We start from the raw sequence: 45,219 nt of genomic DNA, 5'->3' as shown, positions 1-45,219 counted from the left end.
AGTCGGTACAGGCTCAAGCCATAGATTATCGGAGGGACCAGCTACTGCGGCACCTTCAATGATCCCTTCCTCAAAAGCACACCTCAGAATCTCCCTTACTGCCCCACCATCTTGTGCATTTGCAACTACGTTTGGATTAGTACTCCTAGTTGCACACATAAATCGAGTAATCCCATAGTACTCATCTTCGCGTCTCTTTCTTCCAAAACGGCGTATGTCTATTTCTTCGGGTTCTAGCGGCTTCAAGGGCTCAAGGCCCAATCCGGTGCATGCGTTTGAACACACATCACAACCAATATTCTCACTTATAGCGCAATAATCAAATCCAAGCATTGGCTTTGCTACATATGGCATCGTAGAATTGTGATCGTATTTAATTACGCCATATGGACACGTAACCACACACATTGAACAACCACAACAGCTTCCCGCGGCCACTACCTGGTTCATCATTCTCTTAAATGTTGGTTTGAACTGATCGCGTGCTGGCGCTTTCTTTTTTCCGTCTTTAACAGACATACTATCTATCTCCTTTTTCCAATCGGTTTATAATCACGTTTGTCCTTTCCCACGTAGACCTGTCTTGGTCGGGCTATTTTTGTGTCTTTATCTATTAGCATTTCTTCCCATTGTGCCAGCCAGCCTGAGGTTCGAGGGATGGCAAAAAGCACCGGAAATATGTCGACCGGGAACCCTAGGCTCTGGTAGATCAAACCAGTATAAAAGTCCACATTGGGATATAGTCTGCGCTTAATAAAGTATTCATCCTCAAGCGCAATCCTTTCTACCTCTAGTGCTATTTCAAGCAGGGGATTCATACCTGTGACCTCAAACACTTTATCAGCAGTATCCTTAATAATTTTTGCTCTCGGGTCATAGGCCTTATAAATGCGATGCCCGAACCCCATGAGTCTACCTTCACCGGCTTTGACCCTCTTAATAAACTCAGGAACTTTATCTTTGGAACCAATTTCATTAAGCATTCGCAGCGCCGCTTCATTTGCCCCGCCATGTAAGGGCCCATAAAGCGCCGCGACACCCGCCGCAATGGCAGAATACGGATCTACCTGGGAACTACCCACCGCGCGAACTGCATTGGCACTACAATTCTGTTCGTGGTCTGCATGGAGTATAAAGAGTATATCCAGGGCCCTTTCTATAACGGGATCAGGCTTATACTTTAACTCTGTCATCTTGAACATCATATTCAAGAAATTGCCGGTATAACTCAGGTCATTATCAGGGTATGCGTAAGGCAGGCCCCGGCCGTGTCGGTAAGCAAATGCCGCAAGTGTTGGCATCTTTGCAATCAGGCGATGAATCTGCTTTTTACGTACATTTTTATCAAAGATATTTTTAGCTTCTGGATAAAAGGTTGACAGGGCACCGACTGTACTTAGAAGCATTCCCATCGGATGACCATCGTGGCGGAATCCCTCCATAAATTTCTTAATATTTTCATGAATAATCGTATGATGAGTTATGTCGTATACCCATTTTTCATATTGGGATTTGGAAGGCAGTTCTCCATGCAGAATTAAGAAGGCGGTTTCCAAATAGTTGCTTCCTTCTGCCAGTTGCTCAATTGGATATCCCCTGTAGCGTAGAATACCTTTATCTCCGTCAATAAAGGTAATGGTACTCTTGCAACTCGCTGTATTGCCGGATGCAGGGTCGTAACTCATGAGGCCAAAGTCATCCTCAGAGACCTTCATCTGTCTCAGGTCCATAGCACTAATCGTCCCCTGAGTGATCGGAATTTCGAAACTATTGCCGGTACGATTATCATTTATGGATAAGCTATCTTTAGCCATTGTACTTCCTCCCTTGAATATATATAGTTACGATTGGCATAGACTCCATATTACAAATAAAGAGTTGATCGGTTAGACATCGAAGCCCTTGCCCAAACCTTGTACTTTATCGCCAACGTACGCGGCATTGGGCTGGACCTTATCATAAGCTTCTATTGCCAGTTCGACTCCTGCTTCAAGGGCACTTAGGTTTAATCTCTCGGTTCCTTTGGGAATTTTTGAAAAAAGGGCTTTTTTTATAGCTTCTATCGAAACCACTTTCGTTAAACCTACTATCACTCCCAACGCAACAATATTAGCTACAATCACTTTACCCAACCGGGTTCTAGCGATCTCTATTATCGGGAGCCTATATAATAACTTATACTTTCCCATCGGTACATCTCGTACGGTTTCATTATCTATTATCAAGATCCCGTCATCCTTAATATCTCCCGCGTACATATTAGCCGCTTTTTGAGTTAGGGCTAGGAGAACATCGACCTTCGTTGCTTTTGGATAATCTATATCTTGATTACTGATTATTACTACAGAACTGCTAAATCCCCCTCTAGACTCTGGTCCGTATGATTGAGTCTGAATGGCGTTCTTCCCATCGTGAAGCGCGGCGGCCTCGGCTAAGATTATGCCGGCAAGTATAAGTCCCTGACCACCTGAGCCACAGAGCCTTATCTCATACCTATCTAACATTATTCAATACTCTCTTTCCATATTTACTCTATCGACCGATTTCTCAAAACTCTCTGTAAGTGCATGATAAAGCTGTGTATATTCAGGTGCTTCCCTTCTATGGAGTACACCGGTTATGAATCTCCCTTCGAGCTCTTCGGCCCCCATTTTCTGGGCCCTATCTACACGTACTGCGTGTCTTCTCTGCCAGTCTAAGAGCGAGAAGGCCGATTTAAAGGTGTTCTTTCTGCCATAATAAACAGGGCATCCAACCATCACTTCAACTACTGAAAACCCCTTGTGTTTGAATGCCTCTATTATGATCTTATCAAGTGAAAAGATATTATAGGTGGTCTCCCGTGCTACAAATGTAGCTCCGGCCCCAATCGCAAGCTTAGAGAGGTCAAACTGGGGGTCTATATTGCCATATGGCGTGGTGGTTGAATAGGAACCGTAGGGAGTTGTTGGGGAGTGCTGTCCGCCTGTCATTCCATATATATAATTGTTAAAAATTATATATTTCATATCAATATTTCTACGGCAGGCGTGTATAAAATGATTTCCCCCTATCGCTGCGCAGTCTCCATCGCCTGAGACCACTATCACATTAAGTGCGGGGTTGGCAAGTTTAATGCCGGTGGCGAATGTCAAAGGCCTGCCATGGGTTGTGTGGAGTGTATTAAAATCTAAGTAACCAGAAATCCTGCCGGAACAGCCTATTCCCGAAACAATCACCGTGTCTTCCTTTTTATAACCTAACGAATCGATCGCCCTTATTAAGGATTTCATCACTATTCCGTTCCCACATCCAGGGCACCAGATGTGTGGCATCTTATCTTTTCTCAAGTATCTGTTGTAGTCAAAAGCCATGTTTACGATACCTCTTAATGTATGACGCCCTCTACTATCTCATCCGGTGAAATTAGCTCCGTATTCACCCGATTTATGGGTATCACATCTGCTTTTCCACAAATTGCTCTTTCTACCTCTAATACTACCTGTCCGAGGTTCATTTCCGGAACGACTATCTTCCTGACGCCTTTAAGTCGCCGCTTAATTTGCTCTGTGGGAAATGGCCAAATCGTGATAAGTTTTAAGAGACCAACTTTCTTTCCAAAATCCCTTGCAAGATTGACCGCGAGTTTTGCTGATCTCGCAACAGATCCATAGGCAACAATAGCCGTTTCCGCATCGTCAAGCATATACTCTTCCCAGTGCGAGATTTCATCCTTTCCCATCTCAATCTTTTTTGTAATTCTTTTAATTAGCTCCTCAATTATTTTAGGGTCATTCGTAGGAAATCCACTCCAGTCGTGATCGAGTCCCGTTATGTGAAACATATATCCGTTGCCGAAGTTGGCTAAGCACGGAACTCCGTCTTGCGAGGGTTTATAGGGAAGATAATTCTCCGGGGCAACTGTCGGTTTTTTCCTGTTTTTAATGATTATCTCACTGAGTTTAGGTGTTCTAATTTTTTCCCTCATATGTCCGATAACTTCATCGAGTAGAAGGACCACTGGATTTCTGAAACTTTCAGAAATATTAAAAGCCCTTACGGTCTCGTAAAAGCACTCCTCGATGGTTGAGGGGGCAATTGCAACTGCCGGATGGTCTCCGTGGGTTCCCCAACGGGCTTGCATCACATCACCCTGACTAGGACCCGTAGGAGCACCGGTGCTTGGTCCACCACGCATCACATCGACAATAACACAGGGAACCTCCGCCATACAGGCAAACCCTATCTGCTCTTGTTTCAGAGAAAACCCAGGACCGCTAGTTGCCGTCATGGCTTTCGCTCCAGCAATTGAAGCACCGATTACCGCCCCCATAGATGCGATTTCATCTTCCATCTCGATGAAAACACCCTTTCTTCGAGGGAGGTTATAAGCCATATATTCGGCAATCTCACTTGATGGACTTATGGGATAGCCTGCGAAGAAATTGCATCCCGCAAAGATGGCTCCTTCTGCACAGGCTTCATTTCCTTGGATAAACTTTACCTTCTCCATATCTTCCTTTTCGCTGTTTTCAAAATTTAATCGACAGTTATTGCGAAATCAGGGCACTCTAACTCACATAGCATACATCTACTGCAGAGGTTTATATCCGTTACTGATGGGTAAGCCCCCTTCATCTCCAGACATCTATTTGGGCATATTTCGACACATATCTCACAACTCTTGCAAAATTCCTCATTTAAAGTAATGGTAACATTTTTCCCCCGCGCTTTTTGGCTGACTCCACTCCAGACAGTGCTCTTACGTTCTTCTTCCTGCCAAACTTGATCTATTTGGTTCATATGTGTAACTTCCTTGGTATATTCGCATTTGCAAAATTCGTACCAAGCTTTTAGTTGAGCGCTCCTAAGATCCTTCATTCTCATAGGGATTAAGAAAAAGCGGTCGTGCACTAAAGAATATAGGTCTCTATTGCCTTCTGATGATGTGGAGTGCAACACGAAGAATCGCTTACGAAGGTGTCATATGTCAGGAAATCCAACGCATTCGCGAGACCTGGATGATTACTCCTTGGTATGTGACCGGTAAGACTGATCGGCATGATATTTGCCTATGAAAAGGTTGGTATGCAATTAGATGATTAAGCTAGGGCTAGAGGCTAGAAGGTAGGGTTGAGGAGAACGAAGCACTTAATGACAAAATAAAACTAAGGAGGTAGCCAAATGATATATAGAAACATCTTTTTAAATATGGCTATTGGTATCGTGTCAGTTTTATTCTTTGGGATTAGTGGCTTTGCTCAGGAGGGGGGAGCTCAGGTTGAGGCAGGAAAAAAGATATACAACGAGATGAAATGCCCCATGTGTCACAAAATAGATGGTGTTGGAGGGAAGATTGGCCCTGACCTTTCAGGTGTAGGTAGCAGGAAAGATGCTCAGTGGATAAAGGGATTTCTAAAGGACCCAAAATCCATCATTCCAGATACAAAACAGCCGCCTTTTAAGGGTACGGATGAGGAACTCGAAGCCGTTGTGACCTATCTGATGAGCCTTAAATAAAATAGGTCTGGACAAAATAAACATTAGCTCTCGTTATAGCATAGGTCATTTGAATATGAAAAACAGGGTATTTTTTCACCTAAAATTAGGGCGTTTTCCCTATTGCAAGGACTAGCCCCCTTTTACTATATTAAAGGTGAGATCAAAAAAAGGGGGTAATAATCATGAAAAGGTACTTTGGTAATGAAGTCGTAAAGAAGGGAATTTATCTCAGTCTCAAGCGAAGGGATTTTGTCACTATAGAGAATGAAAGCGACCCTTTACCGGGCGCAAGTGACGAACGGTACGTCAACATACAGCCCATAGCCATGATTGTGTTGGGACCAATTATGGGGCTAATGTACGTGATCTTCTTGCCGTTTATCTCGTTTGCGATGGTTTTGGGTCTCATGGCTAGCAAAGCGCTACTGGGATTGCGGTTGCTAGGGGAGAGCCTGCTGAGAGAAGCTACTCTGCATTGGATACCCGGGGTGGCCTACCTCACGTGGCGAAGACGATCTGAAAGGGGCGAAAGGCAACAGTTTCAGGAGGGTCTAAAAGAAGAGAAAAAACCCAGGGCTCCCGACCTTCTCAGCGAACTAGAAAAGGAAATCGCAAAGAAGCGCGAAGAGGCGAATAAAAGTTAATATGAGGTCATAAGATAAAGGGGTCCAAAAGATGCATCGATGTCTTTAGCTACGCTCACGCAGATCGTCATATATGTTAATTTGGTCTTGATATTTCCCATTTTTGCTCTGGCTGAGCCCGAAGCCAAGTTGTCAGAGGAAGTAGAGTTTTGTCTAGGGTGTCATAGTGATCCAAGCCTCAGTATTGTATTGCCGAGCAATGAGGAAATGTCCCTCTACGTGAACTCAGATAATTTCGCCTCATCGATTCATGGTGACAAACTGGCCTGTACCGACTGTCATAGCGACATATCAGATTATCCACACCCCGAAAAAGAGCTCGAAAACAGACGCGCCTACAGCTTGGCTCTCTATGAGAATTGTAAACGGTGTCATTTTGCCAACTACACAAAAACCTTAGAGAGCATTCATTACAGTCTCCTATCAAATGGAAATACAAGGGCTCCTGTCTGCGTGGATTGTCATGGAGCCCATTATGTAACAAGACCAGATAAGCCGAAAGCGAGAATTTCCCAAACCTGTAAGAAGTGCCATGTTGGGGTCTACGAAATTTATAGCACAAGCATTCACGGGAGGGCTTTAATTGAAGAAAACAACCCGGACGTTCCCGTGTGTAGTGATTGCCACAATGCGCATAATATAGACGATCCGAGAACCCGTACCTTTCTGTTAAAAACCCCTGAGCTATGCGGGAAGTGTCATGCAAATGAAACACTCATGCAGAAATATGGGCTCTCGACTAAGGTTCTAGAAACCTATCTTAAGGACTTTCATGGGGTAAGTGTTACATTTTATAAGGGCCAAGAAGAGGATATTACTTCCTGGAAGCCTGTTTGTACTGATTGCCACGGGGTTCACAATATTACCAAAGTAACTGACCCCGATTCTCCTGTACTAAAAGCGAATCTTGTACACACATGTAAAAAATGCCACTCGGATGCCACTACAAATTTTCCTGGGGCGTGGCTTTCTCACTACGAACCGAGCCCTGACAAGGCTCCCCTCGTGTATTATATAAAGCTCTTTTATAAGATATTTATTTCTTTTACGATCGGCGGGCTAGTGCTCCATATCTTGCTTCATGTCTGGCGTGTGGCGACAAATAGATAGCTGAGGAAAAGTTCAAATGGATAATAGAATGAGGGATGAGATAAATCTTGAAGAAGGTAAAAATTCCAAAAATGAAGTTATGCCGCGAGGAACGCGTCTTCCAGATAAGTTTGTAAGATTTAATCCCCTTCAAAGGATAGAGCACCTTCTAGTTATGATTTTTTTTATCATACTCGTAATTACAGGGCTCCCTCAGGAATTTTTTGAAGCCTCCTGGTCAGCATGGATTATAACGAGGCTTGGGGGTATTGACATGACTCGTTTTATCCACCGCATGTTTGGTATTCTGTTTGCTGCACTGGTTGTTTGGCATTTGGGTCGCATTACTCTATTTGTTCTTTTGAGAAAGGTAAGACCTTCAATAGTTCCAACATTCAAAGATTTCAACGATGCCGTAGGAATGCTCAAATACTACATGGGGCTTTCCGAGGAGCACCCTAAATTCGGTCGCTATGATTTTAGGCAAAAGTTTGAATATTGGGGACTTGTAATCGGTGGGATTTTTATGATCGTTTCAGGCTTTGTCCTCTACTTTCCAATCTTTTTTACAAAATTCTTACCCGGGGTAATCATACCCGCGGCGGAAACTGTCCACGGCTATGAAGCTCTGCTTGCCTTTCTCGTCATAATTATCTGGCATATGTATGGAGCACATTTTAATCCCGATGTATTTCCATTCGACCCAAGTATTTTCACTGGAAAGATTTCACGAGAGAGAATGGAAAAAGATCACCCTTTAGAATACGCAGAGCTTATTAAATCTTGGACTAAGAATGAAGAGAACAAAAAACTTGCCGGGGGCAAAAAAGGGGATAATGTATAATAAATTCAGTAGATATTCATTGGGAGAAATGGTATATAGGTGGTCTATTGATAGAACAGGGAAATGGATCTTTTGGAATTTAGTTTTAGTCAATATGTGTTTCAGTGTGTATTGCATTCTTTTATCATAGCCCTTGTTATTGAAGTATTATTAAAAATATGGCATGAAGAGCGTCCGCTTCTACAAATCAGGTTTCGTAGTCTTGTAATACTGATTCCGGTTTTATCTTTCCCCCTGTATCAATTGATCTATCCTCATCGCGGAAGCTTGGAGTTTCGTGAAGACATGGCTATCTTCGATATAAACCAATGGCTACTTTTAAGATTGGGTGATGGCATTTTGGTTTGGCATTTAGCTATTGCCCTATTGGGAGTTGTAACTGTCATTTTTCTTGTACAAGAAGCTATTCCGACACTACTTCATCACTATGCTGGCGAGGAGGATAAGACCCTTTATAAGAGTGGTACAATCCCTAAACTTGATGGAGTCATAAGAGATTTGGAGCAAAGGTTACCCATGGCCGTACCAAGGATTTTTCTATTAAATGGGAAAGAGCCTACAATATATGCAAAAGGGCTAACGAAAGGTTCCATCAACATCTCCTATTCTCTCATAGAAGCTCTCGACCTTGAAGAGCTTCAAGGGGTGCTTGCCCATGAGATGGGTCATATTTTGAGAAGGGATAACGCCACAGGTTGGGTAATGTTTCTTTTACGATTTGTCATGTTTTATAATCCGATTGTCCTTATCGAGTTTCGAAGAATCATAAATGAACGAGAGACGCTCTGCGATGATCTTGCTTCAACGTTTACCGGGAAGCCGCTTGCTATCGCTTCAAGCTTAGTAAAAATTTTTCGGATGGGTAAGGCAGATAGGTTTTCTCAAATATCAAAGTCTGGCTTGAGAGGTAGAATCTTATCAATAGTTCATAATCTTGAGAGTCATTCGCACAGGGTACGAATCGAGAACAGAGTAACAAGGATGGTACGTCCAAAGAATATCTATAATCCTCCGTATCCAAATATCCGACTCGGAATAACAGCTCTTTCGCTAATTTTGCTCCTATTCTTTGTCGTATGAGCGTTAAAATGCTCTCACAATTTGAAATAAGGCAAACGGCCTAAAGCTATGACTCGAAAAGCTACTTACTTTTTAAGAGAAATGTCGAAAATAGTGTTATCTATCACTATCTTGATGTGTGTGGTATTGATATCACTATACGTTTTGAAAAAAGTCCCCGCATATATACAGGAAAGCGAACAGAAATTTTACAGTAGCGTAGAAGAAGCTGAATATTCACTTGGATTAAGAATTTTTCTTCCATCATACTTCCCAGATTATCTCATCTGGCCGCCTAAAGAAATCAAGGTGGTAAGAAAGCCCTCCCTTATCATAACACTGGTATTCCTTTCACAAGTACATGGTAGCCCTAGCTTAGTAATTCACCAAATTATTTCAAATAAAGATGAAAGCAAAGGTGTGGGATTTGATTTTGTGGAACCTAAAAGGCATTCCGGAGAGACTCAAATCTCGGTCGGTGGAGCGAAAGGCACACTAAAAATCGGTGTGGGAGAAAATGGAAACCAGTGGATCCAGCTAAGTTGGAAAGAAGGGGATAGAAAGATGGTTTTAATATCTAACGGGTCCGTTGAGGATTTACTTAAAATCGCAAGGAGCATTCACCATTGAGATGGGCTTAAAATCCTTTTTTGAAAGACCCAGCTTGCGAAGGAGAATAATCTTACTCAGTGCCTCTGGTATGCTGACCATACTAGTAATACTCGGTGTCTCAGATTTTCTCAATATGCGTGACAGTGTCAACCAAATGCTTCGAGAGCGGCTCGTGCTTGCCCAAACGGTTGCGAGCAATCTCGAGGATTTAATCAGGCAGAATCTTATGTATCTTCAAGACGTTGCTTTCTCCAAGGGCGTCAATCTGGCAGACGAAGACCTGGGACCGGAAAAAGCCGCTCTTCATAATGCATTATTGCGGTCCATTTTCGCCAATGTGTTTTTGCTTGACAGCAAAGGGCATATCTTGTGGATAGAACCGCCTCGTCCTGCTCTCGCCGAAGCAAACTTCGGGGATTTTTCCCCTGTTAGAGAGTCTATTCTTACAGGGAAGCCTATCGTTTCTAATTTGTTTGAGATAAGGCCTCAAGCAAAAAAGGCGGTATTCGCTCTGATCCCTATAGTTAAGAATGGAAGAACTTTGGGTCTCGTAGGAGGGGAAGTTGATCCTACCGGAGCTGCATTGCCTAGGGTTATCCGGCCAGTAAAGATTGGGGAGACAGGGTATATCGAAATTATAGATGGAAACGGGTTTGTTTTAGCCTCTACCAAGTCGGGAAACATCTTAACTGAAAGCGACCATGGCGGATTCCTTTCAGGACTTATCAAGACAGGGCGGTCCAGCGTAGGCACATGCCACAGTTGCCACGAGGAGGGGATAACGGGTAAGCCAAAAAAAGAGATCATGGCTTTTGCTCCTCTCTCAGACATCCCTTGGGGAATTGATATTAGACAGGCTGAGAGTGAAGCCCTTGCTCCCGTGGAAAGCATGAAAAGACGCTTTTTTACGTTTGGCGCCGTATTGTTTGTAGTCGCTCTAATTTTAACCCTAGGGGTAGCTCAGAGCGTTATTGCACCAGTTAAATCTTTAACAATGTCTGCCCGGAGAATTGCTTCTGGCAATCTCTTTGAGCCTATTTCTATATCCGGAGATGATGAAATCGGGCAACTTGGGAAAACCCTGGATGAAATGAGGATTAAGCTCAAGAATTCCCTGGATGAAATCGCTGCGTGGACAGGAGAACTTGAGAGAAGGGTGGATGAGAGAACAAAAGAAACCTTTTCCCTGTATGAGGAACTCAGGAAGAAGGAGGAGAAGCGAGGAGAACTCCTCCGTAGGATAATCTCAGCCCAAGAAGAAGAACGGAAGAGGATTGCAAGGGAGTTACACGATGAAATGAGCCAAACTCTTGCTGCAATGCTTATTTCCCTCGAAGCAATAAGAGAGGCGAGTGCACCTAAGTTGCTTGAAGTGAAAATAGATAATGCAAGGAAACTTGCACTTCGTGCTATAGATAGCACGCACCGCATGATTTTTGACCTCCGTCCTGCTATTCTTGATGACCTCGGGCTTTCTGCTGCTATAAAGTGGTATGCAGAAGAACGCCTCAAGCCCTTGGGCATTAATTTCCGCTACGAGGGGAATCTGTTTGAAAAAAGGTTTCAAACCCAGATCGAAACTGTGCTATTTAGAGTTGCTCAAGAGGCTATAACGAATATAGCCAAGCACTCTCAAGCTGAAAATGTTATTATTAATCTGGAACTCGAAGATAGCCTCATTACATTAGAGATAGAAGATGATGGCAATGGATTTGATTTAGAGAGTATATCAAGTACAAAGGCGGGTAGCCGGGGGCTCGGACTTCTCGGAATGAAGGAAAGGGTCTTACTTCTTGATGGAAAGCTTGAAGTACAGTCACAACCCGGATCTGGGACAAGGGTTGTAGTTACGGTTCCATTGAGGGAGGTGAGTTAAAATCAGTAATATAAAGGTGCTTATCGCCGATGACCACGCCCTTATACGTGAAGGCATAAAGGCACTTCTTGAGAGTTGCGGAGACATTGAGGTCGTAGGCGATGCCACCGATGGTGGGGAAGCTATAGAAAAGACCCGAAAGCTCAAGCCAGATGTGGTGCTAATGGACATAGCTATGCCTGGACTGGGAGGGCTCGAAGCTACGCTGGAGATACGAAATGCCTGTCCCCAGACAAAAATAATCGTCCTTACCCAGTATGATAATAAAGAGTACATATACAGGTTCTTAAAAGCGGGTGCTTCTGGCTATGTTCTTAAAAAAGCAACGAGTACAGAGCTTATATCCGCCATCCAGGCAGTGAATAGAGGCAGCTCATTTTTGTATCCCGATGTAGCTCCTGCCGTGATAGAGGGGTACCTGCAAACAAGGGATAAAGACATTGAGGAGGACCTTTACGAAAACCTCACTAATAGAGAAAAACAGGTGCTAAAGCTCGTCGCAGAGGGCTATAAGAACAATGAGATTGCTGATATGCTTTACATGAGTGTTAAAACTGTGATGGGCCATAGAACACACATAATGGAAAAGCTTAATATTCACAGCCGAACCGAACTCATAAAATTTGCCATTCGAAAGGGATTAATAGAGGTAAAGCCCTAAGAGTATTCAAGTCCTTACAACCTCAGTCCGTTGTTTTTTTCGAGACCCTAAATCGAATAACTGAGTCGATTCATGGCAGTCCGCCGGTGTGGCAGTCGCTACACTTTATCTCCTTCCACATCTCTCCGATATCCTCGGGATGCCGAAATGCAAGCCCATCCGGTTCCATTGAATACTCCATATTCTCTGGCGTTCCCTGCGATATAATAGTATGGCAGGCAGTACACTTATTCGTGATCACCTTTCCATCAGCACTCTTATGAAGTCCATCATGGCAGCGATAGCAGCCGGGGAAATTCAGGTGGCCGATGTTATTCGGGTAGACGTCCCACCGCACCTTCATTATATCAGGGAAAAAGTTGTTCTGATAAATGTCCTGGATCTCCACTATAGCGCCAGAAATCGAATCTTCTTTGTGATTCGTCAACTCAGAATGGTTGTCTTGATAGAATTTTTTGACCCCATTCTCAATTTCCTTCAACGCCGATTCCGTGGAGTCATAATTTCCAGACAGCAGTTTGACCCCGGTTTGTTTTATAAAGGGTAGGTTAGGATCAATCTTGCCAGTACCTAAAGCGAGATTCATCGAATAACTAGGAGAACGGAAAATGTGCGTGGGTCGGTTGTGGCAATCCATGCAGTCCATCTTACGAATATTTGCACTGCCGATTTCTCCATCTGAAAGTGGATTTTCGGTTGACATATATTCGGTCACGTGTCCAGTTTCCAAATTCGTCGTTCTTACCCAGGGAATCTCCTGTCGCGTCTCATCAGTGGCAATGTACTCTAATTTATTGCCAATGTTCATGTGCCAATGGATTCCTTCGGTCAGTCCCGTCTCCGGGCTGCCCCCTCCGGTTCTGATTAGCAGATTAATATCCCAACGAGTATTATTCTCATCAGGCAAGAAATGAAGCAGTCTTTTTTGTTGAGCGCCAAAAAACTGCTCAGGCCAGTGGCACTGCTCACATGTCTCCTGTGCCGGGCGCAAGCTCTCGATTGGGACTGGAATCGGCCTCGGGTATTTGTTTAAGAGAACGGCATAAACCTGGTATAGTCCTGACATTTTAGACTTTACAAACCAGTCTGCCCCTGGTCCTACGTGGCAGTCAACGCAGCGAACCCTTGCATGTGGCGAATTCTGATAAGCGGTGTACTCCGGTTGCATCACACTGTGGCAAAGTGTGCCGCAGAAGGCCACAGAATCAGTAACATGGTAGGCTTTATAACCGCTTAAGGTGACAAGAATTATCAGTAGGATCGAACCCACAAAAAAGATTAATGTCGCATTCCTTTGGTGAGGGTTATTCAGGTCGATTATTGGGAACCGCGGCAATGATCTTATACCTGTGTTTCTGAAACGTTGCCACTCGAAGAGCATGCCAATCGGGATAAGGATCATACCAAAAACAAAAATCATCGGTATTAATACGAAGATGATCAGCCCGGCGTAGGGTACTTCTGAGGTATCAACAATTGAGTGAAGGGCAAATAAGAAGATAAAAACAATTAGCGACAAAGCCGATATAGCCGCACCGGCGTAGCTTAACCAATTGTGGACAATCCTAGGCAATCTCATGCAAGTACCTCCCTGGGAATTTAAAATCTCTGGATAATTTCGTCAAACATTGCCTCCGTTATCGGTCCGTACTTATTTTGAAAAATCGTACTTTGTATTTGTAGTTAATCACTATTTTGCGTAAAAGCAACAGAGATAACTCGTGGATCACGTCGTCTGTTTGGTTCATTTTAAACATTAGAAAGAAAGGTAGCAAAAATCGCAACGATCAATGCCAATCCCACACCCAGTGCAGCAAACCCGAACCATTTCGAAAGCGTATTAGCAAGTTGCGATGGTGGTTCAACAATTATATTGTCGAGCTTTCCTTCTCTTAACAGCCTATCGTATTCTACGGGCCTTTCCTCAATAAATCTTTCCAGAGGTATTTTGCCAGTGAAGATGGTAGTGTCTAATGGAAAGCTCTCCGGACGCAGATGGGTATGGAAGAAATGGAATGTGAATATGAATCCAACAGCAAGAAGGGCCTCCTCTCCGTGGATCACCATTGCCACATTTAGAAAATAACCAGGAAGAAATTTTGTAAAGATCTCTGGCAGCCAGAGCATAAGTCCAGAGACGCCTATTACTGGTATTCCCCAGAAGACCGCAAAATAATCGAACTTCTCCCAATAGGTCCATCTGTCCAGTCTCGGACGAGGACCTAGGTATAAGAACCACCGCACGTTCCGATAGAGATCAACTAGGTCTTCCCTTCTAGGAATAATGGAATTAGGACCATAGAGAAGGCTTAAGTTGCCCTTTAAAAATATCTTGTCTAACATATAACCGAGATGAAAGCTAACGTAACCCAGTGTTATGATTGCAAACACTCTGTGGAAGTACCTTGTAACTTCTACTCCACCGAGTATTCCTTCGAGGATTCTTCCCCAGTCCGTGTAATTGTACATAAGCGGTAGTCCTGTCGCAGCAAGTCCCAGGAAGCTTATGACAAGAGTAACATGGGTAATCCTGTGGGGAAGGGGGAACCGGAGGACATATTTGCCGCTGCTCCAGCGGGTAGGAACCTCTCCCCTGGCCACCGCTACAGCTGAGCGCTGAAGCCAAAGAACCATATGTAATCCGAAAAGGCCAAAAACTGAAATGAGAAGCCAATTCATCAAGGTATATATGTAATAAAGAAAAGGGGACCTATCCTTATCGCCGGGATCAGCATGTGGGTCGTAGCTGACAAACTTTTCACTTATTTCAGTGTGACATCTCCCACAGGTTTTGGTAAGATTCCCAGATGCGATAGAGGAAAAAGGGTCATTCGCAGGGAGAATGAGATGGGCCGTGTGGCAGTCCGAGCACTTTGCGACCTCGACAAACCCTAGAGAGGTTGCCTGCCCGTGAAATGTGTCCTGATAAGTAAGGGCTCTAGCCCCATGGCATCCACTACATTCCTCAGAAATTTGCAGGCGGAATCCAGTTGAACGAGGCTCCTTGATTTCGTGGGACGTGTGACAGGTCGTGCAAACAGGTCCTCTTTCTTCTCCATCTTTCCAGAGCTTTCCATGTAAGCTTCTCTCAAAATTATCATAAATTCCAAGATGACACTTCTTGCAAGTAAGCGGTATATTCCCTCTATAGACACTGGAGTTTTTGTCACTTTTGGGCCTTATATTATGTGCACCATGGCAGTCAGAACAAACCGCCGAGACAATTAAACCGCTGACAAAGACGCCACGGCCGTGAACGCTTTCAGTGTAACTCTCAATAAATTCCGGTGACGGAAGAGGGTGTTCCTTTGTAATCTTTTCGCTTGTATGGCACTTCGAACAGGTCTCAGGAACGTTCAATGGGTTTATAGGTGATGCTGGGTCTTCTTTTGGGAGGATGCCGTGGGAGCCGTGACAACTCGTACATTTTGGGGCATCATTATCACCCCTCGCTATTGCTTCACCATGTATACTTTCGGAATACTCTTTTGCGATCTGTGGGTGACATGAAGAGCAATCAACCTTCCCCGGGACTTCTTCGTGGGGTATTTCTGTTACATCCTGATGACAATCTGTGCACTCAAAGCCACTATGAATTGAGGCATCTAAGAGTCCTTTATCAACCAATGGTTCCATCGTTTCGTGGCACATCAGACAGTCTTCACTCTTAAACTCATCAGAATGGGAAGTAACTGTGAAGGGACAAAAAATTAAAAAGAAAAGAGTTAAAAAAAACAATGACTCATTTGATCGCATAACTTGTATCACATGTTGCCTTTTCTTTAACATACAGCCAATAGCTTGGTGCCACCGGTATCTTTGACCATCAAACCAAGATCTGTGGGAAGGTTATACATGTTTTTTGGCCTGAATCCTTTCATTTCGTTACGAAATCAAACGAATTTTTAAGTCACATTTTTCAGATATATTTCTAGCTTCCTATAACCCCTAACTTAAAAACATCTACGTTTCAAGTTTAACCTCTGCTTCCTTCCATGGCGGCAACAGAGCAACGAGGATGTACAGAATAATAAATGGGAGCGCCAGAAAGAATAACGCCACCAAGAGCCCTTCAATTCCGAGCAATTCCATTTTGTAGGTTGTAAGTCCTCTTAAACTCTTGGAAAATAATTGCCCCCCGATAACCACATTCCATCTTATACTAAAAATTCCTATCAGGGTAAGAATCGCACTTCCAAAGTAGATAAGACGCCTTAACTCATCAGGAAGGCGTGTCAACTTTGTCCATGCCAATAAAACCATTGGAATTATAGTTCCTAGCAGCATCTGAATCACGACCATACTGATGAATAGCTTACTGATTAAAAGCTGGTACAGTATTTTTATGGATTCTTCTGATTCGTAAATGCGGTGAATGAAGTCAAGGTTTTCGAGTGAGAAATCCAGTATCATTGCATAGAGCAAAAAGGAAGCAAGCTTATCCATACAGGTCATTTCTACATTTTTCCGGCGAAAGAGAGTAATAACCATATAGAGTAACATCACAAGCGCGATCCCCGATACTATAGCGGAAAACAAAAAAACTACGGGCATAAGCACACTGCTCCACCAGGGATTCGCCTTCACAGAGCCGAAGATAAAACCCACATAACCATGAAGGAGGAAAGCGGATGGAATACCGATGATGGTTATAAATTTTGCCGCCTTTCTGTCAAACTGAAGAGATCTTTCTGAGAGGTCTGAAGCCCCAAGGGTTAAGATGAGATAAATAAATCTTTTCAACCCCTTTTCTTTCATAGACCAGACAACGATATCCTTTCTGTACTCAAACCACAATTCCACGAGAAGGACAACCAAGAGATACCAGCCGTAGACAAAACCAAACATAGCCATGGCAGACCTGAAATTGGGTGTGAGAAAAATTTCATAGGCTCGTTCAGGATGTCCCAGATGAGCCACAAGGGGAAGAGGGGCGACAATGAGGAAAGCAAGGGCAGTGAGAAGGGAAAGTCGGTAAGTAGGCTCCACTTCTTTAACATTAAAAACCCTTTCCAGGGAAGCCAGAATAAAAGCACCTGCTACAAGACCAGTAAGATAGGGATAAACCACAATCAGGATACTCCAATGGAGTTCAATCTCGTTGGGATAGATGAAGCCTGTAATTTCTTTAAGGCTAATGGCAAGTCGCTCAAGTAAGGGATCCAACTAAGTAACCTCCTTGTCTAGATTAGCATAGTAGACCTTGGGTTCTGTATTAAGATAGGGCTTTAAGACACCAATATTGTTGAATCGGACAAAACGCGCAAGGGGATTGTTGCGTGGTTTTACTTCTCCAAAAGTTCTTGCTCCAGTGGGACATACCTCTACGCACGCAGGCTGCAATCCCTTTACGATTCTGTGATAACAAAATGTGCATTTGTCCGCCGTCTTTGTCTCGGGATTGAGATATCTCGCTCCATAAGGACAGGCCTGAATGCAGTAACGACATCCGATACAGTAGTCTTTATCAACAAGGACAACTCCGTCTATTGACTGGTATGTGGCTCCAACAGGACAGACCTGCACACAGGGTGGATTATTACATTGATTACATAACTTTGGAACAAAAAACGTGCGTAGGATTTCCTTTTCGCTAATGGGTTCGGGAAAACCGTGCATCCCACCTTCAGGACTGTCCACACTCGTTTCCCCATCGACTGTAATAGTATATCTTTCCACCCAGGTTCTGAAGAAATAGGGTTCCTGAGGAACATTATTTTCAATCTTGCACGCCTCTACACATCGTCCACACCCTATGCACTTATCGATGTCAATACCCATCGCATAGTAGTGCTCCTTGGGATTGTATTTCCCATAAATACTTTCCAATGTTGAAGTGTTTTCGCGAGATGCCTTTTTCAAGAAGGGGAATATTTTAGAAAAAAGACCGCCAAGAAAAAATCCGGAGGGGATTATGAGGAGGCTCTTAAGAAAGTTCCTCCTATTTGTTACGTTGTCAAGAAGCTCTTTAGCATTCATTGCTTCTCATCCTCCTTTGTGCGCGCTTCAGGATAATGGGGATAGTGACACTCCCAGCACAAAAAACCATTGCCATGAGTTTTAATGTCGACACGCGGAATTTCAGGGGAACTTTCTGCTTCCTGTGCGTGGCACTCTCCACAGAATTCTCTATTCCTCGGTTTATCCGGCAAGGCCATCCTTGGATTTAATTTATGCTCTTCCTTCGCTTCGTGGCATCGAGTACAGGCTAGGAGTGCGTGGGGTGATACAATTTTAGTTCGAGCAATTTGCGTGTGGCATGGATCGCATTCCGCGGGCGTAACAGGAGGAACCGGATCATGGGGGTTATGGCAGAAAATACAAGGCTTACCGGGATTATGCCTTACAGGGTCAATCTGTGGGAATCCTGTGGGTCTTGTCGGATTGTATCCATGACACAATGGACAATAGGCGCGTTTTCTTGGTGCCGGGGGTTTGTACTCATACGGGTCCTGGGTATGGGCATAGGCAGGCCCATGGCATACTTCACAGGCAACCCCCCTATGATATGATTTGTCTTTTAAAATGTAAATATCATCATGGCATTCGGTGCATGCAGTTTCCCCGGCATACTTAATTTCCCTGGAGACCGCGGATTGTAATGAATCGGCACGATAATGACCGTATTTCCCAAAACTTGCGGGCATAAGAAAATGGCGGACAATTAGGAAAATGAAAATCAAGACAATAGAAAGGGCGAGAAGATATTTTATCTGTTGGGGCATTCCTAACCCCTTCTCAAGCTTTCAAAAAGAGCTGCTCTATCGGTAAGACCTTCCATAATTTGATCTGTTCCATATTTATGTTCCTGTTATCCTTTATCTTATTATCTTCTTACCCTTAATCACCTTTGTAACATTTCAATTTCGTGCACTGTTATGCGGTATACTACAGCCCCTTTGTCGATTAGAAAAATCTTCTTTCGTCCATGCCACCACAACCATCTTCTTTAAACGGTAAGTTACACCTTCCCCTATGGCATGCATTACCAGCGTATCCATCTTTGTTAGTAAGGTGAATCCATTCCAATACGGCACTTTTCACTTCCTCATTGCTATAATTAAGTTCTGCTATTAAGAAGTTTGATAGTCCCCAAACACTCTTAGCGAGATTGCATGGACAGCAACAAGTTGATATAGAATAATCACTACAACATGGGGCAGGAATAGTTGATAGAGCCTCATTCTTTATCTTTTCCTGTGCCGGGGTTAAAGCCATGGAGTTATAAGTTATGAATTCCTTTGCTTGCAAATGAGGATCATAAAAATTAATTTTGTTTTCCCCAAGTGTTTTAGTACTCCCAGTTATTATCCTGGTATAGGATGCTGCTAGAATTATGACAATCACACCCAAAATTATTCCAATAATCCAGTAATATTTCCTTTTCACTTTTAGGACCCCCTTTTTGATTTTTGTTGTTCATACACAACTTAGGGATAGTATCTTAGCAATAGCCGTGCCAAGAAGAAATAAGCATATTTTCTATATAACACAATGCCTTATGAGTGGGAAAACAATGTCAGACGTCTGAAAAACCGACAAGATAGTAATCAATGTTTTATTTCAGAACCTTCCTTACATATATGTGTCTGGCAATTTCATCATCTATGGCAATATCTGTCTCTCCCGCTCTTAATACATATGCAGGTTTTTTTTGGTGGAGAACTATTTCTGCTCCGGGAATGATTCCCAGGTTGGTAAGCTGATGCAATCTTCTATGGTGCCTGGGGACTAAAAAGATTATCTTTACCCTATCTCCGGGGATTGCTTTAGCAAGTGGAATAACAAATTTGTCGGTTTCTTCTTTAAAGATTCCGCAGCATTCTCCTAGAGGAATCGGTTTTTCATGTGGACAAAACCTGGGATGTCCAAGGAAAGCACAAATGGATTCCGTAACCTCGGGACCAAGAATATGTTCAAGCTCACAGGCCGTAGAGTCCATTTCATTGGAATCTACTTGGAGTATCTCTTTAAGAAGCTTCTCGGCGAGACGGTGGCGCCTGACTATCATTTTTGCCATCGCTTCGCCGATAGTGGTAAGGTTTATTTTACCTTCACTAGTACTTATAAGATCACTTTCTTGGGCACATCTCATAGCCTCTTTCACGTCTTTGTTCCAAGACCTCTTGTAGATTGTCTCTTTGTCTTGGATGCCCTCCTCCCTGAGCTTCCAGATAAGCTCAAGCAGTTCATCGCTTTCTTCAACGTATTTCATGCTCTTCCCTCTTGTTTAAAGAATTTTTTTAGCCACAGGATAAGTTTTGACTCCTGGGGGAAGGAATATCCGCATCTCGGGCAGCAGATCAACAGGCAGTCTCCTATACTTATTGGGCAGCTTATACACCTTTCCCTTCCCTCCTCCCTATGAAATCCCTCTCCACACAAGGGGCAGGCGATTAGATTCCGAGGCTCCACAGTATCCAATTCGTCATACCTCCTACAATAATGGCTATGAAAAGAACTATCCCAACTATAATAAGGGCGGTTCTAAGCCCTTGTTCTTTTATAATTATTAGAAAGTTGGCAACACAGGGGACGAAAAGCGTAATCGTAACAAGACTTACTAAAACCTGATGGCTGCTCAAATATCCACTCTGTTGAAGATCGAAAAGTCCAGCTGCACCATAGTCTCTTCTCAGGAATCCGATTAAAAATGCATTCGTAGCTTCTTTAGGAAGGTCAAGGAATTTTACTACGATAGGTGAAGCCAGATTCTGTAAAAATCCTAGTACCTTTAACCTATCCAAGACAAAGAGTATTATCGTTCCAAGGATAAAGAGGGGAACTGCTTCTTTCAGATACCATTCAAGTCTTGCAACAGTCTTAATGATTACGTTACCGATTTGTGGAATCCTTATCGGCGGAACCTCAATAATAAGGTCTCGGCTTTCTCCTTTTACAAAGTAAGAAGCAAGAAACCCAACTGCAAAAAGAACAAAACAAATTTCTCCTCCCCAAAAGAAAATACCCCACTGAGGTAGAGTAGAAGCCATAGCAAACACCACAGCCAGTTGAGCCGAGCACGGGATTCCTAAGGCGAGAAGAAATATAACAACTAGCCTTTCCTTTTTAGTCTCGAGCATCCTTGTAGTAAGGGTCGCCATGGTGTCACATCCAAGCCCGAGTACCATCGGGAGTACAACTTTTCCATTTAGCCCCATTAACTTAAACACCCTGTCAACCATAATGGCCAGCCTTGGGAGGTATCCGGAATCTTCGAGGATGCTAAAAAAGATGAAAAATGTACAGATTACTGGGAAAATTATTGCAAGTGAGTATGTCAGCGCCATAGTAATTATTCCAAAATCACCTACGAGAAAATCGATCAATATCTTGAAGGGAATAATTTTGGGTATGACCATTTTAAAAAAGGGGTTTATATGACCTTCAAAGACGGTCACCTCCAAGAAGTCAACAAATGTCCCTGCCCCCAGTTTTCCCACAAAGAGATATGCGAGGTAAAGTATTAAAATTAATATAGGGACTCCAAATACAGGATGAGTCGACGTCCGTCCCAAGACATCCAGGGCTCGGTTGTCTGATTTAAAAGAGGTAGTGGATACGTTCTGAACGATTTCTTTGGCAAGGTCAAGCCTCTTTAGACCGATGAAATAACTTATAGGATATTCCCTTGAGCCGAGGTTTGAGAATGGATCAAGTCTAGCAATGGAGTTTAGCTTTTCCTTAGGAATTCTGCTAATAATGTCTTCGCCCATGCTGCAGTCGCCTGACACAAAAGAAAGACCTATAAATCTTGAGAAATGAGGATTTGATAGAATTTTTTTCATTTCTTCTAACATTCCTTCTATAGCTTGAGAGTAAGAAACTCTCAGTTGAGGGATACTCGAGTTTTCGAGTTCTTTCTTAATTCCTTCTATTCCCTTTCTTTCGATAGCCACGGTCGGAACGATGGGAATCCCAAGTTTCTGAGACAGCTTTGGTATGTTAATGTCAATTCCTCTTTGTTGGGCTTCATCCATCATGTTTAGAACGATGAGTAAGGGGAGTCCCATTTCTGCAATCTGGGTCGTTATATAAAGACCCCTCTCCAGGTTTTTGGCATCTATAACCTGAATTATGAAGTTAATGTCATCTTGTAATAAAATATCTCTAACTACCCTTTCATCTTCCGACGTCGGCGTCAGGCTATTAACCCCGGGCGTGTCGATAAGAGAAATCGTTTCTGTGCCGATTTTCATCTCTCCCGAGGTTATCTCGACCGTTGTTCCGGGATAATTTGAAACCGTAACGTATCTTTTGGTAAGGGCACCAAAAATTAAGCTTTTCCCGACATTAGGATTTCCGATTAAAGCAGCCTTCTTTGGATGAGCTGGGTTCTCAGACTTGGCTTTGCTAAACATTTATAGAGCGCGACTTGAACAATTAATTTTCAATTCTTATTACCTACGTGCAAAAATAAGGCCAATGAGGTGGCTTAACCGTTCCAGTAGTGAAGTTAGAGTTTAAACTGGAGTATAGATAAGATATCAAGTAAATTTGGCAAAAGAGGGTTTATCAGAATAGGAATTTCCTGTAGCTATTGACTGTGAACTTCATAAAATCGGTGGGACATTGGGACTAAAAACGGTTTAAAATGGATTTTCCAGTTAAAATTCTGACAAGTTTATAGATGATAGGCTTATTTCTTATCGGTAACCCGTTCTTGGTGATGTAAGATTTTAGGACATTTTACAACTCCAACCTTTCAGTCACATAAACACTTCTTAGCACGACAAGTCGTGAAATTATTTCCTTTTTTTCTTCTTTCATCTCGTCTTAGACGTTATCCAAACCTCCTCTTCGTGAGAAAAATTGTTATTGCAATGGACTGTATTATTAAGGCTCAGTAGATAGATTATGTTCGATTTAAGGAATTCAATGTTCCCGATTCTACACTAAAAACATCTGATTGATCATCATGAAATTAGCCAAGCAGGTAAATGTAATATACTAGAAGAAGGAATTACCTCGCTCAAATTAGTGGCACTTGTTGGCGCGAGTGATCAAAAAAATATATCGGATGTAGACCACCCAATTGTAAGACCTTAGATCCATCGGTGGCCTTCAGATATCATTATACCGTCCGCGGCGCGAATTAATCATAAAAATCTATTTTGAAATCCACCCCAATACTGCTCAATCTGCTTTCGGTTTCATTTACGCGCTGAGTTGCGGAAGGTCCAAGCACTTCTTTTTGCATCGGACTTTGCCGCTATCAAATGCCGAACACTGAGTAACATCATCGTATTGTCTAAAAGTGAAGATACTGGGCTCGAATTTCGCTGAAACAACTTTTCTTTTAAAAGGGCAGAAAAAGGTTTTCAGTACTAGTCGCTTCGATATTGAGATAGCTTCTACCCCGAAGTAAACAAGAATGACTATCATGCCCAAAAGAGCAATAAGCATTGCACCTACGGCATAAGGAGCCAATAATGCGATAAATATAACAGCAGCAATACCTTTCATAATTTGTACCATCTTATTTATCACCTCCCTAATCCTTACTTAGTTGCAATTTAGGTGCCAATTGAAGGCCTAATTCTCTTTAATGTTTTGGGTATATTACTATATCGCGATGGCTATCAACCTGTCGGATGTCAAATAAACTGACATTAAGAGGTGACAAAGCTATTAAAAGTAATAGGGTACTTCGAAAAGAAAATTGACCATGGCTAATTTTAATTGCGTATAAACGTCTGATTAAGGGTTGGCTGTTAGAGAGGATAAAACCATTGAGACCCTCGGTATTATTGGAATTAGGGTGGCAGATTTCAGAATCCTTTCCGACGAAAAAAGAAAGATCTATATCACGTATGACTCTTTGAAACAGTTGAATAAGTTAGGTTTATAGATTGGAGCCGATTCGTATCCAATTAAGATACCGGGACGACATTCATATTATATTGGTATGAAATTTGCATTGGTCTTAGCAGTGAAATGACAATGAGTTGGAATGGTGCCCTAAGTCTTATCTTTATCCTAGTTATCCATTCATACATTGTGGCGGCTACGGCTATTGAAGAAAGCACGAAACGGTGTGACGCACCGCATCGGATTTTGCTATTCCTTCTGACTATGCCGTCTATTATCGGCTTAGTAAGATCGCGTACATGGACGCTAGATGGGGGTTCAATAGAGCATTCGGGTTGTGCTTTGCAGGTTCTAACGACATCCGATATAATTGATGCGAAACCTGTTCTGGAGTCTTTGAGTTTGTAGTAGGAAAAGTTTAAATAAAATAGATTTTGCTCGGGTTAATCATGAATCTTCTTTTAGCTCTGACTTTTATATCAATGATTGGTTCGCTCTATGCTTCATTTATTTACGCGCCGACTGAGAGGATTATGGGACCGATCCAAAAAATTTTTTATTTCCATATGGGAACCGTTTGGGTCGCCACGATTTCATTTGTAATCGTATTTGTTGCAAGCATTCAGTATCTGAGAAAAGAGAGTCGCAACTGGGATATTCTGGCTTATTCTGCTGCCGAAATAGGGGTGGTTTTTATTACACTTACGATAGTATCGGGTAGTATTTGGGCCAAACCCATCTGGGGCACGTGGTGGACTTGGGATCCGCAACTCACTACTACATTTATTCTTTGGATTCTCTACGTTGTTTACATGATACTGCGTTCATCCGCGGGGAACGATGTGAGGAAAGCAAAATTTGCCGCTGTTTTTGGAATCATAGCGTTTTTAGACTTACCCCTTGTTTACATTTCGGCGAGGGTTATGCGTGGAATCTCCCCGGTTGTATTTGGATCCCGTGGGGGCGGTATTGCATCAGAGATGATGGTCGCATTGATGGTTACGCTAGTAGCTTTTACCCTTTTGTTTATCTTGATACTTAAGAATAGGGTAGAACTAGAAATTATGAAAGATAATATCCTAAGGCTTAAATTAATGGAGGCAAAATAGCAGATGTCTTATCTTTTCTGGTCGCAAATAATTTTTTGGATTGTGCTTTTGATATATATCTATTATCTTATTAGAAAAAATCATAACTTGAAAAATCAGTTAGAGTCTATAGAGTCTTCTCTGAATTCAAATGAAGAAAGTCAATAGCTTATTTATTGCAGTGAGGAAGAATAATTGATGCTAAAAGGAAAGACAAAATTCATTGTAGCAATCACTGTAATCGCCGTTGCTATAGCGTACCTCGTTTACGGTGGTGTCAGTGATACGATGATCTACTATCTTACCGTTCAGGAATTGAAGGATAGGGTACCTTCAGTGTATAAGGAAAAAGTAAGGGTCTCGGGAAAAGTTGTTCCGGGATCTATAAGGAATGAGATTGATGGAAGCCTCGAGTTTAAGATTGCGGACGGCGAAGAAACGCTGGATGTAAAATATAAGGGAATAGTGCCGGATATATTTAAAGATGGCGTCGAAGCGGTCGTCGAAGGTCTATATACACCGGATAACGTATTTGTGGCTAGTTTATTGTTGGCCAAATGTCCCACCAAGTATGAATCCACAGATTCCTTAAAAGGGTCTAAAAATATATAAAATGGTTGAAACCGGTAATATATCAATTTTTTTAGCTTTTATACTCTCTGTCTACGTCATAGTTGCCTCCGTAATTGGAGCTAAAACCAAAAGGGACGATTTAATCAAAAGTGCCGAGAACGGGTCGCTTGCGGTCTGTTTTCTTCTAACCATAGGAGCCGTCTCACTGATACATGCTCTCCTGAATCTAGATTTCAGCCTTAAATATGTCGCCTTAAATGCCAGTAGTGATCTCTCTACTATTTACAGGATAACCGCGTTGTGGGCGGGCCAGGCTGGATCCCTGCTTCTTTGGTGCCTGATACTCTCAGTATATTCATCCCTTGTGGTGATTCAGAACAGGAGACGAAGCAGATTCACACCATATGTCCTCGCAACACTCGCTGCTGTTTCGACCTTCTTCATCTTTCTTATAGCCTTTGTTGAGAGTCCTTTTGAAAAACTACCCTTTGTAGCCGAAGAGGGAAGGGGGCTAAACCCCATTCTGCAGAATGCCTATATGGCCATTCATCCTCTCACTTTATACCTTGGTTATGTCGGAGTCACGGTACCTTTTGCATTTGGGATGGGTGCTCTTCTGAGCGGCAAGTTGGATGACGAGTGGATAAGACAATCTAGAAAATGGGCACTGCTGGCATGGACATTCTTAGGCCTGGGTCTGTTGTTGGGCGCAAGGTGGGCTTACTTGGAGCTCGGTTGGGGTGGTTATTGGGCATGGGATCCCGTGGAGAATGCCGCATTTATGCCATGGCTTGTCGGTACAGCCTTTGTTCACTCGGTAATGATTCAAGAAAAAAGGGGAATGCTTAAAAAGTGGAATTTGTCGCTGATAATACTTACCTTTTTCCTGGCAATATTTGGGACCTTTGTTACCAGAAGCGGGATAATTTCCTCGGTTCATTCATTTGCCCAGTCAGACATTGGTCCCTATTTTCTAGGTTTTATAGGTTTCATACTTATTTTCTCATTTGCCATGTTCACTCTTAGATTAGATGATCTTAAAAGCGATAATCATTTCGACTCTATTATATCAAGAGAGAGCGCTTTCATATTTAATAACCTTCTTTTTCTGGGTGCCGCTTTTACCGTATTCCTAGGAACAATTTTCCCAATCATATCCGAACTCGTCACAAGGGACAAGATTCTTGTTGGTCCGCCGTATTTTAATAGAGTGAATGTTCCGATCGGCTTAGTATTGATATTTTTGATGGGAGTTGGTCCGTTAATTTCTTGGAGAAAAGCCTCAAAAGATAATTTAATAAGAAATTTCACATTTCCAGTGGCAATCGGAGTTCTGACATCTGTAATCTTATTGCTTTTCGGAATGAGACACATTTATGCGCTTATTTCTTTCGGTCTATGCGCGTATGTGACTGCGACCGTGTTTGTCGAATACTACAGGGGGATAAGAGTTCGAGTTAGGAGAGGGGAAAATTATTTGCGCGCCTTCGGGAGACTGATATCCAAAAACCGTAGGAGATATGGTGGCTACATAGTCCACCTTGGGGTTGTTTTGGTAGTGATTGGGATAACTGGCTCATCTGTTTTTGTGAAGCAGAAAGAGGCAACACTGAAAACAGGGGAATCTATGAGCGTTGGTGATTTTACTCTGAGATTCGATGATCTCAACCAGTATACGACAGATGCGAAACATGGGACAGCCGCTAGCCTCTCGGTATTTGATGGCGAAAGAAAGATCGGAGCAATGGCTCCTGAAAAAAATCTGTATAAGTACTCCGGAAATCGTGAGATTAATCAAGAAACTGAGGTTGCAATTCTCTCTTCATTTACACATGACCTCTATGTAATACTTTCAAATTTTCAAGATGGTAGCGCTAGTTTCAGGGTTTTAATAAATCCAATGGTGTCGTGGATCTGGGCTGGCGGAGTGGTTCTACTCTTAGGGGCAATCGTTATTATGTGGCCGACTCCGAGCAAAAAGGAACAGGAAGTGCTTGTCGAATATAGTATAGGATCAAAGGACAGGACGGCAGAAGTTTAGAAATTTCCTCTCTTTGCTATTTTTATCCTTTTATTGAATAGTTCCAGAAAGCTAGGAGTGTCAAATTGGAAATAATCATCTTATTGGCGATAGTGATTCTTACAGCAGTCTTTATAACGTTACCCTTCTTCAAAAAAAACACCGACGTTGAAAACCCCTTTGAGCAGAAATCAAATCCAATTGTAAACCCTTCTTTAATCGAGTTGAAAAGGCTTAACTCTGAAAAGGAATTACTTTACACCGCATTAAATGATATAGAATTTGATTATGGACTGGGAAAACTATCGAGAGAAGATTATGATGAACTTAAACAAGACTACAAGGCAAGAGCTGTATCCGTACTTAAACAGATTGATGTAATAAGTAGAGGGGTACATTCTACAGAGTTAGAAGATGGATTAGAAAAAGAGATAAAAACACTAAGAAATTTGAAATCGCCCGAACAAGATGAAATCGAAAAGGAAATTCTTAAAACCCGAAAACAGAAGATCGATAAAAATGGATATCTATCATGTTTGAATTGTGGAAAGGAATACAGCGCAGGGGATCTGTTTTGTTCAAGGTGCGGTATCGGCCTAAAAGATGTCAGCTAGGATACGTAATTTGGGAGGAATAAATAATTTGTCTGTTATCTCGACGATAGCATTTTTGCTGTTTTCTTCTACGGTCTTTTTAGGGGTGGATGTTTTTGCCCAGGTCGATATCGAGAGAGTCGATCATGGAAAGGATCTATTTATCCAAAATCGATGCGTTAATTGTCATACGATTGGGAGGGGTAGATTTGTGGGCCCAGACCTGGCAGGGATTAGCAGCAAATATAGTATAGATGAAATAAAGCACTGGATACAGAATCCTCAACAGGTGTACCAGGCCAAGGGTAAAATGCCCATAAACGAAGGCTATCCTCCAATGCCTCCGCTACAAGTTCCGGAGGCTCACATAGACATCATTGCAGACTATCTTTTTTCTAAGAAGCCCATTCAATCTACGAAGGATCATGGTGGTGATATTAAGGGAAGTGTCACGAACAAAACCACTGACAAAGTGTCTGGTGATATCGAAGTTACACTGCGTGCCATGCTAGGAGATCGTGTAACTGATGAGAAGAAACTTGTGACAGACAAAAATGGAACTTTTGAATTTAGAGATTTACCATGGAACCGTAGCTATTCGATTACCCTCAATTATAGGGGCACGGAATATGTAACAGATAAGTTGGTTTTTTACCCGGATGAGGATACCAAGACTCTCGAGTTACCCGTATATGAACCTACTGAAAGCGAGAGTGAAGTAATAATAAAGCAAGCTCATGTGATTTTACAGGTCTCTACGGACTCGATTTCGGTCGCAGAATTATTGATGTTTGAAAACAGAGATAAGAAAATATACGTCGGTTCTGACGTAGTTAACGGGAAAAGGGAGACCTTAAGGTTTCGTCTACCCAGTGACGCTAGCAATATTCAGTTCATTCACGGTATTACAAGTGAAAGCGTTGTTCAAACCGAATCGGGATTTTCGGATACTTCTGCAGTTTGGCCGGGCGTTAGAAGGGTAGTTTACACATATACACTTCCATTTAAATCCGGAAAAAATGTGATCGAAGACAAGGTGAATTATCCCACCGATAGTCTCCTTCTTCTTGTATCTGACTCGGATGAGAATGTCACTGTGGAAGGTCTTACAGGCGGAGGTCTTGTAGATATTCAAAATGAAAAGTTTCTTCAGTGGACTGGCAAAAACCTAAAACCTGGCTCTAAAATAGTGGTAGCTATTAATAAATCGTTCGATCGTGAAGCAGTAGTTAAGTGGGCTGCACTATGTGTAGTCTTACTGGTTGTTGGTGGTGGGATGTTATACGCATTTGTTTTCAAAGGAAAAGGGTTTGATAGCCAGGAAAGCGAGGAAGTCCTTAGTGATATTGAAAGGGAAAAGGGTAAACTGATACAGGAGATTGCAGAGCTCGACGATAGATTTGAGGAAGGAGGGCTAGATGGAGAAATATATAGAAAAGCCCGTAAAGAGAAAAAGGAGAGATTAATTAAACTAATTCGGCGAATAACTGAACTGAGTTAAATCTTATCGAATCAGATATTCCGGCGAGCGAGCTGTGCGGGAATCCCAAAATAAATACACACTAAAACATGCGAAAAAATGGGAGATTGCTTCAATTTGCTTCATAAATTTCGGAATGACGGAGCCGAAACTGATTTTGTCATTGGCCTTCCAAAAATTGCGTTAAGAAAATCAGAAACGAAGGCGTTAAAATCTCCCTAACCCGTTCACACTGAGTTCATCGAAGTGTGCAATTACTCCACTTCGTGATCTAAAATCATCCTTCGACCAGGCTCAGGATGTCCGGATTGGGAATCCTAATTTAATGACATTCAGTAATAATGCTCAAATAGCCACATAGATTTAAAGGTCAAAAATCTCCGTTCATACTGCGCCTGTCCGTTCGAAGGATTGTTTCTTTGTATCAAGACAAAGAAAGCAAGAAATAGATGATAGATAGTCGATGAATGACCCCGTGGCAAAATGCAGGGTATCACTATCCCGAGTCCTCAATGTCTAGGTCGGAACAAGCATGGAGACCCTGAAAGCCTCAGGGAATTTGCTAGCTAAATATCCCCCAGAACATGTTGAATTAAGACGACCGCGACAATGCCGGCCGTTTCCGTCCTGAGCGTCCTGGGGCCAAGACCAATAGGTGAAAATCCCCACTCCATGGCTAATTTTATCTCAAATTCAGAAAATCCTCCTTCCGGACCTATAAATATAATAATGTTTGCAGTAGGTTTTGATACACTCTTAATATAATCGCTTAACTTAGTTTTACAACGCTCATAAAATATGAGTCTTAAGCCGCCATTACGACTGTAGATTTCGGCATCTTTAAACCTGATCGGATCATGAATTTTAGGAGTTGTCACCCTCCCGCATTGCTTTGAAGATTCTATTGCAATTCTGTTCCATCTCAAAGCCTTATTAGTCTCTCTTACTTGGGACCGTTCTGTTACCACTGGTACTATCGAATCTACTCCTAGCTCCGTTGCCTTCTCAACGATAAAGTCCATCTTGTTTCCTTTTGGTATTCCGTGTAGGAGGGTTAAGTTGACATCTGATTTGGACATAATCTTAGTCGAGTTGACTATACTTACCTTTATCTCTTTCTTATTAATCTCGATTATTTTGCCGATATGTTCGAAGGAGCTTTCATCAAAGAGTACTAATTCCTGTCCAGGTTTTAATCTTAAGACCTTAACAATATGCCTGTAATCAGACCCTGTAATGATTGCCTCTTGATTGGATATATTCTTATTACTGATTGGAAATCTTGCCACTTTAATTCTTACTTTGTTGTTCGCCTGTGAAATAAGATGCAATTTCTCGTGTAAGGCCTTGAACCGTGTATGTTCCTGAAATAATTTCAGGCTCGATTCCAAAACCTCTTATCGTCTCGGCTGTTATCGGTCCAATACATGCAATTGTTGATCTCGAGATTATTTTTTTATCCCTTCCAATCATAGAAAAGAAGTTCTTAACAGTCGATGAACTCGTAAATGTTATAACATCTATGTCACCGTTCAAGAGCAACTTTCTAACCTTATCTATTTTCAATTTCCCCGGCATCTTGGTCTCATAGACTGGCAATACATCGACACGAGCACCCATTTTTCTGAGTTTCATTGGAAGAATTCTTCTTGCTATCTTTGCCCTGGGGATAAGAATCCGACTTCCCTTAATATCGATTCTCTCAAAAAGCTTTATCAAACCTTCAGCCCTGAATTCTTCAGGAATCAAATCCACCTTAATCCCCATCTTGTTAATCTCATTTTCTGTTTGTTCTCCGATGGCCGCGATTCTTATACCCTTAAGCTCCCTTACATCCCTCTTCTTTCTCCTAAACCTTTGAAAAAAGAAGTTTACCCCGTTTACACTTGTAAAGATCAGCCAGTTGTAATGGCCTAATTTTTCAACCGCCTTATCGATCCTGTTCCAAGTCCTGATAGGTACCACATCGATAGTGGGAAACTCAATTACCTGTCCGCCTTCCTCTTCGAGGAATTCGGCAAATATTCTTGATTGGGGTCTGGCCCTAGTCACCAGAACTGTTTTACCAAAGAGGGGCTTTGATTCGAACCAATTTATATTCTTTCTTAAATTGACGACATCTCCGACCGCTATGATTGACGGGGAAGATATTTTTTTTTCTTTTGATAAGCTAACTATAGTCCCTATAGTTCCTGTTAGCGTTGATTGATTTGGGAGAGTGCCCCAAGTGATAATGGCCGCTGGGGTCTTCGGTGACTTCCCCATCTCGATTAGCTTTTTCATATTCTGTTCCAGTTTTTCAACTCCCATTAGGAATACGAGTGTACCTATTTTAGCCAGGGCTTCCCACGGGTGTGATGTTTTTAGTTTCTTAGGGTCTTCATGACCTGTAACGACCGCAAACGATGACGAATAATCCCTATGTGTAAGCGGTATCCCGGCATATGCTGTCACCCCTGTGGGAGATGATACACCCGGAATTACATCAAACGGAATACCGTGTTTTGCCAGTTCAACCGCTTCCTCGCCCCCCCTTCCAAATATGAACGGGTCTCCACCTTTAAGCCTTGCAACGGTTTTCCCCTCCAGCGCTTTCTTCGTGATTAGCCTATTAATTTCCTTTTGTGGAATCTCCTTATGGCCTCTTTTTTTTCCAACATATATAATTTCCGCTCCTTCTCTAGCAAATTCGAGTAGCTCTGGGTTTACGAGGTAGTCGTATACTATAACCTCCGATCGTGCCAGGAATTTCTTTCCTTTTAACGTAAATAGCCCTGGATCTCCCGGACCAGCACCAATGAGGTATACGATTCCCTTTTTCGTCATCGATAAAGTAAAAGAAATCCGAAGGAATTGTTGATTGTCAAGGCCAGTTAGGCCAAGAGGCTTCTTGAATTGAATGATTGTCGGTTGATGTTTATTCCCCTATCGGGATTGTTTTTCACAGGGAACATCTGATGGAGCCCCTTTACCCATCAATGTTGCACGCCTAGCCAGTGTAGCACGACTGATCTTACGATTCTTCAAGGACGGGTCCAAATACTGAAAGCTTTGAATGCTAACAGGCATGTTCAAGCAATCCCTTGGACGAAATACTTTTTCACTCTTGGTATCAGTATGATTGCCTCTCGCACATGATATAAGAAGTAGCAGACTGGCAATTATCTTTTTCATTTTCGATCACTTCCAATCATAAAGGTAAATTTAGAATAGGATTTCTGTTTTTAGAAGATTGACGGTCCGAGCGATTATTAAGGTTTTTTAGCTAAACAATTTTTTTTTCTTCTTCCCTCATGTCTATGAACCTTCCCTTAGGCATAAGAAATGCAGAGACGAAGGCAACGACTGCTATGAATAATCCGGTTAAAAATACATTTCTCAGTGAGCTAGCTAACAAATGGGTTAATGCATCATGGATTTCAGGGGATAAATAAGTCCTTGCTTCAGGGTCTACGATCAAATCCGGATTCTTTAGATAATGCAATTCCGAGGCCTCAAGTGACTTTGAAAGTGAACCGGTTCCGTATAGCATCGTGGTACTCAGAACCATTCCCATTACGCTTACTCCGATAGTGGCACCCATAGATCGGAAAAATTGAGTCGTGGAGGTAGCAATTCCGAGTCTCGATCTTGGAACAGAATTTTGAACAGCTAGGAGTAAAGGGACGAAGATCATACCCATTCCGGTCCCAAGGATAAGCAATATTACGATAGTACCACTATGCGATGTATCTTTACTCATGTAGCTGAGAAGAAAAAATCCAATAGATAATAGGGCAGTGCCAATTAAAATGATCTGTCTATAACCAAATCGAAGCATTAATTTCCCGGAAATGCTTGAGAAAAAGACCCAACTGAGTAACAATGGTGTAAGAATGGTTCCCGCTTGCGTAGCATTAGTTCCAATCACCCCTTGAATAAATAAAGGTATAAATGATATTGACCCGAACATTGCCATTCCCACGAGAAAACCGGTGATAACGGAGGTCTTAAAAAATGGGTTTGAAAACAATTCGAGTGGGAGGATTGGATCTTTCGCAAGCTTCTGTGTTTTGATAAATAGCCACAGTAAAGGGATACATGATACCAGCATTAGAGTTACAACCAGAGAATGTAAGCTGTCCTCCTTGCCGATCTGTGTCAGGCCAATCAGAAAAAGTGAGACCAGTGCCGTCAATACTGTTGCTCCCTTAATATCAAGAAATACTTTCTTGCCAGTAAATGTGTTTTCTTTGAGTGCAAACCATATCACTAATACCGCTATGATTCCGAAGGGAATATTAAGGTAAAAAACCCATCGCCATGAAAACTGATCTGTAATAACGCCTCCTAGAATTGGTCCGACTATGCTAGAAAGGCCCCAAACACCACCGAAAAGACCCTGTACCCTTGCCCTTTCCGTCAGTGAAAACATTTCGCCGACGATTATCATTCCCAAGGTCAAAAGGGCTCCGCCACCGAATCCCTGAAGTGCACGAAATAAAATCAGAGCATTCATGGACTTTGATTGTCCTGAAAGTGCCGATCCTATGAGAAATATCGCAATGCCGATAATGTAGAACCTTTTCCTTCCGTAAAGGTCCGACAGTCTTCCCCAAAAGGGCAGCGAAATAGTCGATGTAAGAACATAGGCGGAAAAGACCCAACTGTAAATGTTCAGGCCCCCTAGACTGGAGACAACGGTAGGCATTGCGGTGCTAACAGCTGTAGCTTCGAGCGCACTTAGAAACATTCCTATCATTAGCCCCATGGTGACAAAGATTCTTCTAGATTTGGAGATCATGGGGGGCTTTAACTCAGTTTCACCCCGATCTGGAGTGGATACGTTTTCAGGTGCATCAAATCGCCCAAAATTAGCCGAGTCATTACCAAAGGGCCTTTTTTTCATCTGTATTCCAGTTGAGCATGTGTTGCGTGTTTACTTGACACTCTATTAATTTAATGAAAATTAATTCTGATCGACGCTAAACGATGGTTCTGTCATTATCAAATTATGTATTCTTACCATACTTATCGCACCAACAATAATTATCAGTTGCTTAATCACAATATAATTAATTGACTAGTGGTTGAGGAAATCTAAGAATGTTTGTAAGTATCTAGCAAATCTTTATTTCCGTGCTTATTATACCTAATCAATTGACATAGTTAATAAATCCGTAACATTTTCTTTGATTTTTAGTTACTAAAATATAAAATCTAATCTGCATGCAGATGGAAACTGATATCGAGCTCATGAGGAGAGTCAAATCAGGGGATGACAGTGCCTTCACAGAATTAATGAAAAGACACTACAAGTCTATTATGAATTATATATACCGGTTTACCAATGATAGAAATGATTCAGAGGACTTAGCTCAAGAAGTCTTTTTAAGGGTTTACCGATCGGTAAAGGAATACAGACCGCAGGCTAAATTTTCCACATGGCTCTACAAGATTGCTACGAATGTTTGCCTGACTGAAATAAAAGTAAAAGGCAGAATGAATAAAGTGAGTTTAGATGAATTTCAGGAGAATAAGGGGGATGTAAGAGATTCTAATTCACCGAGTGGTTATGATTTGATCAACAGAAGGGACATTAGGGATAGCATTTTTCAAGCACTAAATGCAATACCTGAGAAAGAGAGGACTTCGATTATTCTTTGCAAATATGAAGGATTGTCCTATGATGAAGTAGCCGATGTAATAGGATGCACCGTGGGTGCGGTTAAAACCTATATTCATAGAGGAAGAATGAAACTGATCGATAAATTAAAACCAATTTTGGAAGAGAGGGGAGAAAATGAATTGTGAGAATTTCAAGGACTTAATACTCGATTACACTATTGATGACCGGGACAAGTCACAAATGGACGAGTTGAAGGTTCATTTGGACGTGTGCAGCGAATGCAACGAATTTCTGAGATTCGCAAATCTAGAATGGAAGTTACTGGATAAATGGGAAGGGATTGAACCAAAAGAGGATTATATAATAAAGTTTTGGGAAGGATTGAATCATCGGGAAGAAGGCCCTAAACCATGGTTGTTTAAACTCTTCGACTACCGGGTGCGGAATTGGTCATACATATCTGTCTTGTCTCTGTTCCTCATTATCTCTGTTGTTGCAATTGTATATATGAGAGCAGAAAATAGCGTAGTTAAGTATACGGAGAAGGATAGAGAAGACGAAAAGCTACTATTTGAAGTTGACAGAACAATATCTTTCGACAGTGCGGACGTGTTGGAGATCTATGGGCTTTGGAAGTTTGACAACGATAATAACACGGGAGGATAGGAATTGAAAAAGACCTGCTTCATTATTTTAACTTTAATCTTGTTTTACTCACCAAACTCCTACAGTCATGGTGGCTATAAGAGCGCCAAGTGGTGGAAAGATCCCGAAGTTGTCAAGGAACTTAATCTAACAAAGGATCAAGTCGACCTCATAGAACAAATATTCAACGGTAATAAGGACCCAATAGCAGACTTGTATTCACAATTAAAACAGAAACAATCAGAGTTCCGATCGAAGATTGAAGACCCAAATTCAGGTAGGGATGAGGTTCTGGAACTGAATGATGAGGTGGTGCAATTAAAGACAAAGTTAAAAAGACTCAGGCTAGATATGTTATTAAAGATAAGAGAAGTACTGACACCAGAACAAAGGCAAAACCTGCAAAAAATAAGGTTCACCGAAGTTAAGAAGAAACATAAATAGGCCCTTTTGACCTTCGCAATATTCGACTGATTATAATTCTTGAAAGGTATACCAATCAGCTATTCTTAACCGACTGACCACAAGGTTATGGATATTATTTACACTATTACACAATTCAATTAGAATTTTAGTCGGGTAATTGTGTCAAACCTCTTTAAAATTAAGACGGATTTTTCTCCTAAGGGTGATCAGCCATCAGCCATAGATAAGCTTACCAAAGGCGTTCTTAGGGGTCTTAAGCATCAAGTACTGCTCGGAGTCACCGGCAGTGGTAAAACCTTTACCATCGCAAAAGCAATCGCTAATCTGGACAAGCCAACACTGATTATCGCGCATAATAAGACACTTGCCGCACAATTGTATGGAGAACTCAAAGAGCTGTTTCCGGAAAATGCCGTGCATTACTTTGTCAGCTACTATGATTATTATCAACCCGAAGCCTATATACCGGAAACCGATACATATATAGCGAAGGATGCATCCATAAATGAACATATTGATAGACTACGACACGCGGCAACTTCATCGCTTTTCGACAGAAGAGACGTAATTATAGTGGCAAGCGTTTCATGTATTTATGGTATAGGCTCCCCCGAGGACTATTACGGCATGCTTACCATAATTGAGGAAGGAATGGATATCGGGAGGGACGAATTCCTTAGGAAGCTTACAGATGCCCGTTATGAAAGGAGCAACAACGAATTTTACAGGGGTAGTTTTGCGGTCAAGGGCGATTCGGTAGAGCTTTTTCCATCACATGAAGAGTCGATTGCATTAAGGGTGGAATTCTTTGGTAATTATGTCGAATCGATCAAGGAGATTGAACCATTAGAAAAGAGGACGGTAAGAAATATAAAAAAAGCTATCATATATCCAAATACACATTATGTTGCACCGGCAGAGAAACTAATTCGTGCGATTAAAACCATAAAGGAAGAGCTAATAGAGAGAATAAGCTACTTTGAATCTCGGGGCATGACCTTGGAAAAGAAAAGGATAGAGGAAAAATCAAAATATGATCTCGAACTCCTCTCTACAATCGGTTTCTGCCCGGGAATTGAAAACTATTCAAGGCACCTATCGGGCAGGAGACCAGGAGAACCCCCTTGGACGCTATTGGACTATTTTCCAAAGGATTCATTGTTTATTATAGATGAAAGTCATCAGACAGTCCCGCAGCTTAGGGGAATGTATGAGGGTGATAGGAGCAGGAAGCTCACTCTAGTGGAACACGGCTTTAGGCTTCCCTCCGCTATCGACAACCGACCACTTAACTTCTCTGAGTTTGAGGAAAAGATCAATCAAGTGATTTTTGTCTCGGCTACTCCCGGGCAATACGAGCTTTCTAAATGCGAGGCGGAGGTTGTTGAACAGATCATACGTCCCACCGGACTCGCTGATCCTGAGATAGAAATACGACCCGCAGAGAACCAGGTAGACGATCTTCTAGAGGAAATAAAAAAGGCGGTAGACATGTCCGATCGGGTTCTTATAACGACTCTTACCAAACGCATGGCAGAGGATTTAGCCGAATATTATAGACGAATCGGTATAAAGGTGAGGTATATACATTCCGACATCGAAACACTGGAGAGGATTAGGATTATAAGAGACCTCAGGATCGGAGTTTTCGATGTTCTAATAGGCATCAATCTCCTGCGCGAAGGGCTTGACATACCTGAACTGTCCCTTGTTGCCGTGTTAGATGCGGACAAGGAAGGATACCTGCGTTCAGAAACATCGCTGATACAGATCTTCGGTCGAGCTTCCAGAAATATAAGGGGAAGGGTTATATTGTATGCAGATAGGATTACCACGTCCATGTCGAGGGCGATTTATGAAACCAGCCGAAGAAGGGAAATTCAATTGGCATTTAACAAATCGAACCATATCACACCAAAGAGTATTGAGAAGAGGATAAGTGATATACTCGCTTCTATATATGAAGCAGACTATTTCACGGTTCCTAAGGATGATGAGGGTGAGATATCAGATGTTACTCCAGAAAAGATTCCGGGCCTTATCAAAAAACTTACGGAGGAAATGAAACTGGCTGCAAATAAGCTTGAGTTTGAGAATGCAGCCCGCAGCAGAGACAAGATAAAAAGACTCCGTGATTTAGAAATTAAATACCTCGGAGAGATAAAGTGAACCTATCACAGGCGCAGGCTCTGTTCACGCATCTGATCGCTCTATTGGGATTTTTTTCGATATGGATTACGGGAGTGGTTGACAATCTATCCGCCATTGTTTTTGTGGTAGCGTTAACTTTTAGTTTCATAAATTCAAAGATTCGTAGACAGTACTATATAAACGAAACCCTCTCTACATTCCTTGCTATATTGCTTATAGTCTATGTTTTACTAAGCTTCTTTGTTCTTGGGGTGGAAGTCGTTAATGCAATTTTAATTTTTTTAATCTATACCCAGATCATTAAGCTGCTCGCACGGAAGACAATAAGAGATATTGTTCAAATCTACATTCTAAGTTTCTTTCAATTTCTTGCCGGATCGGTAGTTGCTATAAATTTTGGCTATGGAGTTGCATTCATAGTGTATGTAGCAGTATCGCTTTCAGCAATCGTTATCCTTAATATCACAAAAGAATCTCATGATACTTCTAGTAAGGCGGATCCTAACCTTGTTACTGGAAAATTCTTAAGTACAACTGCGTTGATCAGTATCTGTGTTTTAGTTTTTACTGCGATGATCTTTATTTCTGTCCCAAGAATTAGAACAGGTTTTTTTATGAGTGATTTTATCACACCCGAATCATTGAGGACCGGGTTCTCAGATGAAGTAAAACTAGGACAGGTTGGACAAATTAAGTTCGATAATTCACCCGTGATGAGGGTAATGATTTTAAACAGGGAGATCAAGAGTATTCCAAGACCTATTTATTGGAGAGGTATAGCGCTTGATCGATTTGATGGTACCCATTGGCGAGCCAGCAAACGCAACTATCAGACCATCAAAAAAAACATTGACGGAGAAACAAGGGTAAAGCATTCGGGTAATGAATTATTAGCCCAGGAAATATTAACTGAACCAATAGACACGGATATTCTATTTTCAGCTAATGTTCCTGTTGGCTTTCAAGGCCTTGAAGGAAGTATGATCGCTGAAATAAATGACTCCTACATTCTTCCGAATAAGACATCCTATAAGCTCAAATACTTAGCATACTCAGATTTGGAAGTCCCAGAGGCCTATGACCTGAGAAGCGACCGAGGAGAATATCCGACTGAGATAATGGATAATTATCTCCAACTACCATTTCTAAATAAAAATATTCAAGATCTTGCAAAAGAGTTGACAATAGATAAAACCAATGCTTATGATAGGACGATTTCTATCAAAAATTATCTTCAAGACAACTTAAAATATACTAGAACCCTAGAAAGGGGAACCAGCGAATTCCCGTTAGACGATTTCCTCTTCGAAAATAAGGCTGGACATTGTGAATACTTTGCTACATCCATGGTAGTTATGCTAAGGGTTTTGGGTATTCCTTCAAGAGTTATCAATGGTTTTATTGATGGTCAATGGAATGCACACGGCGACTTTTTTTTAATAAGAGAAAGCGATGCCCACTCTTGGGTGGAGGTTTATTTCCCGACATATGGTTGGGTTAGTTTCGATCCAACACCAGAGAGTGCGGACTCAGATGCAGAAACGGGTGCCTTTTATTTCTTCAGTTCGTATATAGATTACTTGAAATTCCGTTGGAGTAGATATGTGATAGATTATGATCAAAAGGATCAAAATCAATTTTTCAAGCAACTGAGAAACAAATGGGTCTGGCAAAAAAGAAAATTACAAAATAAGGGTTTTAGTGAACTCTTAGTCGATAAGAGATGGTTAATAGCCTTAGGATTGTTGGGTTTTACTACCTGGTTACTCGTGAAAAAGCCCGTACTTACAAGACTGCCTAAGTTTCGGGAATACTACACTGACAAAAGAGCCTCATCAATGTATAAAAAAGCGCTCTCTATGTTAACCAAAAAAGGGTTTAAAAAGCACGATTATTTGACGCCAAGAGAATTCGCTAAAGCCGTAGGCTTAAATGCAAACTCAACGTCCAATACCTTTGAAGCCTTGACAGAGGCATATTTGGAGCTCAGGTTTGGTAAATCAAATACCGATGAGAAGATCAAAAATTTAGAGAGGCTGCTCATTATCCTGAAAAACGAGATTATATAGCGCTTTTTCACTCAGCTACCCTCTGTCATTCGAATCTTGTCACGAGCCCTCAATACTCCCAGCCGTTTACCCTGTCCTGGGTTTCATCGAAGGGTCTGTCCCAGTTCTACGATGGCAATAATAAACCGTTCACACTGAGCCCTGAGCCTGTCCTGAGTGTAATCGAAGGATCGAAGTGTGGATCAGTTACTTTGCCCGAGGACCTGTCGTGAGCCTAGCCAAAGCACCTGTCCCGGCTAGGTCGAAGTGATCAGTGTAAACTCCTGCGTGACGATCCGATTTGACTCAAATGTCATTGCTAGCCGCGTGAAGCAATCTCAATTAACACGTGTCGTTCTCAAATGCAGTTATTGGGAATCCACCCCTCATATGTCATTTGTTATCGGGAATCCACTAATAAAATGGTTTTACTTCTCCCTTTCTTTTCTTTATAACCCGTTCACCCGTCGAAGGGTGGAAATGCCTGCCTTGAGTCCTGAGCCTGTCCTGAGTTGAATCAAAGGGCCAGCCGTAAATAGACGTTTAGCGGAGGACTTCAGTCCCCCACTTATCTTCTAATTGGTAGTGAAAATAAAGAGGAAGCTCTTGGTAAGAAGAGTACCGAAGGCAATTGAAAAAATCGCGGGAAGATCAATAAAAAGAACAATAACTCATTTATTCATGATCCCAGAGGTTTTTTATCACAGGAACTGTAAGTTTCTCATATATAATCCTTAAAGCGGGTACGGCAGAAAAGCCGTAGATTCTTTTTTAATGATTACTACAAGCTCTCCTTATATATCGCCCAAAATTTTCTTGGAGAGATTACTTTAATTCCTTTATATGTTGGGGAAGGGAAATGACGAGTATTTCCTGTTACAAGGCAATCAACCTTTCCAGCAAGCGCGCATTCAAGGAACTTATTATCGGCAGGGTCTTTCAGGGTAAATTCTAAAGACTTAGGTTTCACAATTTTACTCTTTGCTTTAATCAGTCGCAGAAATCTTTTTACTACTCCTTTTGAAAATCAAATTTTGGCCGTAAAAGGACCCCCTCATATTCCTGAAGGATTTCTGGGGATATAAAAAGTGTAATCTCTCTTTGAGTAGCGATATCTAAAAGAAACGCAGGGATGCCTTCTGAATTGAGAAGTCCCGAAACAATAACATTAGTATCGTATACCGCTTTAATCACAGAGAGTAGGACTTAAGATTTAGATTTCCGGTATGCCTTTATTTCTCGATCTACCTCTTTTGCAGATATAGTATCTAGCCCCTTCTCTTTTGCTTCAAGTTGGATTTCGGCAACGACACTCGCACGTTCCTTTTTGAGGACATTCTTTAAAAAGTCGTCAACGCCAATCACCACTGCCTGAGGTTTGCCTCGTTCGCTTACTAAAAATCGAGTATTCGAATTCTTCGCTCGCTTGACCAGACGGGATAAATCCTTTCTGGCCTGGTTGAGTCCTATCATGGTGAGGGTCATGGGTTTTCTTTTCTCTTTTGCCAATATGTGCTCCTCTTATCCCGAGAGAAATAAAATTAATGCTAAATGTTAACCTTAACTTTAATATAAAGGTACGTAAGACTGGTGTCAAATGTTTCGGCCAATTTAAACTTTTCAAATTCTTTTGCCTTTTCAGTTTGAAATGATAGATGGATTAAATATCCTTTCACTTTGATTCTTTACTTTTTTCTTTTATTCGAGCCAACCAAGAGTTAGTCATTTGCTGGGTCGAACAGATCTTAAGCGTTGTCATTTGGACTCCCCGACAGAAACATTTGGACACAGGCGTTATCGGGAATCCGCATAGAGGTCATTTGAGAAACTACGTATCGAAGCAATCTCAATTACCACGTGTCATTCTCAAATGCAGTTATTGGGGATCCACGAATAAAAAGGTTTACATTCCCCATTCTCTTCTTTATAACCCGTATAACCCGTTCACACTGAGTAGTGAGCCTTGAGCTTAGTCGAAAGGTCGAACTATCGAAGGGTCGAAGGGTCAAGGGACCTGTCCTAAGTCTAAGGATGGCCAAGTCTAATAATATATGGGGAACCTCACAGACCTTTCCCAGTCCCGAAATTTCTAATTCTGCAATATGATGATCACAGTGCCATGTGTGACCCAGTCTCCATAGCCGCAATCCGCCATCACGTCATTGCGAAGGGCGAAGCCCTGTGGCAATCCCCTTTTTATACCCTCAGGGATTAGGATTCTCAAGCGTATCATCATTGAAGAGTTACGTTTCCTTTGAGTCTCATTTTGTCACGATGCCAGACACCATTTCTCTGAATAATAATAATTATCACTTCTGAAGAAATGGCGTATAATTAATAATCAAGTGACAAAAGATGGAAAGGGACAATGACTGTAAAGGAAATTGAGAAAGCAATTGAAAAACTATCTGAAGATCACCTATCAGTTTTGAGAGAGTGGTTTTACAAGTTTGATAATGAAGTATGGGATAAACAATTTGAGGGGGGTGTAAAGGCCGGGAAATTAGTTAGGTTAGCTGAGAAAGCGATTTCTGACTGCCGTGCCGGAAAGTGTAAAGAGTTATGAGGCACTTAGCCGGGCCAACGTTTTGAAGCTATTATGAAAAGCTACCAAAACAAATTCGGCAACTAGCTGATAAATCTTTTGAAGAGGCTTCGAAAAATCTCCAAGAAGTATTGCAAATTATAAAAGAGGAAATAATAATAAAAAGATGAAACTTGAGCGCATTACAGTCAATCCAAATATTTGCACCGGTAAGCCGTGCATAAGGGGACTTCGCTTCCCTGTTTCGCGCCTGCTTGGGCTTTTGGCTTCAGGAGAGACAAAAGAAACTATTTTAAAGGCATATCCCTATTTAGAGGCCGAGGATATAGACCAAGCCTTGCTCTACGCAGCCTTTCTTGCAGAAGATGAAACAGTGGAATTTGCGAGATGAAGTTTGTAGTAGATATGCCTCTTTCACCACAATTGGCTGTCTGGTTAACGAGACAGGGCCATGATGCCGTTCATGCTCTAGAATTGGGACTAGATCGGGCTTCAGATATAACTATCCTAGAACGTGCTAGAAATGAGGGACGTGTTGTAGTCACAGCTGATTTGGACTATCCTCGACTTTTGGCTCTGGCAAAGGCGGAAAGGCCAGGTTTAATACTCTTCCGAGGTGGAAATTACACTGAGCAAGAAGTGGTAGAACTTATAAGTCGAGCTCTTGAAAAAATTTCAACAGAGGAGTTGGCCAGTTCAATCATTGTCATTGAAAAGAGTAGGATTCGTAGGAGACGTCTTCCACTCGAACCAAGCTCATAACAGCATGCTATAAGGTTCAGGGCGAACCCATAGCCGTACTCAAACAAAAAGAGGAAAGAAAGGAGGGATGAAGTTAATAGGGCGGGAAATAGGAAAAACAATCCAAAAAAACACCGGGCAAGAAGAGCAAAAACAAAAATAACTCATTTATTCACGCCTGACCCCAGAGATTCCTAGTTGACGATGAAATAAAGAAAGAGTACAAGAAAAAGGATGTTCATGATATGAAAACTAAAACAAACAATCCAAAAATTGCTGGAAGGAAGATATTAATAAAAAACAATCGTCAATTGAAAATTTGACCCCTGAGTTTTTTATTTAGCGTTTAGATGCGCAGAATGAATCGAAGTTCATCAGGTCGTCTTATCAAACTCTCTGCTTTTGCTTCAAAGATTCTGAAATTTTAACCCTCTCCTCCTTCATCGAAATCGGTGTCTATGGGTAGTTCAGCTAGCTCACCGCCGCACTCATCGCAGACTAACTCATCCTCAGTAGGGCGGTCGTCCTCGTATACCAAATTACACATTACGCAATAAAAGGATTTTTTCACTTAACTTTCACCCCCTAATTTAATCTTTTTCCTCAGCCCCTTCTTCAGTTCGCCCGGAATAAATAGAAAGAGCAAAAAATATGGTGTCGACCCGTTGACATTTCACATAATTTTCTCATAACTATAAACTCTCTGTATGGCAAGACCCCCTAATAGTTCAATATCCAGGTGCACTCTATCCTATTACCAGCAGAGGAAATGAGAAAAAGAATATATATCTTGACGATTCAGACAGAAAAAATAGAGGGGTCAAACCTTTTGTTGTTTGTAGTATCCACTGATAAATGTTTTAAGAAAAGGGAATTGGTCTTTTGATATTGTATCTAAATTGGACATTTTCTATAAATATTTCGATCAAATACACTTGAAATCCCTCAAGTGATTTACTACCTAATTTCCTGATCAAGAGAGAATATTGTTATTTCTTAAAACTAGTCAACAAAAGATTTGACCCCTGAGTCCCTGAGTTTCTCGACTGGACCAAGTTAATCGACATGGTAAGGACAGGTTCTCTCGAAGCAATCTCCTCTTTTTTGTCATCGTACTTCGAGCAGCCTGTCCTGAGCACCGTCGAAGGGCCTGTACTGAGTATAATCGAAGTGCTCAGTATAGACTCTCTTGTGGCGATCTCTTGTCTATCTCTTGAGGAAATG

44 protein-coding genes are annotated in these 45,219 nt (G+C 41.8%); 21 read left to right on the top strand and 23 right to left on the bottom strand.

Annotated features, from left to right (window positions below; all coding sequences use genetic code 11):
- From VGA95_08925 to VGA95_08900, 6 genes are all read right to left on the bottom strand, one after another.
- A partial coding sequence (locus VGA95_08925; protein HEX9666664.1) for a coenzyme F420 hydrogenase/dehydrogenase beta subunit N-terminal domain-containing protein occupies nucleotides 1-519 on the bottom strand: 519 nt, incomplete at its 3' end.
- Nucleotides 520-524: 5 nt separating this feature from the next.
- Nucleotides 525-1,814, bottom strand: coding sequence for a citrate synthase (locus tag VGA95_08920; GenBank protein ID HEX9666663.1), 1,290 nt, complete (start codon nucleotides 1,812-1,814; stop codon nucleotides 525-527).
- 72 nt (nucleotides 1,815-1,886) lie between these two features.
- Entirely contained in the window at nucleotides 1,887-2,504 is a 618-nt protein-coding gene (locus VGA95_08915; GenBank protein HEX9666662.1) for a 2-oxoacid:acceptor oxidoreductase family protein, read from the bottom strand.
- 3 nt (nucleotides 2,505-2,507) lie between these two features.
- Entirely contained in the window at nucleotides 2,508-3,353 is an 846-nt protein-coding gene (locus VGA95_08910) for a 2-oxoglutarate ferredoxin oxidoreductase subunit beta (GenBank protein HEX9666661.1), read from the bottom strand.
- A gap of 14 nt (nucleotides 3,354-3,367) precedes the next feature.
- On the bottom strand, nucleotides 3,368-4,492 hold the full coding sequence (locus VGA95_08905; GenBank protein HEX9666660.1) for a 2-oxoacid:acceptor oxidoreductase subunit alpha: 1,125 nt from the start codon (nucleotides 4,490-4,492) through the stop codon (nucleotides 3,368-3,370).
- 26 nt (nucleotides 4,493-4,518) lie between these two features.
- Nucleotides 4,519-4,782, bottom strand: coding sequence for a 4Fe-4S binding protein (locus tag VGA95_08900; GenBank protein ID HEX9666659.1), 264 nt, complete (start codon nucleotides 4,780-4,782; stop codon nucleotides 4,519-4,521).
- A 381-nt stretch (nucleotides 4,783-5,163) separates the two neighbouring features.
- Here VGA95_08900 and VGA95_08895 point away from each other — a divergent pair, with 381 nt between their 5' ends.
- From VGA95_08895 to VGA95_08860, 8 genes are all read left to right on the top strand, one after another.
- Nucleotides 5,164-5,499, top strand: a complete 336-nt coding sequence (locus VGA95_08895) for a cytochrome c (GenBank protein HEX9666658.1) — start codon at nucleotides 5,164-5,166, stop codon at nucleotides 5,497-5,499.
- A 164-nt stretch (nucleotides 5,500-5,663) separates the two neighbouring features.
- Entirely contained in the window at nucleotides 5,664-6,125 is a 462-nt protein-coding gene (locus tag VGA95_08890; GenBank protein HEX9666657.1) for a hypothetical protein, read from the top strand.
- A 39-nt stretch (nucleotides 6,126-6,164) separates the two neighbouring features.
- The gene (locus VGA95_08885) at nucleotides 6,165-7,235 is read left to right on the top strand and encodes a cytochrome c3 family protein (GenBank protein ID HEX9666656.1); all 1,071 of its coding nucleotides are present in this window, start codon (nucleotides 6,165-6,167) and stop codon (nucleotides 7,233-7,235) included.
- A gap of 16 nt (nucleotides 7,236-7,251) precedes the next feature.
- Complete coding sequence (locus tag VGA95_08880; GenBank protein HEX9666655.1) at nucleotides 7,252-8,058, top strand: cytochrome b/b6 domain-containing protein; 807 nt, start codon at nucleotides 7,252-7,254, stop codon at nucleotides 8,056-8,058.
- 72 nt (nucleotides 8,059-8,130) lie between these two features.
- Nucleotides 8,131-9,138, top strand: a complete 1,008-nt coding sequence (locus VGA95_08875) for a M56 family metallopeptidase (protein ID HEX9666654.1) — start codon at nucleotides 8,131-8,133, stop codon at nucleotides 9,136-9,138.
- 81 nt (nucleotides 9,139-9,219) lie between these two features.
- Entirely contained in the window at nucleotides 9,220-9,747 is a 528-nt protein-coding gene (locus tag VGA95_08870) for a hypothetical protein (protein HEX9666653.1), read from the top strand.
- A 1-nt stretch (nucleotide 9,748) separates the two neighbouring features.
- Nucleotides 9,749-11,605 (top strand): ATP-binding protein, encoded by a 1,857-nt coding sequence (locus VGA95_08865; protein ID HEX9666652.1) that lies wholly within the window; start codon nucleotides 9,749-9,751, stop codon nucleotides 11,603-11,605.
- Between the two features lie 16 nt (nucleotides 11,606-11,621).
- Entirely contained in the window at nucleotides 11,622-12,266 is a 645-nt protein-coding gene (locus VGA95_08860; protein HEX9666651.1) for a response regulator transcription factor, read from the top strand.
- 70 nt (nucleotides 12,267-12,336) lie between these two features.
- Here VGA95_08860 and VGA95_08855 read toward each other — a convergent pair whose 3' ends face one another.
- The 9 genes from VGA95_08855 to VGA95_08815 form a co-directional block, all read right to left on the bottom strand.
- Complete coding sequence (locus tag VGA95_08855; GenBank protein HEX9666650.1) at nucleotides 12,337-13,845, bottom strand: NapC/NirT family cytochrome c; 1,509 nt, start codon at nucleotides 13,843-13,845, stop codon at nucleotides 12,337-12,339.
- Nucleotides 13,846-14,015: 170 nt separating this feature from the next.
- Entirely contained in the window at nucleotides 14,016-16,022 is a 2,007-nt protein-coding gene (locus tag VGA95_08850; protein ID HEX9666649.1) for a cytochrome c3 family protein, read from the bottom strand.
- A 207-nt stretch (nucleotides 16,023-16,229) separates the two neighbouring features.
- Nucleotides 16,230-17,432: an NrfD/PsrC family molybdoenzyme membrane anchor subunit gene (nrfD, locus tag VGA95_08845; GenBank protein HEX9666648.1), complete on the bottom strand. Its 1,203-nt coding sequence runs from the start codon at nucleotides 17,430-17,432 to the stop codon at nucleotides 16,230-16,232.
- Nucleotides 17,433-18,245 (bottom strand): 4Fe-4S dicluster domain-containing protein, encoded by an 813-nt coding sequence (locus VGA95_08840; GenBank protein ID HEX9666647.1) that lies wholly within the window; start codon nucleotides 18,243-18,245, stop codon nucleotides 17,433-17,435.
- A complete protein-coding gene (locus tag VGA95_08835; GenBank protein HEX9666646.1) occupies nucleotides 18,242-18,991 on the bottom strand; it encodes a hypothetical protein in 750 nt (249 codons plus the stop codon). Before VGA95_08835 ends, VGA95_08840 begins: the two co-directional genes overlap by 4 nt.
- 181 nt (nucleotides 18,992-19,172) lie before the next feature.
- Nucleotides 19,173-19,655, bottom strand: a complete 483-nt coding sequence (locus VGA95_08830) for a hypothetical protein (protein ID HEX9666645.1) — start codon at nucleotides 19,653-19,655, stop codon at nucleotides 19,173-19,175.
- Between the two features lie 169 nt (nucleotides 19,656-19,824).
- Complete coding sequence (locus VGA95_08825) at nucleotides 19,825-20,481, bottom strand: metal-dependent transcriptional regulator (protein HEX9666644.1); 657 nt, start codon at nucleotides 20,479-20,481, stop codon at nucleotides 19,825-19,827.
- Nucleotides 20,482-20,662: 181 nt separating this feature from the next.
- A complete protein-coding gene (gene feoB / locus VGA95_08820) occupies nucleotides 20,663-22,627 on the bottom strand; it encodes a ferrous iron transport protein B (protein HEX9666643.1) in 1,965 nt (654 codons plus the stop codon).
- A 796-nt stretch (nucleotides 22,628-23,423) separates the two neighbouring features.
- Complete coding sequence (locus tag VGA95_08815) at nucleotides 23,424-23,744, bottom strand: hypothetical protein (GenBank protein HEX9666642.1); 321 nt, start codon at nucleotides 23,742-23,744, stop codon at nucleotides 23,424-23,426.
- A 782-nt stretch (nucleotides 23,745-24,526) separates the two neighbouring features.
- Here VGA95_08815 and ccsA point away from each other — a divergent pair.
- The 5 genes from ccsA (at nucleotide 24,527) to VGA95_08790 (ending at nucleotide 29,852) form a co-directional block, all read left to right on the top strand.
- Complete coding sequence (gene ccsA, locus VGA95_08810; protein ID HEX9666641.1) at nucleotides 24,527-25,186, top strand: cytochrome c biogenesis protein CcsA; 660 nt, start codon at nucleotides 24,527-24,529, stop codon at nucleotides 25,184-25,186.
- A gap of 177 nt (nucleotides 25,187-25,363) precedes the next feature.
- Nucleotides 25,364-25,777, top strand: a complete 414-nt coding sequence (locus tag VGA95_08805) for a cytochrome c maturation protein CcmE (GenBank protein HEX9666640.1) — start codon at nucleotides 25,364-25,366, stop codon at nucleotides 25,775-25,777.
- Nucleotide 25,778: 1 nt separating this feature from the next.
- Nucleotides 25,779-27,779 carry a heme lyase CcmF/NrfE family subunit gene (locus VGA95_08800; GenBank protein HEX9666639.1) on the top strand — a complete coding sequence of 667 codons (2,001 nt, stop codon included), beginning with the start codon at nucleotides 25,779-25,781 and terminating at the stop codon, nucleotides 27,777-27,779.
- A gap of 65 nt (nucleotides 27,780-27,844) precedes the next feature.
- Nucleotides 27,845-28,372 carry a zinc ribbon domain-containing protein gene (locus VGA95_08795; GenBank protein HEX9666638.1) on the top strand — a complete coding sequence of 176 codons (528 nt, stop codon included), beginning with the start codon at nucleotides 27,845-27,847 and terminating at the stop codon, nucleotides 28,370-28,372.
- 28 nt (nucleotides 28,373-28,400) lie between these two features.
- Nucleotides 28,401-29,852 carry a cytochrome c gene (locus VGA95_08790; protein ID HEX9666637.1) on the top strand — a complete coding sequence of 484 codons (1,452 nt, stop codon included), beginning with the start codon at nucleotides 28,401-28,403 and terminating at the stop codon, nucleotides 29,850-29,852.
- Between the two features lie 545 nt (nucleotides 29,853-30,397).
- On the opposite strand, the gene VGA95_08785 is transcribed toward VGA95_08790, so the two are convergent.
- The 4 genes from VGA95_08785 to VGA95_08770 form a co-directional block, all read right to left on the bottom strand.
- The gene (locus VGA95_08785) at nucleotides 30,398-31,120 is read right to left on the bottom strand and encodes a 16S rRNA (uracil(1498)-N(3))-methyltransferase (protein ID HEX9666636.1); all 723 of its coding nucleotides are present in this window, start codon (nucleotides 31,118-31,120) and stop codon (nucleotides 30,398-30,400) included.
- A gap of 1 nt (nucleotide 31,121) precedes the next feature.
- Nucleotides 31,122-32,657 (bottom strand): uroporphyrinogen-III C-methyltransferase, encoded by a 1,536-nt coding sequence (gene cobA / locus VGA95_08780; GenBank protein HEX9666635.1) that lies wholly within the window; start codon nucleotides 32,655-32,657, stop codon nucleotides 31,122-31,124.
- A 99-nt stretch (nucleotides 32,658-32,756) separates the two neighbouring features.
- A complete protein-coding gene (locus VGA95_08775; protein HEX9666634.1) occupies nucleotides 32,757-33,005 on the bottom strand; it encodes a hypothetical protein in 249 nt (82 codons plus the stop codon).
- 91 nt (nucleotides 33,006-33,096) lie between these two features.
- On the bottom strand, nucleotides 33,097-34,719 hold the full coding sequence (locus tag VGA95_08770; GenBank protein ID HEX9666633.1) for an MDR family MFS transporter: 1,623 nt from the start codon (nucleotides 34,717-34,719) through the stop codon (nucleotides 33,097-33,099).
- Nucleotides 34,720-35,045: 326 nt separating this feature from the next.
- Here VGA95_08770 and VGA95_08765 point away from each other — a divergent pair, with 326 nt between their 5' ends.
- The 5 genes from VGA95_08765 to VGA95_08745 all read left to right on the top strand — a co-directional run bounded on the left by VGA95_08765 (nucleotide 35,046) and on the right by VGA95_08745 (nucleotide 40,730).
- A complete protein-coding gene (locus VGA95_08765) occupies nucleotides 35,046-35,624 on the top strand; it encodes an RNA polymerase sigma factor (protein HEX9666632.1) in 579 nt (192 codons plus the stop codon).
- Nucleotides 35,614-36,105 carry a hypothetical protein gene (locus VGA95_08760; protein HEX9666631.1) on the top strand — a complete coding sequence of 164 codons (492 nt, stop codon included), beginning with the start codon at nucleotides 35,614-35,616 and terminating at the stop codon, nucleotides 36,103-36,105. The genes VGA95_08765 and VGA95_08760 overlap by 11 nt, the downstream gene beginning before the upstream one ends.
- A 3-nt stretch (nucleotides 36,106-36,108) precedes the next feature.
- Nucleotides 36,109-36,528, top strand: coding sequence for a Spy/CpxP family protein refolding chaperone (locus VGA95_08755; GenBank protein ID HEX9666630.1), 420 nt, complete (start codon nucleotides 36,109-36,111; stop codon nucleotides 36,526-36,528).
- Nucleotides 36,529-36,669: 141 nt separating this feature from the next.
- Nucleotides 36,670-38,679 carry an excinuclease ABC subunit UvrB gene (gene uvrB / locus VGA95_08750; GenBank protein HEX9666629.1) on the top strand — a complete coding sequence of 670 codons (2,010 nt, stop codon included), beginning with the start codon at nucleotides 36,670-36,672 and terminating at the stop codon, nucleotides 38,677-38,679.
- Nucleotides 38,676-40,730 (top strand): DUF3488 and transglutaminase-like domain-containing protein, encoded by a 2,055-nt coding sequence (locus VGA95_08745; protein ID HEX9666628.1) that lies wholly within the window; start codon nucleotides 38,676-38,678, stop codon nucleotides 40,728-40,730. Before uvrB ends, VGA95_08745 begins: the two co-directional genes overlap by 4 nt.
- A gap of 1,185 nt (nucleotides 40,731-41,915) precedes the next feature.
- On the opposite strand, the gene VGA95_08740 is transcribed toward VGA95_08745, so the two are convergent.
- A complete protein-coding gene (locus tag VGA95_08740) occupies nucleotides 41,916-42,218 on the bottom strand; it encodes a type II toxin-antitoxin system prevent-host-death family antitoxin (protein HEX9666627.1) in 303 nt (100 codons plus the stop codon).
- 580 nt (nucleotides 42,219-42,798) lie between these two features.
- Nucleotides 42,799-42,945: a hypothetical protein gene (locus VGA95_08735; protein HEX9666626.1), complete on the bottom strand. Its 147-nt coding sequence runs from the start codon at nucleotides 42,943-42,945 to the stop codon at nucleotides 42,799-42,801.
- A gap of 132 nt (nucleotides 42,946-43,077) precedes the next feature.
- Between VGA95_08735 and VGA95_08730 the strand changes: the two genes are divergently transcribed.
- The 3 genes from VGA95_08730 (at nucleotide 43,078) to VGA95_08720 (ending at nucleotide 44,016) form a co-directional block, all read left to right on the top strand.
- Nucleotides 43,078-43,275: a hypothetical protein gene (locus VGA95_08730; GenBank protein HEX9666625.1), complete on the top strand. Its 198-nt coding sequence runs from the start codon at nucleotides 43,078-43,080 to the stop codon at nucleotides 43,273-43,275.
- Between the two features lie 145 nt (nucleotides 43,276-43,420).
- On the top strand, nucleotides 43,421-43,645 hold the full coding sequence (locus VGA95_08725; GenBank protein ID HEX9666624.1) for a DUF433 domain-containing protein: 225 nt from the start codon (nucleotides 43,421-43,423) through the stop codon (nucleotides 43,643-43,645).
- On the top strand, nucleotides 43,642-44,016 hold the full coding sequence (locus VGA95_08720; GenBank protein ID HEX9666623.1) for a DUF5615 family PIN-like protein: 375 nt from the start codon (nucleotides 43,642-43,644) through the stop codon (nucleotides 44,014-44,016). The genes VGA95_08725 and VGA95_08720 overlap by 4 nt, the downstream gene beginning before the upstream one ends.
- A 403-nt stretch (nucleotides 44,017-44,419) precedes the next feature.
- Here the strand turns inward: VGA95_08720 and VGA95_08715 are convergent, their stop codons facing one another.
- Together VGA95_08715 and VGA95_08710 are read right to left on the bottom strand one after the other, a co-directional pair.
- Complete coding sequence (locus VGA95_08715) at nucleotides 44,420-44,566, bottom strand: hypothetical protein (GenBank protein ID HEX9666622.1); 147 nt, start codon at nucleotides 44,564-44,566, stop codon at nucleotides 44,420-44,422.
- 418 nt (nucleotides 44,567-44,984) lie between these two features.
- On the bottom strand, nucleotides 44,985-45,219 hold a 235-nt coding region (locus VGA95_08710), incomplete at its 5' end, for a hypothetical protein (protein HEX9666621.1).

Source organism: Thermodesulfobacteriota bacterium (genome assembly GCA_036397855.1).
Lineage (GTDB): Bacteria > Desulfobacterota_D > UBA1144 > Nemesobacterales > CSP1-2 > DASWID01.
This window is presented reverse-complemented; position numbering and strand designations above follow the sequence as displayed.

Excerpts from the sequence above, each read along its gene's own strand:
- VGA95_08920 (HEX9666663.1), bottom strand. The coding sequence starts at position 1,814 with ATGGCTAAAGATAGCTTATCCATAAATGATAATCGTACCGGCAATAGT.
- VGA95_08915 (HEX9666662.1), bottom strand. The coding sequence starts at position 2,504 with ATGTTAGATAGGTATGAGATAAGGCTCTGTGGCTCAGGTGGTCAGGGA.
- VGA95_08910 (HEX9666661.1), bottom strand. The coding sequence starts at position 3,353 with ATGGCTTTTGACTACAACAGATACTTGAGAAAAGATAAGATGCCACAC.
- VGA95_08905 (HEX9666660.1), bottom strand. The coding sequence starts at position 4,492 with ATGGAGAAGGTAAAGTTTATCCAAGGAAATGAAGCCTGTGCAGAAGGA.
- VGA95_08900 (HEX9666659.1), bottom strand. The coding sequence starts at position 4,782 with ATGAACCAAATAGATCAAGTTTGGCAGGAAGAAGAACGTAAGAGCACT.
- VGA95_08895 (HEX9666658.1), top strand. The coding sequence starts at position 5,164 with ATGATATATAGAAACATCTTTTTAAATATGGCTATTGGTATCGTGTCA.
- VGA95_08890 (HEX9666657.1), top strand. The coding sequence starts at position 5,664 with ATGAAAAGGTACTTTGGTAATGAAGTCGTAAAGAAGGGAATTTATCTC.
- VGA95_08885 (HEX9666656.1), top strand. The coding sequence starts at position 6,165 with ATGTCTTTAGCTACGCTCACGCAGATCGTCATATATGTTAATTTGGTC.
- VGA95_08880 (HEX9666655.1), top strand. The coding sequence starts at position 7,252 with ATGGATAATAGAATGAGGGATGAGATAAATCTTGAAGAAGGTAAAAAT.
- VGA95_08870 (HEX9666653.1), top strand. The coding sequence starts at position 9,220 with ATGTCGAAAATAGTGTTATCTATCACTATCTTGATGTGTGTGGTATTG.
- VGA95_08865 (HEX9666652.1), top strand. The coding sequence starts at position 9,749 with ATGGGCTTAAAATCCTTTTTTGAAAGACCCAGCTTGCGAAGGAGAATA.
- VGA95_08855 (HEX9666650.1), bottom strand. The coding sequence starts at position 13,845 with ATGAGATTGCCTAGGATTGTCCACAATTGGTTAAGCTACGCCGGTGCG.
- VGA95_08850 (HEX9666649.1), bottom strand. The coding sequence starts at position 16,022 with ATGCGATCAAATGAGTCATTGTTTTTTTTAACTCTTTTCTTTTTAATT.
- VGA95_08840 (HEX9666647.1), bottom strand. The coding sequence starts at position 18,245 with ATGAATGCTAAAGAGCTTCTTGACAACGTAACAAATAGGAGGAACTTT.
- VGA95_08835 (HEX9666646.1), bottom strand. The coding sequence starts at position 18,991 with ATGCCCCAACAGATAAAATATCTTCTCGCCCTTTCTATTGTCTTGATT.
- VGA95_08825 (HEX9666644.1), bottom strand. The coding sequence starts at position 20,481 with ATGAAATACGTTGAAGAAAGCGATGAACTGCTTGAGCTTATCTGGAAG.
- feoB (HEX9666643.1), bottom strand. The coding sequence starts at position 22,627 with ATGTTTAGCAAAGCCAAGTCTGAGAACCCAGCTCATCCAAAGAAGGCT.
- VGA95_08815 (HEX9666642.1), bottom strand. The coding sequence starts at position 23,744 with ATGGTACAAATTATGAAAGGTATTGCTGCTGTTATATTTATCGCATTA.
- ccsA (HEX9666641.1), top strand. The coding sequence starts at position 24,527 with ATGAATCTTCTTTTAGCTCTGACTTTTATATCAATGATTGGTTCGCTC.
- VGA95_08805 (HEX9666640.1), top strand. The coding sequence starts at position 25,364 with ATGCTAAAAGGAAAGACAAAATTCATTGTAGCAATCACTGTAATCGCC.
- VGA95_08800 (HEX9666639.1), top strand. The coding sequence starts at position 25,779 with ATGGTTGAAACCGGTAATATATCAATTTTTTTAGCTTTTATACTCTCT.
- cobA (HEX9666635.1), bottom strand. The coding sequence starts at position 32,657 with ATGACGAAAAAGGGAATCGTATACCTCATTGGTGCTGGTCCGGGAGAT.
- VGA95_08775 (HEX9666634.1), bottom strand. The coding sequence starts at position 33,005 with ATGAAAAAGATAATTGCCAGTCTGCTACTTCTTATATCATGTGCGAGA.
- VGA95_08770 (HEX9666633.1), bottom strand. The coding sequence starts at position 34,719 with ATGAAAAAAAGGCCCTTTGGTAATGACTCGGCTAATTTTGGGCGATTT.
- VGA95_08765 (HEX9666632.1), top strand. The coding sequence starts at position 35,046 with ATGGAAACTGATATCGAGCTCATGAGGAGAGTCAAATCAGGGGATGAC.
- VGA95_08760 (HEX9666631.1), top strand. The coding sequence starts at position 35,614 with ATGAATTGTGAGAATTTCAAGGACTTAATACTCGATTACACTATTGAT.
- VGA95_08735 (HEX9666626.1), bottom strand. The coding sequence starts at position 42,945 with ATGATGATACGCTTGAGAATCCTAATCCCTGAGGGTATAAAAAGGGGA.
- VGA95_08730 (HEX9666625.1), top strand. The coding sequence starts at position 43,078 with ATGACTGTAAAGGAAATTGAGAAAGCAATTGAAAAACTATCTGAAGAT.
- VGA95_08725 (HEX9666624.1), top strand. The coding sequence starts at position 43,421 with ATGAAACTTGAGCGCATTACAGTCAATCCAAATATTTGCACCGGTAAG.
- VGA95_08720 (HEX9666623.1), top strand. The coding sequence starts at position 43,642 with ATGAAGTTTGTAGTAGATATGCCTCTTTCACCACAATTGGCTGTCTGG.